Genomic DNA, 56,043 nt, shown 5'->3' on the forward strand with positions numbered 1-56,043 from the left:
CCGCGCCCCCGACCTTTTCGGCCACCGCCGCGGTGCGCTCGGGCGAACGCCCCACCACCGCGACCGTCGCGCCGCGTTCGGCCAGCCGCGCCGCCGCGGCCGCGCCGATTCCGGAACTCGCGCCGGTCACCACTACCGTCTTGCCGGCCAGATCCTGTCCCGCCATCCGCCGTCTCCTTCCGCATGAGGCTCGCGATTCGGTTACCCCGTCTCACGAGTGATCATCCTCATCGGGTGGGCGGCCGTCCAACCGGCTAGCGGCGCTCGATCACGAACGCGGTGGCATTGTCGCGCCCGCCGGCCTGTAAAGCCTTGTCCACCAAGTCGTTCGCGGTGCCGGCCAGGGATTCCCCGGCGGCCAGCAGCAGTTTCAGCGCGGCCATCTCGAGCGGCTTGTGCACGCCGTCGCTGCACAGCAATAGTCGGCCGCGGGCGCGCCCGGTGAGCGCGTGCCCGATGGCGTCCGGCGCGACCGTGCGCACCGAGGTGGTGACCAGATGGCTCATGCGCGCGGTCGGCGCCAAGCCCCGGCTGGTCAGATATTCCGCGACCGTGTGATCGGTGGTGATCTGGTGCAGGATGCGCCCGTTCCAGCGGTAGGCGCGACAGTCGCCCACCCACGCGATATCGATCTGATCGTCCGGCTGCCCGGAATCCGGCAGCACCGCGACCACCACCACGGCATCGGCTTCCGGCTGCGGGAATTCGCGCAGCAGTTCCCGCTGGGCCGCCAGGATGCCGGCGTGCGCGCCGTGCTGTGCCGCTTCGCGCGCGGCGACCGCGGCGATGGCCCGGGCCGCGCGCGCCGCCAGCAGTTGATCGCCGATGCCGTCCGCGACGGCGAAAGCGATCCGCCCGCTGCCGGGTTCGGCGTGCGAGGCGACGGCGTCGGCATTGAGCGATCGGCCGCCCCGCCGGGTCGCCGAGGCGGCCTTGATCGTGGCGGATGAAGCGGTCGGCGGGATGGCGCTGGCCCCAGCTGTGTCCACGGCGCGGCTCCTAGGACTGATGTGCCCGTGCTGCCCCTCAGCACTGCTGACAGTCAACCGTGTCAGACCATGCGGTATTGCCAGAATCAGCCATGAATATCCTGTGAACAGGTCACGATTCGGCAGCCAAAACCCCGGAGGCTAGTCGCATTTGCCCGTTCCGGCGTCTCGGGCGCCCTGGCTCGCGGCCTGCCGCTGCTCCTCGGTGAACACCTGCCAGTCGGGCGTATCCGGGAATTCGTTCAGCGCGTCGGAGACGGCGCGATCCACGCCGACCTGACCGCTGTCCTTGCGGATGGTCTCGAAGCGCGGCAGGTATTTCTCACACGTCTCGTGCCGCAGCACCGCGGGCGCGATGGCCGAGGGCGCGGACACCGAACGTGAATTCTCCGGCGGCACAATATTCTTCGACGTGGTGTACGAGGGGTCGGCCGGACTGGTCGAGGTGGCTTCCGGCGACGGTCCGGTCTTGCCGCCGGTGTAGTCGCACGCCCCGAGCGACAGCGCCAGCGCGGCGAGACCCGCGGCGATCGTGGTGCGGTACATGGCTGTTCCTCCGGCCCGGCGGGATCGGATCCGCCCGGGGTCTGTCGGTGTTGTTGCCGCCATACCCCGCCGCGCTGTGAATATCCCTTGTCAGCCGCTCAGGTCCGGGTCGCGATCCGGCGGCGATAGCCACGCACCGCCAGCGGCGCGCCGATGCCGTGGATGACCACGCTGCCCAGCACGGTGATCACCATGGCGGTGATGGCCAGTTCGGCATTGTCGCGCTGGAGCTTGTTGAAGGCCAGCAGCCCGAACACGATCGAGGTGGTGCCGCGCGGGCCGAGCCAGCCGATCAGCGCGTCCTCCACCCAGGTCAGCCTGGTGCCGATGAGCGACAGCATGACCGGTACGAAGCGCAGCACGGTCAGCACGAGTGCGCAGAACACCCAGATCCGCCACGGCACGCCCAGCCACAGCGTGTAGACCACCACGGTGCCGAAGACGAACCACATCATCATGGTGAGCAGGAAGCCCACATCGTCGATGAGTTCGAGTTCGCGCAGGTGCGCCTCCTCGCGCCGGACCCGCCGGAACACCAGCCCGCACACGAACGCCGCCACGAAGCCGTTGCCGCCCAGGCCGGATGAGAGTGCGAACGAGCCGAGCGGCGCGGCGACCAGGATGACCCGCTTGGCCTGCGCGGTCATCAGTCTTGCGGAATCGGCGCGATTGACCAGAAACGCCAGTGCCGCACCGAGGCCCGCGCCCACCAGAATCGCCTTCAGGGCCGCCGGGCCCGCGGTGCCCAGAGCGCTCAATGGCGTCTGATCCTGGGTGAGATCGCCCGCGAGGATGAGCGCGAAAATAATGATGGGGGAGACGATGCCGTCGTTGTAGCCGCTCTCCACATTCAGGATATTGCGCACCCGCACCGGAATCCGCCTGTCCCGCAGCACCGCCGCGGCCGGCGCGAAATCGATGGGCATGACCACGCACGCCACCACCAGCAGCACCGCCCAGCCGAATCCGGGCAGCAGCCACAGGCCGACCCCGACCGCGGCCGCCAGGCTCAACGGCAGGGCGAGCAGCAGCAGCCGCAGCGTCGCGTTCGGATTACGCCCGAGCAGGCCGCCGCGCACCTCGGTGGCATCGACGAACAGCAGCACCGCGAGCACGATTTCGGCGGCGTGCAACATCACCTCGGTATCGAGGGTCTCGCCGATGCTCTCCCGCACGGTCAGGCCCACGATCACCCCGACCGCGACCGCCACCATCGGCGGACTGATGCGCCAGGCGTCGAGCTTGGCCGCGAGCAACGCCCAGGCGATGAGGGCGACGGCGATCGAGAGCATGGTGGCAACCATGTGGCCATCTTTACAGAAGTTCACACCGGACTCGCTCCGGCCGAACGCGCCGCCGCCACGCCGATCTCGTGAGCGACACCCCAACCGGCGTGTCGCAAGGCTGGCGCGTCATGCGACTACCCTGGCGACATGTCGGCAAACAATGGCGAAGCGCAGATCGTCGCACTCTGTAACCAGAAGGGCGGCGTCGGAAAAACTACTTCGACCATCAATCTCGGTGCCGCGCTTGCGGAATCCGGCCAGCGGGTCCTGCTCGTCGACATCGATCCGCAGGGCGCGCTCTCGGCCGGACTCGGGGTGGCGGTCAACGACCTCAACCTGACCATCTACGACCTGCTCGGTCCCGCCGCGCCCGGCATCGACGAGGTGCTGATGAAAACCTCGGTGCCCGGAATGGACCTGCTGCCCAGCAATATCGACCTCTCGGCCGCCGAGATCCAGCTGGTCAACGAGGTCGGCCGGGAACAGTCGCTGCGCCGGGTGCTGGAACCGGTGCGCGATCGCTACGACTACATCCTCATCGACTGCCAGCCGTCGCTGAGCCTGCTCACCATCAATGCGCTGGCCTGCGCCGACGGCGTCATCATTCCGATGGAATGCGAGTTCTTCTCACTGCGCGGGCTGGCGTTGCTGACCGACACCATGGACAAGGTGCGCGATCGCCTCAATCCGAAGCTGGCGCTGTACGGCATCGTCGTCACCATGTACGACGGGCGGCTGCTGCATTCGCGTCAGGTCCGCGACCGGGCGATCGAGGTGTTCGGCGACGCCGTCTACGAGACCGCCATCTCCCGTACGGTCCGGTTCCCGGATGCCACCATCGCGGGGGAGCCCATCACCACCTGGGCGCCGCGGTCGTCGGGCGCGGACCAATATCGCGCCCTCGCTCAGGAATTCCTCACCCGCACGACTCGCTGAGGGCGGTGCGTTCGCTCGGCTCCGTAGGTTCGCTCGGCTCGCCGGGTTCGGTCGGAATGCTGGGTTCGAGGCATACCGCCAGTCCCGCGAACCAGTTGTGCAGCCACTTCGTCGCGGTCTCGCCGCCGACGTCGTAGCTGGGGTAGTTGGTGTGCACGCGGGAGCTGTAGAACTCCTCGAACATCGCGATGCGTTCCCGATTGGCCTCGGCCGAGAACTGCGTCTGCAACATCCGCACGATGCCGCCGCCATTGCGCAGGTCGGTGATCAGCGTGCCCGCCTCCATCTCGTAGCGCCAGAGCTCGGTGAGCGTCGGATCCGAGAGCTGGGCGACGAATCCGGCGAAGCGGGTCACGAAATCATCGGTGGCGGTGGCGCAATAGAGATCGCCGACCGCGCAAATGGTGCGCGCCCGATCGGCCAGCAGCCCGAACCCGCCGGGACGCGCGCCGCCCGCGCCCGCGCCGGGCGTCTCCGGTCCGATCTGAATATCGGTGGGGGAGCGGCGCGGATCCGACATCAGGCCCACCGCGGCGATGCGGTCCGGCGGCACCACGCCCTCGCCGGTCCCGATCTCGGCCGCGAGATCGCCCGCCGCGTCGGCACCCTGGCTGTAACCCAGCAGCGCGATCTTGGTCTCCGCGCAGGAGTCGGCGATGGACGCGATCATGGCCCGGGCATTGCCGATCGCCTCCGCCTTGGACCGCCCGTACACGCCCGTCTCCCAGGGAAAGGCGGTCGCCGGATAGTTCACGTAATTGGTCCGGATGGAGTCCGGCAGGCCGCGGGTGACGAACGACAGCATGCCCGGCGTCGCATGGGTGTGACCGTCCATGCTGGTCTCCCAGGTACCGGGAATGGCCACGACGAACAGTGCGGGACAATCGGTTTCGGCGCGGCTGGGTGCCGGGGCGAAAATGGTCGCGGTGCCCAGGACCGTGGCCAGGGCACTCAGGGTGGCGAGCAGGCGGCGTCGTCGCATGAGAACCTCGATAGTGAACCAGTTGTGTTTCGAAATAGTATGAGCTGGCTCACGAAGATGTCGAATTATGGCCTACGCCATGCCGATCCGCGCGCCGCGCACCCGGCCGGTTCACAGCAAACGCCCAGCCGGCTCGGAGGTAGCGCGGGGTGTCGGCCGCTCACCATGGTGGTATGGGCAATGAAACTCCGGAGGCGCGCATCCTCGTCGTGGACGACGAACCGATGATCGTGGACCTGCTGGCGGCGAGCCTGCGATTCCAGGGCTTCGAGGTCGCGACCGCGGTGTCCGGGGCCGACGGGCTGGACAAGGTGCGCGGCTTCCGCCCCGACGCGCTGATCGCGGATGTCATGATGCCGGGCATGGACGGGTTCGGCATGCTGCGCCGGCTGCGCTCGGACGGCGTCGACGTGCCGGTGCTGTTCCTCACCGCGCGCGACGACGTCGACGACCGGCTCACCGGGCTCTCGCTCGGCGCGGACGACTATGTGGCCAAACCGTTCAGCCTGGAAGAGGTGATCGCCCGGCTGCGCGCGGTGCTGCGGCGCGCGCACGGCGTCGCCGAGCCGGGCGGCTCCCCGCGCCTGTGCGTCGGCGATATCGAATTGGACGACGACAGCCGCGAGGTCCGGAAGGCCGGGCAGCCGGTCTCCTTGTCGCCCACCGAGTTCACGCTGCTGCGCTATTTCATGCTGAACGCGGGCAAGGTGCTCAGCAAGCGCAAGATCCTGGATCACGTGTGGCACTACGACTTCGGCGGCGATGCCGGGGTGGTCGAGTCGTACGTGTCGTATCTGCGTCGCAAGATCGACACCGGAGAGCCCAAGCTGTTGCACACCTTGCGCGGTGTCGGTTACACGCTGCGCCCGCCGCGGCCGGGTCGTCCGTGACCGTGAAATCCGCGGTGGCGCGCCGGATTTCGGCGATGCCGCTGCGCATCGCACTGGTGGTGGCGATGGTGGCGCTGGCCACCGTGGTGCTGCTGGCCTCCGGGGTCGCGCTGACCTCGGCGCTGTCGCGGTCGCTGACCGAGCGCACCGACGAGCAGCTCTACGATGCCGCCCGCACCTGGGCGCAGCCGCGGCAGATGAAACAGCTGACCGCCGACGACGGGCGCACCTTCTGGGTGCCGGCGGACGCGCCGACGCCGCCGGATCTGGTGAAGTCGGCCTCGGATCAGCCGCGGCGCTTCTACGAACTGCGCAAAGGCCCTGGCGGTCAGACGTATTCGGAGATTCCGGGCAACAAGAGCGGATCCCTGCCCGATCTGGCCGGGCACGGCTGGCCGGCGCCGACGACCGTGGACTCGATCGGCGGCAACACCAAATGGCGCGTGCTGACCACCACCAACGAGTACGGCGCGACCACCATCGGGCTGCCGCTGTCGGAGAACCAGCAGACGGTATCGCGCCTCATCTACTTCGAACTCGGCACCGGCGCAACGGCTCTGCTGATCCTGGCGGTCGGCGGATACCTGGTGGTGCGGCACACCCTGCGCCCGCTGCGCGAGGTGGAGGACACGGCCGCCGCCATCGCGGGCGGGGATCTGCATCGGCGGGTGCCGGTGCGCGGGGTCGATACCGAGGTCGATCATCTGGCCCGTTCGCTCAACGAAATGCTCACACGCATCCAGCACGGGGTGGCCGCGACCGAGGCCTCGGAGGAAGCCGCGCGCCGATCCGAGCAGACCATGCGGCAATTCGTCGCCGACGCCAGCCACGAACTACGCACCCCGCTCACCACCATTCGCGGATTCGCCGAGCTCTATCGGCAGGGCGCGAGCACCGATGCCGCGGCGGTACTGGCACGCATCGAAGGCGAGGCCGCCCGCATGGGTGTGCTGGTCGAGGATCTGCTCATGCTCGCGCGCCTCGACGCCCAGCGCCCGCTCGATCGAAAGCCGGTGGACCTCTTGGCCATCGCCGGCGACGCCGTGCACAACGCCCGCGCGCTCGCGGCCCACCGCGACGACTCGGACGCCGGCCCGGAACGCTCCATCGAACTCGAGGTCCGCGCGGGCGAGGGCTCGCTCCAGGTCCCCGGCGACGAAGCCCGCCTCCGCCAGATCCTGGCCAACCTGGTGGGCAACGCCCTCACCCACACCCCCGCCGAGGCGTCGATCACGGTGCGGCTGACCCCTTTTCCCGACCACGTCCGGATCGAGGTCGCCGACGAAGGCCCAGGGCTACCGGCGGACGCGAGCCGGGTGTTCGAACGCTTCTACCGCGGCGACGCCTCCCGCACCCGTGCCAGCGGCGGCACCGGCCTGGGCCTGTCCATCGTCGCCGCCCTGGTGGCCGCGCACCATGGCACGGTCGCGGCACACAGCGAACCCGGCGAGGGCGCCACCTTCACAGTGAGTCTGCCCCGCTGAACCGGGCGGCGGCGGCCTCGACGCACTGCGGCGGACCGAACGCGGGCGCGCCCAGCTACCTCCAGGCAAGCCATGGCCCGGTGTGTCTATGGTGAGGTCCGTGATCGATCGCCCCGCCGCCGCGCCGACCGTTCTGGTGGTCGATGACGAGCCCTACATCCTGGATCTGCTCACCTCCGCGCTGCGGATGAACGGCTTCGAGGTGCGCACCGCGGTGGACGGGCGCTCGGCGCTGGCGGCGGCCGCGCACGGGCTGGACGTGGTGGTGCTGGACGTGATGCTGCCGGATATGGATGGTTTCGCGGTCGCGCGGCGGCTGCGGGATTCGGGCAATAATGTGCCGGTGCTGTTCTTGACCGCCCGGGATGCGGTGCAGGACCGGATAGCCGGCCTGAACGCCGGGGGCGACGATTACGTCAGCAAACCGTTCAGCCTCGAGGAGGTGATCCTGCGTCTGCGGGGAATCCTGCGCCGCACGAAAGGCTCGGACGTCGAACCCGCCGACGTGCTGCGTTACGCCGATGTAGTGCTCGACGTCGGCGCTCACACCGTGCACCGGGCCGGCACGCCGATCGTGCTGTCCGCCACCGAATTCAGCCTGTTGCGCTACCTCCTGGTCAATGCGGGCACGGTGGTCAGCAAGGCGCAGATCCTGGACCGGGTGTGGGGTACGGCCACCGAGGCCCGCAGTGACCGGGCGGTGGAATCGTTCATCAGCCAGGTGCGCCGCAAACTCGACGCCGATCGCCCGCCGCTGATCCACACCGTGCGCGGCGTCGGCTACACCCTGCGCGCGCCCGACGAGTCCCGATGAGATTGCGGCGCTGGACCTTACGCACCCGGCTGCTGGTCGCGGTGCTCGCCATCACCGTCGCCGGGCTGATCGGATTCGGGGTGCTCGGCATCGCCATGCTGGCCCGCTCGGAAATGTCCCGCATCGACGGGCAGCTGAACGTGGTGGCCCGCGACCTGTCGGTGACCGATCGCCCACCGGTGCCGCCCCCGAGCTCCGGCGACGACGAGGCCGGTCTGCCCTCGACCTTCCGGATCCTGTTCTTCGACAATGCCGGAAAGCAACTGGGCCGCCTGGGCATCGGCACCGCACCGGTGCGACTACCGCCCATGGACCGGGCATCGGTGACCGCCCGGGGTGATGAACTGGTCACCGTCGGCGAGACCGGCAGCGATTCTCGTTGGCGGGTGCGCACTTTCACCCAGCCCGCCAACGACTTCCAGCCCGAGGGCGGCACCGCGGCGGTGATCATGCCCTTGGACGGCTACTACGCGACCATCCGGGAACTGCGCACCATCGAATTGGCCGCGGGCGCCGGGCTGCTGGTGCTCATGGTCGCGGTGGCGGCCTGGCTGGTGCGGGTGGGGCTGCGCCCGCTGTCGCGTATCGAGCACACCGCCGACGCCATCGCCGCCGGGGAGCTGGATCGCCGGGTCGAGCAGACCGACACCCACACCGAGGTCGGCAAACTCGGCACCGCCTTCAACGTGATGCTGGAACGACTGTCCACCACCATGGGCCGGCTCGCGGAATCCGAGTCGCGGCTGCGGCTTTTCGTCGCCGACGCCTCCCACGAACTGCGCACCCCGCTGACCTCGATCCGCGGCTACGCCGAACTGTATCGGCACGGCGGCGCGGCCGACCCGGACGCGGTGGCCATGATGATGCGCCGTATCGAGAACGAGGCCACCCGGATGGGCGTGCTGGTCGAGGACCTGCTGCTGCTGGCCCGCCTGGACGAGCAGCGGCCCCTGGATCTGACCGAGTTCGATATCGCCGCCGTCGCCGGCGAAGTGGTGCGCGACGCCCTGGCCCGGCATCCGGAACGCAGTGTCCGCGTGCATATTCCCCAGGGTCCGGTCTACGTCGTCGGCGACGAGAACCGCATGCGGCAGGTGCTGACCAATCTGGTCGGCAACGGCCTGGTCCACACCCCCGCGACCGCGCGCATCGACGTGCGCGTCACCCGCGCCCCGCAACCGCCGCCCGCCGAAGTGATGGCCGAAACCGGCGCGGACCTCCCCGCCGGTACCGACTGCGTCCTCATCGAGGTGTCCGACGACGGCCCCGGCATTCCCCCGGACAAGGCCCCGCACGTCTTCGACCGCTTCTACCGCGCCGACGCCGCCCGCTCGCGCACCGGCGGTTCCGGTCTGGGCCTGGCCATCGTGGCCGCCGTGCTCACCGCCCACGACGCCCGGATCCAACTCCTCGACCGCCCCGGCGCGGGCGCCGACTTTCGCATTGTTTTCCCCGGAAATGGGTTCTGAAGAGCGAGAATCTTGAGTAACATAGCCGATGGTCACCCTGAGAAAGGATCCACATGACATCGGCGGCAGCGCAGCCCCTCGATTCGTCCGGGCCCGGCGGGCATCCGCCGCTGACCCTCGAGCAGACGCGCATCCACATTCCGGGCATTCATCGCACCGGTACGAAAAGGCCCCCGAAACTCGAAGACGCCCTGGACTTCTGGCAGTTCTCCGGGGCGGCGGCGAATGTGGCCATGCAGATGGCGCGCCCGGGCGTCGGGCACGGGGTCGCGGACAGCAAGGTGGAATCCGGGGCGCTCATGGTGCACCCGTGGAAGCGCCTGCGCACCACCGCTTCCTATCTCGCGGTCGCCATTCTCGGTACGCCCGAGGAGAAGCTGGCCTTCCGGGAAGCGGTGAACGTGGCGCACCGGCAGGTGCGGTCCGAGCCGGGCGCGGCGGTGAAGTACAACGCCTTCGACCGTGAGTTGCAGCTGTGGGTCGCGGCCTGCCTGTACATCGGCTTCGAGGATTCCTATCAGCTGCTCAACGGCAAGATGAACGCCGAACAGGCCGAGGCGTTCTATTCGACCTCCTCGACCTTGGGCACCACCTTGCAGGTGACCGCGGAGATGTGGCCGGCCACCCGCGCCGACTTCGACGTGTACTGGAACCGGGCGTGCCGGGAAGTGACCGCCGACGCCAAGATCCGGGCCTTCATCGACGACCTGCTGCACCTGCGCATGATCCACTGGTATCTGCGCGTGGTGTTCGGCGGCCTGCTGCGTTTCCTCACCGCTGGCTACTTGCCGCCGTACTTCCGGCAGCAGCTGGGCGTCGAGTGGACCGCTCTCGATCAGCGCCGGTTCGAGAACCTCTTCCTGTTCGTCGGATTCGTGAACCGCTTCATCCCGCGTTTCCTCCGGAACGCGGGCACCCGGTCGATGATGGCCGACGTGCGCCGCCGCCTGCACAAGCAGCGCGCCCTGATCTGATCCTTTGTAACCGAATGGTTGGCACTATTCGTCATGAGTGGTGCCGGGGAGTATCGGGTCCGCCTGGTTACAGTGATCGGCGGTCCCGGGTACCGGGACGCGATCCTGGCGTGGGCAAGAACTGGATGTCTCTACCGAATCGGTTCCGGGAGAAGGGGTTACAGTGGACGAGCTGGTCATGACCTCGAATGTGGAACGACTGCTGAGCGAGATCTTCGCTCGGTACGGCACGGTGGACGCCTTCTTCGAGCATCTGAAGGGCGTCCTGGACCACCCCACCCTCGAATTGCCGGTGCCCAGCGTCTGGCCGGGGGAGACCCCTCCCGGCGGCCGGCATCGACTGCGCTGACCCCGCGCGCGGGGCGGAGCTGTCAGGAGATCCGCAGCTCCGCGCCCGCGACCGTGACCGTCCGGGCCGCGAGGGGGTGTTCGGCCGGTCCGAGCGCGACCGAGCCATCGGCCACGGCGAATGCGCTACCGTGGCAGGGGCACAGGATCTTGCCCTTGGCGATATCGCGAACCAGGCAGCCACGATGCGTGCATTTGGCCGAAAAGGCATGGAACTCACCGGGATTCGGCTGGGTGACCACGGTCGCCCGGTCCTTGAAGACCTTGCCGCCGCCCACCGGGATATCCGCGGCCGCGACCGTGAACGGACCCTCGCCGGTCTGCTCGGCCGCCTGACCGGGGCCGCACCCCGCGATCGCCGCGACGGTGAGACCGGCGGCGCCGCCCAGAACGGCGCGACGGGTGGGATCGGAGGCATGCGGGGACAATGGACACGAGTCTTTCGAACGGTGACGGGCGGGCCCGCCGGCTATGGACAACGACGTCGGCGACCCTACCCGTGCCGGGAACGGCCGCTCGGCTCGTACCCTGGCAAACTATTGCATAGATAGCAATCCGTGCATATGGTGGTCGTCGGTCTGACGAAGGAGACGAGGGATGGGCGCGGGACATTCGCACGAGCACGGCCACGGTGGCCACGGCGGGCACTCACACGGCGCGACCGCCGACAGCGACAAGCGCTGGCTGTCGGGCGCGCTCGCGCTGATCGTCGTCTTCATGCTCGGCGAGGTCGTGGTCGGCATCATGGCCAGCTCCCTGGCCCTGCTGTCGGACGCCGCGCACATGCTCACCGACGCGGCCTCGATCGTGCTGGCGCTGTGGGCCATCCGGCTCGCGGCCCGTCCCGCCGCCGGGCGCATGACCTACGGCTGGAAACGCGCGGAGATCCTGTCCGCCCAGGCCAACGGCCTCACGCTGCTCTTGCTGGCGGCCTGGCTCACCTACGAGGCCATCCGCCGCCTGATCGATCCGCCCGAGGTGACCGGCGGCCTGGTGCTGGTGACCGCGCTCATCGGCATCGTGGTGAACGTGGCGGCCAGTTGGATGATCAGCCGCGCCAACCGCACCAGCCTCAATGTCGAAGGCGCCTACCAGCACATCCTCAACGATCTGTTCGCCTTCATCGCCACCGCGGTGGCGGGCGTGATCATCCTGCTCACCGGTTTCGCCCGGGCGGACGGCATCGCGACGCTGGTGGTGGTCGTGCTCATGGTCAAGGCCGGCATCGAACTGGTGCGCGCCTCCAGCCGCATCTTCCTCGAGGCCGCCCCGGCGAATCTGGATCCGGCCGAGGTCGGCGCGGCCATGGCGGCGGTCGATTCCATCGTCGAGGTGCACGACCTGCACATCTGGGAAATCACCTCGGGCTCACCGGCTTTGTCCGCGCACGTGCTGGTCGAACCCGGCCGCGACTGCCACAAGGCCCGGACCGAACTGGCGAAACTCCTGGACGACGAGTTCCACATCGAGCACGCCACCCTCCAGGTCGATCACGCCACGCCCGAATTGCTGCAGGTCGGGGATACCGCCGACGCGCACTGCGAGGACTCGCACGGCCCGGCGCATCGCAGCCCGGCCAGCCACCGGCATTGACCAAGATCGCTGGCCTACGCTGCTGAGGTGGCCGACAGCGAGGTGACCTCAGCAGCCCTGGGCCCCGAGCCGTGGGGTTCGCGCTGGCTCGGACCCGCGGACGAGGGCGCGCTGCGCCGGCGGGTGCGGGTGCAGGTGCTGCTGACCGTTCCGGTGGTGGTGGCGAACATGATCGGCGTCGCGGTGGCGAGCGTGCTGATCGCCTTCGTGCTGCCCGGCCCGAGCGTGCTCACCCGCGAACTGGTGCTGCTGAACTTCGTGGCCGCGCCCGTCTACGGCCTGGTCGCCAGCCTGGCCGGACTGGCCATCGGCACCGCGTGGGCGCTGCGCACGCTGCGCTGGTCCACCGATCCGGACCGGATTCCCACCCCCGCCGAACAGGCCGCCGCGACCGCGGTGCCCCGGCGGCTCACCTTCCTGCAGGCCGCGCTGTGGCTGGGCGGACTGGCCGTGCTCACCCCGCTCTACGCCCGCCACGATCTGGCCTTCGTCGCGAAGATCGTGCTGGGCATGGGTTTCAGCGCCATCGTGGTGTGCGCCTACAGCTACCTGATCGCGGAATTCGCGCTGCGCCCGGTGACCGCCCGGGTGCTGGAAGCCGGCACCGCCCGCCGCCGCCGGGGCATCGGCGTCTTCGGCCGCTCGGTGCTGGTCTGGCTGGTCGGATCCGGCACCCCGATCGCGCTGCTCATGGCGGTCGGCGTGCTCGCCCTCACCGATGCCGACGTGAGCACCGCCCGCCTCGCGGTGTGCGTACTGGCCCTGGGCGGCGCCACGCTGGTCTTCGGCCTGCTGTTGCAGATTCAGACGCTCGCCGCCACCGTCGCCCCGATCCGCGGCGTCCGCAATGCCCTGCGCCGCGTCGAGGACGGCGACCTCGAAGTGGCCGTCACCGTCTACGACGGCACCGAACTGGGCGAACTGCAAAGCGGTTTCAACCACACCGTCGCGGGATTGCGTGAGCGCGAACGCGTCCGGGACCTGTTCGGCCGCCATGTCGGCCATGATGTCGCCGAGGCCGCCCTGGCCGGCCCGCCCGAACTCACCGGCATCGAAACCGACGCGGCCGCACTGTTCATCGACATCATCGGCTCCACCACCATGACCGCCACCCGGCCCGCCACCGAGATCGTGGCGCTGCTCAACGAATTCTTCGGCATCGTCGTCGACGAGGTGGAACGGCAGGGCGGGCTGCTCAACAAATTCGAAGGCGATGCCGCGCTCGCCGTGTTCGGCACCCCCGCGCCGCTGCTGGACGCCGCCGGTGCGGCGCTGACCGCCGCCCGCCGCATTCGCCACCGATTGTCCACCGGCGCAATCGAAATCGACGCGAGTATCGGCGTCGCCGCGGGCCGGGTGGTGGCGGGCAATGTGGGCGCGCATCAGCGCTACGAGTTCACCGTGATCGGCGATGCCGTCAACGAGGCCGCCCGCCTGTGCGAACTCGCCAAGGCCGAACCCGATCGGGTGCTGACCTCGGCAGCCACGGTCGCGGCGGCCGGTCCGCGCGAGCGAATCCATTGGGCGGCAGGTGAATCGGTGACCTTGCGCGGCCGACTGAAGCCAACCCGACTGGTCCGTCCGCTAGCGGCCGCCCATCACGAATGAGCCGGGGCGCCAGTACGGCGCCCCGGCATCACGTCCATTCGGCGGTCAGTGCTTGAAAGCGTCCTTGACCTTCTCGCCGGCGTCCTTGACGTCCGACTTGGCCTGATCGCCCCGCCCGCGCTGCTCCTGATCGGCATCGCCGGTCACCTGGCCGAGCTTCTCCTTGGCCTTGCCCTTGACTTCCTCGGCCTTGTTCTTGGCCTTGTCGGTGGCACTCATGTCATTCCTCCTACTCGGTGGACCACGGACGGTCCGTTGCTCGACCTACCCGTCACATCCGGCCCGAAACGAGCTGAGAAACCTGGCAATTGGGGCATAGCCGCGGCCGGAGCGGGTAGGCGGCCGATAGAGAACGGAACAAGGAGTTGGATACAAATGACAACCGCACTTCAACCCCGCGGCGGAGGTGGCGGCGTCGGCAGGCCGAACGCCAGCAGCCTGGCCGAGGTGCTCGACACGATCCTGGACAAGGGCCTCGTGATCGACGCGTATGTGCGTGTCTCGCTGGTCGGCATCGAGATCCTGACCATCGACGCGCGCGTGGTGGTGGCCAGCGTCGATACCTATCTGCGCTTCGCGGAGGCGGTGAATCGGCTCGATATCGCCGCGCAGGACCAGAAACCCGGCTTGCCGGACGTGGTCAAGGATGTGGCGTCGGGCGGAAAAGCCTCCACCGCCAAGGAAGCCGTGGAATCGGCGACCAAGCAGCTGTCGGGAGCGTTGCAGGACAACAAGGGCGACGCGAAGGAATTGCTGGAGGCCGCCGGGCAGCAGATTCTCGGCGCGCTCGGCTCCGGTAAGGACGAGGACAAAGAGAAGGAACAGGCCAAGCCCAGGACCACGACCCGCCGGAAGACCCAATCATGAGCACCGCCGAAAACACTGGTAATCAAGCCGATCCGAATACCGCGCTGCTGATCTACGGCATCGTGCCCGCGGACGCGGAACCGGAGGTGGACGGCATCGGACGCACGCCCGCACCGGTGCGCACGGTCAAACACGGCCGGATCGCGGCGCTGGTGAGCGAGGTCCCGGCCGATCAGCCGCTGGACCGGGCCGAGGATCTGCAGGCCTTCTCCCGGGTGGTCGACAGCCTGGTCGCCGAGATGCCGGTCATTCCGGTGCGTTTCGGCGCGGCGCTGAGCGCCGCCGAGGAAGTGGAGCGGGAACTGCTCGAACCCAACGCCGATCGCTTCCGGCGCGCCCTGGACGAATTGTCCGGCCTCGCCGAATATCTGGTGAAGGGGCAGTACGTCGAGGACGCGGTGCTGCGCGAGATCCTCGCCGAGAACCGGCAGGCCGCCGAACTGCGCGAGACCATCCGCACCGCCCCGCCCGAACTGAGCCGCGACGCCCGCATCGCACTGGGCGAAACCATCAATGCCGCACTGGAATACAAGCGACAGGTGGACGGCGAGGTGCTGGTGCAGGCGTTGCAGGCGTTCACCGAGCATCTGGCGCTGCGGCCGCCCACCCACGAGGAGGAGGTCGCCGATATCGCGGTGCTGGTGCCGGTGGCGAAACAGGACGAACTCATGCGGCTGATCGGCGATCTGGCCGAGCAGTGGCGCGGCCGCGTCGACCTGCGGGTCGTGGGCCCGCTCGCCGCTTGGGATTTCGTGGCCGCCGAGGGGCCGGACGCATCGTGATCGGCACCCTGCTCGGCCTGCCGCTGCTGCCCGTGCGCGGCGTGGTGGCGCTGGCCCGGGTGCTGGCCGAGGAGGTCGACAAGGAGCTGTACGGCATGACCGCCATCCGGCGGCAGCTCGACGAACTGGAGCGGGCACGGGCCGCCGGACAGCTCGACGAAGCGGAATACCAGCGCGCCGAGCAGGAGGTGCTGAGCCGGCTGCTCAATCGGAAGGGAAGCGGCGGTGGCCACTGAATCGGGTTCCCGTGAACGGCTGTCCGCCGCCGCGGCCGCCGGGGCCGGGGTGCGGCACATCGCGGAACTGACCGGCAAGGAGATCCTGGGCGCCACCGGTGTGCAGCCCGTCGATGACGGCTGGCAGGTGGAGGTGGAAGTGCTGGAGGACACCCACATCCCGTCGTCGGAGGACATACTCGCGCTGTACCAGGTGGACCTGGACACGAGCGGAAATCTGTTGTCCTACCGCCGGATCCGGCGCGGCAAGCGCTGCGTGATCGGAGACGATCGGCGATGACCCTGTCTTCCGGCCGTTACCCGGCGAATCAGGCGCGCGGCGGTTCCGAACCGGCGAATCTCGGCGACATTCTGGAAAGGGTGCTCGACAAGGGTCTGGTCATCGCGGGGGACATCCGGGTGAACCTGCTGGATATCGAACTGCTCACCATCAAGCTGCGCTTGGTGGTGGCGTCGCTGGAGACGGCGCGCGAGGTCGGCATCGACTGGTGGGAGCGCGATCCGTGGCTGCGCGGGGACCGGGCGGTGACGCCGCGGCCGGACGCCGAGGCGCTGGACGAATTGCGTTCGGAGAACGAGCTTTTGCGGCAGCGCCTGGCCGAACTGGAGGAAGGCGATGGGAAGTGAGCATGTGGTGTGGGTGTACGCGGTGCAGCGCGGGGACGATGTCGCGCGCACACCCGCCGGGGTGGGCGGCGAGGCGACCCGGGGCGTCACGGCCGCCGGCCTGACCGCGGTGGTGGGCACCGTACCGGTGGACCGTTTCGGCGCGGAGGCCTTGCAGCGCAACCTGAACGACTTCGATTGGCTGGCCGCCACCGCCGACGCCCACAATGCCGTCATCGAGGCGGTGGCCGACGGCCGGGCCGTGGTGCCGGTGCGGCTCGCGGTGCTGTGCGGCGACGACGAGGGCGTGCGCCGGCTGCTGAGCGACCGGCGGGCCGATCTCGACCGTGCGCTGTCACTCGTCGAGGGACGAATCGAACTGGGCGTCAAAGCTTTTCAAGCACACCGCGGTGATCCGGATCGCATGCCGCGGGCCACCTCCGGCGCCGAATACCTGAAGCTGCGCCGGGAATCGCTGCACCGCGACCGCACCGAACGCGATGCCGCCGACCTGGCCGCCGCCGAACTGTTCCGCGAGCTGTGCCCGTACGCGGTGGCCGCCCGTCGCCGGCCCGTCACCGATCGCGCGCTCACCGGCCGCGACACCCCGATGCTGCTCAATGCCGCCTATCTGGTCGAGCACGCGCGGATCGGTGAATTCCGGGGCGCGGCGAACAGATTGGCGGACCATCCGCTGCTGATCGTGGAGCAGACCGGGCCGTGGCTGCCGTATTCGTTCGTCGCCGGCGCGGGCGATCTGTGATGAGCGAACCGCACCGGATCACACCCGCGCTGGACGATTCCGGCCTCGCGCACTACCGCGACCGGGAGATCGCGCTCATCGACCTGCTCGATCGCGTGCTGGCGGGCGGGGTGGTGATCTCCGGCGATATCACCCTCTCCATCGCCGACGTGGAACTGGTCCACATCTCGTTGCGCACGCTGATCACCTCCGTCGCGAACCTCCTGGAAGGTTGACCATGCCCGAACCGGCCACTCCGAGTGAACGCATCGAACTGGATCCGGCCACCGTGGAGCGCGGTCTGGCCACCCTGGTGCTCACCATCGTCGAACTGCTGCGGCAGTTGATGGAACGGCAGGCCCTGCGGCGCATCGAGGTCGGCGACCTGTCCGATCAGCAGATCGAACAGATCGGCACGACCCTGATGCGGCTGGCCGCGGCCATGGACGAGCTGAGCGCCCATTTCGGGCTCAGCCCAGCGGATTTGAATATCGATCTGGGTCCGCTGGGTCCGCTGCTGCCCCGCTAGTCTTCGCTTTCGCCTGCGCCCGGACCACCGCCGCCGCGACCAGCAGCACGATGCCGACCAGCACCGCCGCCACCCAGTCCGGCAGGGCCAGCGCCAGCAGCAGGATCACCGCCGCGACCACCGCGCCGCCGCCGTACAGCCCGAGCAGCGCCGCCGTGGCGTTCAGTTTGGCCCGCGCCCCGAATTGCGGCATGCGCCCGATGGTTTCGCGCACCGCGCGCTCGGTCTGCTCACGCACGACCGCCCGCAACTGGTCGACGCCCAGCCCGGTCAGATTGGACACCGGGGACCCCTTGGATCCCGGATTCCCTGGCATTTCCACCATTTTTCCTTTACCTCCTGTCCCGGGCTCTACCCGTTCGCCGCACCCGCACACCGATCCCGCGGGCGTTTGCGGTGGTGACTGCGCGGGTATCGCGGCAGCGACCGGGAGGCGACGAGGAACACCACAGCTGGGAGAGAGCATGAGCGAGCAGGTCGGCGATCATGTCGTGGCGCGACTACGGGAATGGGGCGTCGAACAGGTCTTCGGTTATCCCGGCGACGGCATCAACGGTCTCATCGCCGCCTTCGGTCGCGCGGGCGACCGGCCCGCGTTCGTGCAGACCAGACATGAGGAGATGGCCGCATTCGCGGCCACCGGCTACGCGAAGTTCAGCGGCGCGGTGGGCGTGTGCGCGGCGACCTCGGGGCCGGGCGCGATCCATCTGCTGAACGGGCTCTACGACGCCAAGCTGGACCATGTGCCGGTGGTGGCGATCGTCGGGCAGACCGCGCGCGGCGCGGTCGGCGGCAGCTATCAGCAGGAGGTGAACCTGCGGGTGCTGCTCGAGGACGTGGCCTCGGAATACCTGGTGGAGGTCAATGTGCCGAGCCAGCTGCCCAATGCCGTCGACCGGGCGTTCCGGACGGCGTGGACGCGGCGGGCCCCGACCGCGGTGATCCTGCCCGCCGATCTGCAGGAAGAGACCTACTCCCCGCCCGAGCACGCCTTCCGGCAGGTGCCCTCGAGTCCGCCCGGCGAACTGGCGGCCCCGCTGGTCATCGCGCCGGAAAGCGAGATCCGGCGGGCCGCGGAGATCCTGAACGCGGGCTCGCGGGTGGCCATCCTGATCGGGCAGGGGGCGCGCGACGCGGTGGACGAAGTCGTCGCGGTCGCCGAACTCACCGGTGCGGGGGTGGCGAAAGCCTTGCTGGGCAAGGATATTCTCTCCGACGACCTGTCGTTCGTGACCGGTCCGATCGGACTGCTCGGCAGCCGGCCCAGCTACGAGCTCATGCATGAATGCGACACCCTGCTCATCGTCGGCTCGAACTTCCCCTACACCCAGTTCCTGCCCGAGTTCGGGCAGGCGCGCGCAGTGCAGATCGATATCGACGGCACCATGATCGGGATGCGGTATCCGACCGAGGTGAACCTGGTCGGCGCCGCCAAGCCCACCCTGGCGCGCCTGATTCCGCTGCTCACGCCCCGCCCGGACCGGGCCTGGCGCAACGAGCTCGAGGAGAGCGTGGCGCGCTGGTGGCAGACCCTGGAACGGCAGGCCATGCTCGAGGCCAAGCCGGTCAATCCCATGCGGGTGGTGTGGGAGCTGTCGCGGCGGCTGCCCGAGGATGCCATCGTGACCGCCGATTCCGGGTCCTCCACCAACTGGTACGCGCGCTTCCTGCGGTTCCGGGGCGCGATGCGCGGATCGCTGTCGGGCACCCTGGCCAGCATGGGCTGCGGCGTGCCGTACGCCATCGGCGCCAAATTCGCCCATCCCGATCGGCCGGCCATCGCGCTGGTAGGAGACGGCGCCATGCAGATGAACGGGATGGCCGAACTGCTCACCGTGCAGCGCTACCGGCAGCGCTGGTCCGATCCGCGCCTGATCGTGTGCGTCTTCCACAACAACGACCTCAATCAGGTCACCTGGGAGCTGCGCGCCATGGGCGGCGCGCCGAAATTCGAGGAATCGCAAACGCTTCCGGATATCGACTACGCCGAATTCGCGCGCAGTGCCGGGCTGGGCGGGTTCACCATCGACCATCCCGATCAGATCGGCCCGGCCTGGGATGCCGCGCTCGCCGCCGATCATCCGGTGGTGCTGGACTTCCACACCGATCCGGAGGTGCCGCCGATTCCGCCGCACGCCACCTGGGACCAGCTGAAGGCGGTGACCGAGGCGGTGCTGCGCGGGGATCCGGGCGGCTGGCATCTGGTCGCGCAGGGCGTGAAAACCAAGGCGCAGGAAATGTTCCCGGCGCGCGGCCGGTGAACCCGGGGCGATCTGCCGAAATGCCTGCGCCGCGGTCGGGGTGAAGTGCGAAACTGGAGCTTCGGACGGGGCGTATCGACCGCGAGGAGCTCGGCATGGCCGCAGCGAACGTCGAGGTAGAGGTATTGATCGTCGGTGGCGGGCCGGTCGGGTTGACGGCGCGGGCGCTCTTGGAGCGCTGGGGTGTGCGAGTGCTGTTGATCGAGAAACATACTGAGCTATCGCCTTTTCCGCGGTCGCGGCTGGTGAATGTGCGCTCGATGGAGATCTTCCGGCAACTCGGCATCGCCGCGACCGTGAGCGAGCGCGGGTTCGCGCGCGAGTACGGGCGCATCCGGTTCCGGGACACCCTGTGCGAGCAGGATTTCGCGGCGGCGGCCATGGTGGGGATCGATGCGCCGATTGCGGAGAGCCCGGTCATCGGCACCATCACCTCGCAGGACCGGCTGGAGCCGACGCTCATCGCGGCCGCGCGCACGCCGGTGCGGTTCGGGGTGGAACTGGTGGAGCTGGCGGTGGACGAGGACGGGGTGACCGCGGGGCTGGTCGAGCGCCGGGCCGGGATCCGGACACAGGTGCGGGCGCGCTATCTGCTCGCCGCCGACGGCGCGAATTCCACTGTGCGGCAAGGACTCGATATCGGCACGACCGGCCCGGGCACCATGGCCGAGCTGACCACCGTCGTGTTCGATGCCGATCTGCGCGACTGCTGCGCCGCGCATCCGGCCGGGCTGTATTTCACCGCGTACGGCACCGTCGCGCCGCTGTACCCCGAGGGCGGGTGGGCCTGGTTCGGGCGGACCCCGGCGAATCCGCTGCGCACGGACTGGGCCGCGCATGTGCTGCGGGCGCTCGGGCCGCGCGTCGACGCGAAGATCGAAGTGCTGCGCGTACAGCACTGGATGATGAACGCCTTCGTGGCCGAGCGGTTCCGGCACGGGCGCATCCTGCTCGCCGGCGATGCCGCGCACGCGGTTCCGATCACCGGCGGAATGGGCATGAACGCGGGCATCGGCGACGTGCACAACCTGTGCTGGAAGCTCGCGGGCGTACTGCGCGGTTGGGCGGGGCCGGAACTGCTGGAAACCTATGAGCCGGAACGACTACCGGTCGCCCAGCGGACGCTGCGGCAGGCGGTCGCCAACGCCCGGCTGGCCTTCGACGTCCAGGACAAGCGGGGTGAACAGCTGCGCAGCCGGGAACCGACCCCCGAACACGTCGAACTGCCTTGGTCGGAACGGTTTTTCGCGCAGCTCGGCCTGGTGCTCGGCGTCAGCTATCGCTCGGCCGCGGTGCTCGGCGTCACCGGCGCCGCGCCCGATCCCGGCACCGACTACCTGCCCACCGCCGGGCCCGGCGACCGGCTGCCGCACCGCTGGCTGGGCCCCGGCCGCTCCACCCTCGACACCCTCGGCGAATGGTTCACCCTGCTCGCGCCCGAACCGGCGCGCTGGACGCAAACCGCTAGCGCGCCATGGCCATTGCACGTCGAGACGCTGCCCGGCGCGCACGCGATCAGCTACGAACTCGAACCGGAGGAAGCGCTGCTGGTGCGGCCGGACGGGCATATCGCGGCGCGCCTGCGCAATCGCGGGCCGCACGAGGTCACCGTGGCGCTGGCGGCCGTCACCCGATCGGTGCCGTGACCCGCCCGGCCCTGAACGAGGCCATTGCAATCCGGGTGTGCCGGAGGATCGTTGGTGTTAGATTTTCCATCGGACTCGTTGTAAGCGGTCGAATACCCCGGGTAAGCGGTCGTTTCGCCGGTGGGACGGGTGCGACGCGTGTCGGGGAGATGGGTAATTGCTCGAGCCGCTGGCGGCAGATGAACCGGCCCAGGTCGGTCGCTATCGGATACTGGGTGTCCTCGGCAGGGGCGGAATGGGCCGGGTGCTGCTCGGCATCGGCCCGGACGGTCGTTTCGTCGCCATCAAACAGATTCACGCGCATTTGCTCGGCAATCAGGAATACCGGGACCGGTTCGCCAATGAGGTCACCATTTCCGCGCGCGTCTCCGGGGCCTTCGCGGCGGCCGTCATCGACTATTCCACGGCCGGGGACACGCCCTGGCTCGCATCGGTTTTCATTCCGGGCGTCGCACTCGACAAAGCCGTCGAGAACTTCGGGCCGCTCCCGGTCTCGGCGCTGCGCACGCTCGCCTCGGGGCTGGCGTCCGCATTGCATTCGATTCACGACGCCGGACTGGTGCACCGGGATCTCAAGCCCGCCAATGTGATTCTGGCCGCCGACGGGCCGCGCGTCATCGACTTCGGCATCGCGCAAATGGTGGGCGACGCGGGGGAGCTGACCGGCGTCGGCGTGGTGGGCAGCGTGTCGTACATGTCGCCGGAGCAGGCGACCCGCCAGCAGATCACCTCGGCCAGCGATATCTTCTCCCTCGGCACGCTGCTGTATTGCGCTGCCACCGGGGTGAATCCGTTCGCGGCCTCGCTGCCGGCGCAGATTCTGGCCAATGTGGTCAATGACAAACCGCGGCTGGAACGGGTGCCGGTGGAGCTCCGGGATCTGGTCGGGGCCTGCCTGCGCAAGGATCCGGCGGCGCGGCCGACGCCGGCGCAGATCCTCGACCATCTCGGGGTGCTGTCGGTGCGATCGCAGCCCTGGCCGCCGCTGATCCACCGCGCCATCGAGGAACAGGCGCAACGCTTGCGCGCCTTCACCACCGATCCCGACGCGACCCAGGTGATCGTGCCCGCGGTGCCCGCGCCGTTGCACCCGGCGGCCGCCCACGGCGGCACGATCAGGCCGCGCAGGCGGCGGGGACTGGTGCTGGGGGCGCTGGCGGCGGTGGTGATCGCGGTGATCGGCGGGGCGGTGGTGTTCCTGCGCGACGGCCCGGCCGGGGACGGCGCGAGCGGCGCCCTGCCCGCGCTGGCCGAGCTGCGGACCACGGATATGTGCGGCTGGTTGAAGCAGGCCCTCGGCCCGGTCTTGCCCGCGGAGGTGGTGACGGCTTCCTCCGGGGCCAAACGCGATATCGCGGCGTGGCGGTGGGGCCCGACGGTGACGTGGGGGTGCATCGCCAGTTCCGGTGGCGATCAATTCGCGGTCGAAATCGGGCAGAGCGTGGACCGGTTCGCCGCCACCGGCGCCGAAGTCAATGGGTTCGAGCTGATCCGGCGCGGCACCGAATGCGCGTTCGCGGTGGCCAATGGGAGCACGGAGCAGCGCTGGGGGGTCACCGTCGTGACCTCGGGCAGCGGTGAGTGCCTGCTGGCCCGGCACATTCTCGATCGGCTCACCGCGACGCTGTCCGCGCGACCGGCCGCCGCCGACGCTCGATCGCTGGCGGTGGTCGATCCCTGTGCGCTGCTCACCGATTCGGAGATCACCACGGCGGGCGCGGCCGGACCCGGCATCCCGGAAGCGCACGGCTGTGTGTGGCGGGGTGGGACGTCGGTGGAGTTGCAATTGGAGCTGCCGCGCCAAGTGGATGTGGTCACTCGCGGTGAGGTGGTGGAGCTGGACAACGGCATTGTCATCGAACAACCGAACAGTTTCGATTCGGCCATGCATTGCCAGCGGCTCTATCGGTTCCGGGCCATCGACGAAACCTATGTGGAAACCGTGACAGCCCTGGTTATTTCGGACAAACAGGACGGATCGCAATGCGCTACGGCGACCTCGGTGCTCACCGCCGCCATTGCGCGGCTGCCGAAGAAATAGCATGAACGGTATGCGGGGGCGGCGATATCGCGCGCGCGGACTGGCGGTGCTGACCAGCCTGGTGCTCGGGGTGAGCGGGTGCGGGGAAGCCACGCCCGCACCGGATCTCGGGCCCTATTCGACGGCCCGGGCGGCGGCCGATTACGACGGCAAGGCGAGCGTCGCACGCGGGATCCTGGTGGAGTCGTTGCGGATCGGCGAGCGCCTGGTGTTCGCACAGCAGATCGATTCCGACCTCGCCCACGGGCGCGGCGGCGGGGTGATCGTGGATCATGCCGGCGCGTCCGGGCCGCTCTCGCCCGCCGCCCGCACGGCCTTGCAGCCGTTCGAGGTGCTGGGCGGGTACAGCGCCGTGGCCGGGAATTCCGCGCAGCTCGGACAGCAGCCCGGGAAGTCGCTGACCGTCACCGTGCTGGCGCTGCCCAGTGACGAGCTGGCGGTGGCGGCGGCGCAGGCCATGGCGGCCGCCGACTTCGGGTCCGAGGCCGGGAACAGCCTGCTTGCCATTCCCAATGTGCCTGCCGCGCAAGGATACTGGCAATCACGAGTGAAGATCGCGACCGCCTGGACCACGTGGAAATCCCTGGTGCTGGTCGTCAACGCCAAGTTCGAGAACGCGCGCGCCAGCCAGCTGGTCGACATGCTGGACCGGACCGTCAAGGAACAGGTGAGCGGTCTGTCCGGGTTCGTGCCCACGCGCTCGGCCGACCTGCCGAACCTGAAGATGGATCCGGACGAACTGCTCACCGATCTGGTGCGGACCGGGACGAATACCCCGGACAAGCTGGAATTCGCGGTGTACGGGCCGCGCGCCTACGCCCTGCTGCTGGACCGGCCGTCGCAGCGGCTGTCGGAGTACCGGGAATTCAAGGTCGACGCGGTGGCGGTGGCGCACAACAACCAGCTCTTTCGCGCCGAGGACGGCGATGCCGCCGACTCGTTGCAGCACGCCATCGAAAGCGAGCTGACGGCAACGGGTTACGAGAGCATGGACGCGGGCGCGGGCGTCACCGGCGTGTCCTGCTACCGAGCCACGCAACCCGACGCCCGCGTGATCGAGGCCCGGCACTACGCCTGCCTGCTGCGGCACGGGGCGTACGTGTGGCGGATCAACGGCAATCAGGAAGTGCCCGTGCGGCAGATGGCGGCGGCGCAGGCGGCGCTCTCGAGGGAGAATCGATGACATCGGCGAGGGAGGCGCGACGATGAAACCCCGGGGTCGGCACGTGCCGAAGCAACTGGGCCGCTACCGGGTGCTGGCGGTGATCGGGCACGGGGCCATGGGGGAGGTGCTGCTGGGGCGGGGACCGGACGGGCGGTTGGTGGCCATCAAGCTGATCCACCGGGAGCTCGCGGGGGACGTGACGTTCCATGCGCGCTTCCGGCGCGAGATCGAAGCGTCCAAACGGGTCACCGGGGCGTACACGGCGGGTGTGGTCGGGTACGACATCGACTGCGATCGGCCCTGGCTGGCAACGGAATTCATCGCCGGTCCGACCTTGCAGGAGATGCTCGACAGCTACGGCAAACTGCCGTTGCCGGGGTTGAAGCTGCTGGCGGTCGGGCTGGCGTCGGCGCTGCTGGAGATCCATCGCACCGAGGTGGTGCATCGCGATCTCAAACCGAGCAATGTGCTGCTCACCGCCGAAGGGCCGCGCGTCATCGACTTCGGGATCGCGCTGGCGCTGGAAACCGATGTGGCGCTGACCATGGCGGGGGTGCGGATCGGGTCGCCCGCCTACATGTCGCCCGAACAGGCGGGCGGGCAGTCGCTGACCATGGCGTCGGATGTGTTCTCGCTCGGGTCGGTGCTGGTGATGGCGGCGACCGGGTCGATTCCGTTCGGGTCGGCGGGGCCGCTGCACGGTACGGCGGATCTGGGTGCGGTGCCGGTGGAGATGCGCGAGCTGATCGCCGCCTGCCTGAATCCCGATGCGGCGCTGCGGCCTACGCCCGCACAGGTGCTGGACGCGGCCGAGCGGATTCCGGCCGATCCGGTGTGGCCGGGGCCGGTGCGGCGGCGGATCGAGGAATTCCGGATGGAGGCGGTGCGGTGGGCCGACGGGCCGGCCGAATCGGCCGGGCCCTGGAAACGGATGCGGCCCTGGTATCGCCGGATCGTGGTGGGAGTGGCGGTGGGTGTGGTGGCGGTGCTGGCGGCGAGCCTGCTGGTGGATATGACGGTGCCGGGGCATGCCGTCGCCATGAGTGATCCGCCGCTTGTGCTGACGGACAAGGAGATTCGCAGTCTGGACGTGTGCGAGCTGCTCGGGCCGGCGGTGCTGGGAGAGTTCGGCACCTATGTCGACGAGCTGACCGCGGACGGGGCGATGGCGTGCGCGACCGGGATGACCGATACCGCCGGGCGGAAGCTGGAATACACGCTGTCCGTGGCCAATCCGGTGGGGACGGTGCGGGCGCGGAACGAGCCTACCGGGAGCACCATCGCGTGGATGCCGGTGCTGGGGCTGGCCGCCACCGCCGCCACCTGTGATCGTTATGTCATCACCCAGAGCGGGCTGCCGCTGTCGGTGAATCTGCGAGTTCGGGTGGCGAGTGGGGACGGGTGCGTGGCCGCGGAGAAGGCGCTGCGGGCGATCGTGCATCGGCTGTCGGTGAACCCGCCGTTGCGTGCGCTGCCCGCGAATTCCGTGCTGGCCCTGGATCCTTGCACGTTGTTCGAGCGCGGAACCACTCCGGCGGGGATCGGGGATCCCGCCGTCTACACCACTTCCGGGCCGCACGGCTGTCTGCTGTCGGGCCGGGACGGGGAGCTCACGCTCAGTTTCGACGAACGGCTGCGGCCCGCGTGGTCCGGTGCGCGCGGGCGCGGGTATCGCTCGGTCGACAGCCGGAATGCCTACAATATGGATCGCTCGCCGCAGCGGTGTTCCTATATCGTGCTCGCCCAGCCGACGACCGGGCGCAATGGGGAAATCGTTGCCGTGGACTATATTTCGCGGCGGGTGCCCGAGAAGGACGCGTGTGAGCTCGCCGACGCCATCGCCGCTCCCATTCTGAAGAAGCTGCCGAGATTATGAGCATCGAATCCATCACCCCGGAGGATCCGCCGCGCATCGGGCCGTATCGCCTGCTGGGCGTGCTCGGCACCGGGCCCGGGTTCCGCACCTTTCTCGGTGTCGGGCCGGACGGGGGCGTGTACGTGCTGCAACGCGTGGGTGCGCCGCTGCTGTCCGAACCGGATTTCCGGGCGCGGTGGCGGGCGAACGCGCTGGCTTCCATGCGGGTCGGCGGGCCCGGGAATCCCACGGTCATCGATGTCGACTCCGAGGATGAAAACCCTTGGCGATCATCGGTATTCGTGCCCGCCATCAGCCTGGACAGTATTGTCGCCCGTCATCGGGCGTTGCCCGTGCCCGCCGTTCGGGCTCTCGCCGCCGGGCTGGCGGCCGCGCTCGACAGTGTGCATGCGGCCGGGCTGGTGCATCGGCGCGTCCGTCCCGACACCGTCGGATTGACCCGTGACAGTGTGCGGTTGGCCGAGATCGGCATCCCGCCACCGCCGGGTATGCCGCCGCTCGACACCCCTTATCTGGCGCCCGAACAGCGGCACGGCTATGAGCCGACGCCTGCGGCCGATGTGTATTCGCTCGGTGCGGTGCTCGTTTACGCCGCCACCGGCGAATCGCCTGCTGCTGACTTGCGATCGGTTCCCGCGCCGCTGCACGATCTGATCGCCACCTGCCTGCGGCCCGATCCGGGCGCCCGTCCGACTCCCGCCCAGATCCTGCGTGGTCTCGGTAATCCCACGGCCGCCTCGTGGCCTGCCTCGGTTCTGAATGCCATCGACGAACAAGAACAGCAAGTTCACCAGCTCGTCGCCGCCCAGCCCACCGTCACCACCGCCGGAGCCCCGCCTGCCGTGGGTGCACGCCTGTCCGAAGCGCTCAGTCGCACAACGGAATCCGGAACCGCCGGGGTCCGGTCCATGCGCAGGCGGCTGTCCCGCACCAGACCCCTGCTTCGCATAACCGCCGGCGTCGCGGCGCTGATCCTGCTCGCCGCCACCGCCACGGCCATCGCGGTAACCCGGGACGACCCGGCCCCCAGCACCGAACCCGCTCCGGTCCCGGGCATCTCCCTCGACCAGCTGCGCCGAACCGACGCGTGCGCCTGGCTCACCACCGCCCTCGGCGATTCCTTCCCGGCGTCGCCCGCCACACTCCCCAAATCCTCCTGGAAGCTCACCGAAACCCCCAGCTGGGGCTGCCTGGCCGCCGCCTCCGGCTACGAACTGGAACTCACCCTGGGCCAGCACCTCACCGGCTTCACCCCGCAGCAATCCTTCGTCGACGGCATCGCCCTCCGCACCGGCGCCGCCCCCCGCTGCTCCCGCTCCATCGCCGCCGCCGCACCCGACGCCACCTCCGGCATCACCCTCGAACTCCGCCAGCCCGCCACCGTAAAGAACTGCACCCCAATAGATCCCATAGCCGCCACCCTCGCCCGCACCCTCACCACCGCCCCCACCTCACCCCGCCCCACCACCTCCTTCGCCACCCTCACCCCCTGCTCCCTCGTCACCCGCGAAGCAGTAACCAAAACCATCGGCCCCACCCCCCTCCAACCCTCCATCTCCGACGCCCACTCCTGCGTATGGGACGGCGGCGTAGAAGCCACCATCCGCCTCTCCCGCACCGGCATCTACACCCCCACCCCCGCCGAAACCAAAATCGTCGAAGGCGTCCGCATGTACCTCGACACCCCCGAAGCCACCACCACCTGCACCCGCGAATACCTCGACCCCACCACCAACACCGAAACCCTCGCCGTAATCATCAGCTGGATAGACAGCACCCGAGAAATGAACTGCCCCATGGCCGAAGTAATCCTCCGAGCCGCAGTAGCCCGCCTCCCCACCCGCTGACCCGCAACAACCACGGGCATTGTCCACGCCGACGACGGGGGTTATGAGCGGGGGAGGCTTTCCAGGGCCGCTTTGGCGGGGGCGTAGCCGGCTTGGGCGGACTTGCGGTAGGCGCGTTTGGCGGCGTCGGTGCGGCCGAGGGATTTCCATTGGTCGCCGAGGGCTTTGAGGGCGACCATGTCGCTGTCTTGTTCTACCTCGCGGTAGAGGAGTTCGGCTCGGTCGGTTTCGCCGCGGGCTTCATGGACGGCTGCGAGGTGGACCTTGCCCAGGACGTGGCCGTGGTCTACGTAGCGGCGGTACCAGTAGGCGGCTTGGTTGAGGTCGCCGGATTGCAGGCACATGTGGCCGAGGGTGAGCATCGAGAGGGTTTCGCCGCTTTCGGCGGCTCGGCGGTACCAGCGTTCGGCTTCGGTGCGGGCGCCACGGTTTTCGAGTAGTCGGGCCAGGAAGGACATGGCGAGGGCATCGTTGGTAGAGGCGGCTTGGCGGAGTAGGCGTTCGGCTTCGCGGATGTTGCCGCGCTGCTGGTATTCGCGGGCGCGGGCCAGGAGCTGGCCGACCTCGCCGCGTTTGCGGCCGCTTTCGGGGGATCGCGAATTGGTCGGGGGGACCAGCTGTTTGGGGGCGGGGGGCGTGCGCTCGGTGAGTAGTAGCAGTGCTTCGCTGATGGACGGGCGTAGTTCCGGTTGTTTATCCATCAGCCGGGTGATGAGGCGGGCGAGTTGGCCGGCGCGTGCGGGTGGGGGAGCGGCCGCGAACATCACCGCTTTCATGGTTCCTTGGATGGTGTCGCGGCGAAACGGCGAAACGCCTTCCACCGCCTGGTACAGGGTGACGCCGAGGGAATACAGGTCGCCCGCGGGGGTGTCGTCGCCGTCGATGCGTTCCGGCGCCATGTACTCGAACGACCCGATGATGGTCTCTTTGGCGGTCAGCGTGTGATCGGAATGATGGCGGGCGGTACCGAAATCCGTCAGCAGCACTTCCCCGCCGGCGCCGAGCAGAATATTGCCCGGCTTCACGTCACGGTGCACGACCCCCGCATCGTGTGCGGCCCGCAGCGCCCGCAGCATCGCGTCCGCGATAGCGCCGGCATCCGCCACCCCCACCGGCCCCTCGGCATCGACCCGCTGCTTGAGCGACCGCCCAGCCACCAGATCCATCACGATCCACGGCGTCCCGCCATCGGTAACCACATCCAGCACACTCACGATATTCGGATGATCCCGCAGCCGCACCGCATTCCGAGCCTCGCGCTCGGCCCGCGCCACCCGCTCGGCGTGCTCCGCATCCGACTCCGCCTGCGGCAACAGCACTTCCTTCACCGCGACATCCACCCGCGACCGCTCGTCCCGCGCCTTCCACACGGTCCCGAACCCGCCACTACCCAGCTTCTCGATCAACCGATACCGGCCACCCAGCACCCAGCCCGGTCGTCCCAGCGCCGACATGAACGCCCCTAGCAGCTCTGTGCCTCTGCACCATTCGCAACCAGACAACCGTACTCGACCGCTCCGGCCAGCGCGATCGACCCGGATGGCCGGGGACACCACGATGCTCCGTGATGTCCCACCCGCACGGGACGTTCGACATTTACGGTGTCCTATGTGGCGGTCATCCACCGGGAAACACCTATCGGCGAACTCACCATCCGACCCGCACAACCCGACGAGGCGGAAATCATCCTCGACTTGCTGGCGGAGGCTGCGGGCTGGTTGCGAAGCCGGGGCATCGACCAGTGGCCACAACGGTTTCCCACGAGTTCGGTGCGGCATCAAATCGTGAGCAGGGAAGCGCTATTGGTGTTCGACGCGAACAACCCAGTCGCCACCGTCGTAGTCGCAGACACCAACACCGAATTCTGGAAAACGGACAGCACTTCCGCCTACTACATCTCTCGACTGGCCGTCGCCCGCCAAGCAGCAGGCGCAGGCCTCGGCCACCGCATCTTGGACTGGATCACCGACCGAGCCGTAGCCGATCATCGCCGATACGTCCGACTGGCGACGTCGAGCGATAACCCCCGCCTGCGCCGGTATTACGAGGAAGCCGATTTCGAGCATGTCGCAGACCCGCCGGACACTCGCTGGCCGACGAGTCTCTATCAGCGCAATGCGACTCGGTCGATCCGGCGCGGAGTTTGAAAGGGCTGCAACGGTTGCGGGAGTGTGCTGGGGCTACGAGCAGCAGTCTGTTCCGCAGCAGGGGCGGTCGGTGGGGTGGACGGCTTTGATGATTGCGGAGTGCATGCCGTCGGCTACGGGGTGGGTGGGGGTGATCTCGATTTGTTCGAATCCGGCTGATTGCAGGAGGGTTCGGTATTCGGTGAAGGAGAGTGCGCCTGCTATGCAGCCGACGTAGTCGCCGCGTTCGGCTCGGGCGGTGGGGGAGAGGGTGTCGTCGGCGAGGACGTCGGCGATGCCGATTCGGCCGCCGGGGGCGAGGACGCGGGCGATTTCGGCGAATACTGCGGGCTTGTCGGTGGACAGGTTGATTACGCAGTTGGAGATCACTACGTCGATGGTGTTGTCCGGGAGGGGGATTGATTCGATGGTGCCTTTGATGAACTCGACGTTGGTGGCCTCGGCTTTGGTGGCGTTGGCTCGGGCGAGGGCGAGCATTTCGTCGGTCATGTCGAGTCCGAATGCCTTGCCGGTGGGGCCGACTCGGCGGGCGGAGAGCAGGACGTCGATGCCGCCGCCGGAGCCGAGGTCGAGGACGGTTTCGCCCGTGCGAAGGTCGGCGACGGCGGTGGGGTTGCCGCAGCCGAGGGAGGCGGCGACGGCCTGGATGGGTAGTGCGTCGCGGTCGGCGGAGGCGTAGAGGCCGGCGCCGAAGTTCTGGTCGATGTCGACTTCTCCGGTCCCGCAGCAGGTGGTGCCGCAGCAGTCTTCGGCGGTTTTGCTGTCGGTGACCGCGATGGCGGCCGCCGCGTATCGGTCGCGCACTGTCTCGCGCAGGGCGTCGGCTTCTGGCATGGGAATCACTCCTCTTGGAGGCCGCCCGGGGCCGGCTGATCGGTCTGTATTGACAATTGTCGATATACAGTCTGGCGCGCTGATTCGATATCTGTCAATATCGATGAGTGTCGAAACAGGAACTGCCGGTGATCGCCTCCACCGACTGCTGCACCACCACCCTCGCAACGCCTCTTGATGCCGAGGCCGCGGTTGATCTGGCGGCGGCGTTCAAGGCGCTCGGGGATCCGGTGCGGCTGCGGCTGTTGTCGATGATCGCTGCCGCAGGCGGGGAAGAGGTCTGTGTCTGTGAGCTCACGCCCGCGTTCGATCTGTCGCAGCCGACGATCTCTCACCATCTGAAGGTGTTGCGCGAGGCCGGGCTGTTGATCTCCCAGCGGCGCGCGACCTGGGTGTACTACCGGGTTGTTCCCGCTGCGCTGCAACGTCTTTCCGATATCCTCGCCCCGGCCGGGCTGACCGTCCCCGCCTCGGCATGAGCGCGATGGGTACGCCACCGTTGGCGCGCCGACTGGCCGCCGAAGCGGTCGGAACCGCCCTGCTGGTCGCGGTGGTGGTCGGGTCCGGCATCGCCGCCCAGCAGCTGTCGCCGAACGACACCGGCTTGCAGCTGCTGCAGAACTCCACCGCGACCGTCCTCGGCCTCGCGGTCCTGATCCTGGTCTTCGGGCCGGTCTCCGGAGCGCACTTCAATCCCGCTGTCTCCCTGGCGGATTGGCTCGCCGGACGCCGCACCGGTACGGGCCTGACCGGCACCGAGACGGCGGCCTACAGTGCCGCCCAAACCCTGGGCGCGGTCCTCGGAGCGGTCCTGGCCAACATCATGTTCGACACTGCGGCCGCGCAGATCTCCACCCATCACCGCATCACGACCGGGCACCTGATCGGCGAAATCGTCGCCACCGCAGGACTTATCGCACTCATCTTCACCCTGGCGCGCACCGGTCGCACCGCCCTGGCGCCCTTCGCAGTCGCGGCTTGGATCGGCGCGGCCTACTGGTTCACCAGCAGCACATCCTTCGCCAACCCCGCCGTCACGATCGGGCGGATCTTCACCGACACCTTCGCCGGCATCGCCCCCACCTCCGCACCCGGGTTCATCGCCGCCCAACTCCTGGGCGCACTGCTGGGACTGGGCGCGGCCGCGGTCTTCCACCCCGCCACGTCACCCGACGACATCGTCCTCCCACACCCCGACCCGCTGAAAGGCCCCCTGCCGCAATGACATCGGTCCGCCCCAGCGTGTTGTTCGTCTGCGTCCACAACGCCGGACGCTCCCAAATGGCCCACGGCTTCCTCACCCACCTAGCCGGCGACCGCGTCGAAGTCCGCTCCGCCGGCACTGCCCCCGCCGACGCCATCAACCCCGTCGCGGTCCAGGCAATGGCCGAACTCGGCATCGACATCACCGCCCAAACCCCGAAAATCCTCACCCCCGACACCGTCGAAACCTCCACAGTCGTGATCACCATGGGCTGCGGCGACACCTGCCCCTACTTCCCCGGAGTCTCCTACCGCGACTGGAAACTCGACGACCCCGCCGGCCAGGGCATCGACGCCGTCCGCACCATCCGCGATCAGATAGAAACCCACATCCGCGAACTCCTCACCGAACTCGCACTCTGATCAGCCGCGTACTCGGCGGATCCATTTATCGTGGCCGTGTGGGGCGACGATCTTGGTGACGTGGAGGGTGTAGCGGGCTGCTAGGTGGTCGTTGTCGGCGATGAAGGTTGCGGGGGCGGCTGTGGCGAAGGCGGGCGTGGGTCTCCTGACCGGGAACTTGGCTGGCGCCTTCGCTTCAGGGTGGGTCAGCGTGGGGCGGGTACGTCGACGATCAGTTCGGTGGGAGTGGGGTTCGTGCTGACCTGGATGCTCACTCGGCCGGAGCCGGGGAAGTGGAACCAGGCGGCGTTCCAGCCGTAATGGCTGTCGTAGTGGGTGGATTGGGTGTCGGTCGCGGTGATGCCGGTGTCGAGATTGGTGACGGTGACTGTGGCGGGGATCGAGCAGTCGGTGCCGGCGGTGGGGGAGGGGGATGTCGAACCGGATGGGGTGCTGTCGGCGTCGGCTTTGAAGCCCACTCTGACCTGCACCGAGCTGTCGAAGAAGGTCGCGTGGTCGCCGCCCTGCTGGCCCTGCTGCGGGGACGCCGACGCACTGACCGTGCCGACGCAGCCCGGTCCGGCGTCGATGTGTACGGGGTCGAAGGACGAGGTGTCCGCGGACGCTGGGGCGGCTGACGTTCCCAACGCGATGACCGGCAGGGCTGATACTGCCGCAAACCTGAGCATGCTTCGCATCATGGGTTCTGTCCTAGCATGAACCGTGGTCGGGTAGATCAACTTTCCTCGCGAGGACGTCGTAGCGGGTGGGTATGGTCAGAGGTCGGGAGTTAGGGGGCGGGCGTTGGATGCAACTGAAACCTGCGTTGAAGACGTGGTTGTGCCCGCGGTGCTGGGCGACAACGACTTCGGGGACTTCTTCGACTCGTCGGGCACGGCGGAGACGCTTGCCTCGGGTGCGGGGCGGGTGCCTTTTCGGGTTCACGATGTCGGAGTGTTCTACCGTCGGTTTTTCGATCTCGCGGACGATCACTTCGGGCGGATACGTGCGGAGCACGAGTTTCAATCGCTGACCGAATCCACCAAACCGGGGTCGGCGCATCGCAGCGGGATTTACCTGACGCCTGTCACCCGCGATCGGGATGAGCTGCGGTTTCGTCTGCTTCGGTGCTCCACGAACCTTTCGGGACCGACCGAGAACTTCCGGGCGACCGACACGAGCATCGTCGAAGCCTTGAATCGTGAAGCCGACGCGATCTTTCGGGGTCATGCGGCGCTCAATCATGTGCTCGCGCAGGTTTATCACAACACTCTGGCCACGGCTGAGCGGAAGCAATCGAAGGCCAAGATCTCCTCGCATGCCGACAAGACCAAGGACATGCCCGTCAACGGCATCATGGCTTTCTGCACGTTCTACGACGGGCTCGACAAGCTGCAGCCGCTGGAAGATGACGTTTTCGACTATGGCGTGAAGGGAGTCAGCGGGCTGACCAAACTTCGGTTCCGCCTCAAGGATTCGGTGAAGGAGAGCGAAAGAGGCTCGCTCCCCGCCCAGTTCAGCTTGACGCTGTATCCGGGCTCCGTCTTCTTCATGCCGCTGTCGACCAATCGCCTGTACACGCACGAGATCCGGCCTTCGATGCTGGACGCCGAACTACTCCCGACCCGCCTGGGATACGTGGTGCGCTGCTCGAAGACCGAAGCCGTACACAAGTACGGGCAGACGTACCTCGACAAGGCCGGCGACCTGGTTCCGTTGGAGCCGCCCACTCCGGAGGGCATGGACGAATTGCGCAGACTCTACGCACAGGAGAACCAGACCTCGTCGTTCATCGACTACGGGGACCAGTTTCTGTTCAGCATGAACACGGGAGACTATGTTGCGCCCCGCACCTAGAATCGGCGACGAGATCGCCTCCTACGAATGGCCGACCGAGGAGGATCTCTTCACGGAACTCTCTGCGTCAGCCGTACTCGAAGACGCAGGAAAAGGCCGCCGCGGCGCCATTCTGACCAAGGTCGATGCCGCCACCGGCGGCGTACCGCTGGTGCGAACCACCGCGCGATATACGAACCCGGCGCAACACTTCCATCCGGTCCACGACCGCCTGGCACAGTCGATTCAAGCCCAGGCAGGGCTTTCGACCAGCTTCAACAACGCACTCATCGAGAGCTACACGAACGCCTACGCCACCATGGGCAGCCATTCGGACCAAGCCCTCGACCTGGCCGACGAATCGTTCATCGCGGTCTTCTCCTGCTACCGAAACCCCGAACCCGCCCCGTCGCGGAAATTGATCGTCGAATCGAAAACATCCGGCGAGCAATCCGAAATCCCGCTCGTCCATAACGGTTTCGTCGTGTTCTCTATCGACGCAAACCGACGCCTCAAACACAAGATCGTGCTCGAGGCCCGCGCGGTAGAGAACGAATGGCTGGGCGTGACCTTCCGAACCTCGAAGACACTCATCCACTTCCGCGACGGCCACCCCCACCTCCCCCAGGGCGTACGCCTCACCGCAGCCGACGAAGACCAGCAGCGCGAGTTCTACCAGCTACGACGACGCGAGAACAACGAAACAGACTTCACCTACCCCACCCTGACCTACACGGTCAGCGAAAGCGATCTGCTGCCACCCGCCTGAAGTCACCCAGCCTCCGATTCAGCTGAGCCGCAACAATCCGGCCGCCGTCATGCCGAATCCGCAACCATCGCGATAGAAGCTGTCCAGATGCGGTTCGTAATCGACATGGAGCCAATCGGTTCCGAGCTCCCGGAGATCATCCGCGAGAGCGGCCACCAGCCTGGTCCCGATGCCTTGATGCCGGTGATCGGCAGCGACCATCGTGTCGAGCAGAAAGGCATGGCGTCCGCCGTCCCACACCGCATGAACAAAGCCGACGATCACCTCACCGTCGAACGCCCCCACCCACGATCTACTGTGCCGTTCCAGCCGCGCTGCCCACGGAATGAGCTCGTAGCCTTCCCCGAACGCATCGGCGTGTAGCCGTGAGAGTGCTTCGTCAACGACTGGAAAGCGAATGCACAACCGGGTTGCCGCGTTCGTATCCTCCGGCAGTGAATCACCCATCGGCGCTGTCGCTCTGCTCGTCGAGGATCGGTTGTAGCTGAACCAGAATCAGCCAATCGTCCGGCTCGTGTCGTGAGGTGGCCCGTACGCGGTATTTCCCTGGCTGGAGGTCGATCCGCAGTTGATTGCCGGGCTCGATGTCGGTTCCCGGCCAGGCGGAGTCGAAGAGGACGAGCGGTCCTGGCACTTCCCAGACCAGATCTTCGTCGGGATGCCATGGGATGTCCCGCAATACCCGTCGCGCCACGGCCGCGAAATCCTCGTCGGACCCGGATTGCGCTCCGCGGCCCCAGGTTTCCACCGGGCCGTCCGTGTCCTCGACGCCGGCCCAATGCTGGAGTTCGGATTCCGGAGCGACGAGGAAAGGGCCTCCGGCGGATTGGACCCAGGTGTCAGGCATTGGCGGCTCGCTTGCGGTTCGTTCTGGTGGCTTGGGCCAATCATTGCCGAACGAATCCGCGACTGCCGAAGGGGCTGGTTCGAAGGGGGCTCCGTGGGCGCGGCGTTGCGGGTGGGAGACCTTTCGCGGTGGGTGATCGCGGCGTTGGGATCACCCGGACCGGTTCGAATCAGGCGGGTGGGGCTCAGCCCGCGGCCTTCTCGATGAGGGCGGCGATGCGGGATTCGTCGGCGGGGGTGAGGTGAGTGAGGGCGAAGGCGGTGGGCCACAGGGTGCCTTCGTCGAGGTGAGCGGTGTCGTTGAAGCCGAGGGTGGCGTAGCGGGCCTTGAACTTTTCGGCGGACTGGAAGAAGCAGACGACCTTGCCGTCGCGGGCGTAGGAGGGCATGCCGTACCAGAGTTTGGGGGTGAGGGTGGGGGCGGCGGATTTGACGATGGCGTGGATGCGTTCGGCGAGGGCGCGGTCGGCGGGGGACATTTCGGCGATCTTGGCGATGACGTCGGCTTCGCCGTCCGCTTTGGTGGCCTTGGCGCCGCGGCGGGCGGCGGTCTTGAGCTCGGCGGCGTGGGCCTTCATAGCGGCGCGCTCTTCGGCGGAGAAGCCGACGGTGGTTTTGGTGGTGGTGCTCATTTGGGGTGCCTCCTCGGGGATTGGCGGGGATGGGGGTCAGCGGTCTTGCAGCAGGCCGATGACATTGCCGGCGGGGTCGGTGACGGTGGCCACGCGGCGGCCGCCGCCGACCTCGCGGATGGGTTCGGCGAGGGTGGCGCCGGCGGTGATGATCTCGTCGAGGGTGGATTCGAGGTCGGTGACCTGCCAGTAGGTGACCGGCGAGGTCATGCCCTGCGGGCCGCCGCCGGGGACCAGGCCGATGTGCTGGCCGTCGAGTTCGAAACCGACGTAGTAAGTGCCGTCCACCTGGGGCGGGAAGCCGAACAGGGCGGTGTACATGGTCTTGGCTGCGGCCAGGTCGGATACGGGATGCAGCACCGTCTTGATGCCCTTGGCGGTCACGGCCCCTCCTTCGGTTCCGGTGGTTCGGGATGCGTTGTTGCTATGGGAATTACGGTATGGCCGGGGCCGGGGCCCGGACATCCGTGCTGACCACGGAACCCACCACGTAATCGGTACGTATCGGGCTTTCCGGTTCCGTGCGTGAGAATGGGGGCGTGTCGAAGCAGAAGGTCGCCGCCGGAATCTCGGGCCGGGAGGCGGAAGTTCTCACCCTGGTGGGGCAACACCGCAGTAATGCCGAGATAGCGGCGCAGCTGTTCATCTCGGTGCGGACGGTGGAGACGCATGTGTCGTCGCTGCTGCGCAAGGTGGGGGTGCCGGATCGGCGCGCGCTCGCCGAACGCGCCGGTGAACTCACCGGCGACGCGCCGGCGACCGAGACGACGGCCGTGCTGCCGTCACCGCTGACCTCGTTCGTCGGGCGCGCGGCCGAGCGGGCGGCGCTGCGGGCGGCCGTCGAGAAGAACCGGCACGTCACGGCTTTGGGTCCGGGCGGGGTGGGCAAGACGCGGCTGGCGCTGGCGGTGGCCGCCGACCTGGCGGGCGAATTCGCCGACGGCGCCTGGTTCGTGGACCTGGTGCCGGTCACCGATCCGGAGATGGCGGGCGCGGCGGTGGCCCGGGCGCTCGGACTGGGGGAGCAGCCGGGCCGCAGCCTCGACGATGCCGTGCTGACCGCGCTCGCCGACCGGCACGTGCTGCTCGTGCTCGACAACTGCGAACATCTCCGCGATGGCGTGGCCCCGTTCATCGAACGCCTGCTGGCGCGCTGCCCGCGGGTGACCGTGCTGGCCACCAGCCGCGCCCGGCTCATGGTGCCGTTCGAACAGGTCTACACCGTGCCGCCGATGTCCCTCGGCGACGATGCCGCCGATGCCATCGCCCTGTTCCAGGACCGGGCCGCCGCGCTCGGCTGGCCGGTGGACGCGAAGCAGCTGGATCAGGTCAGCGAGGTGTGCCAGCGGCTCGACGGACTGGCGCTGGCCATCGAACTCGCCGCCGCCCGGCTGCCCACCCTGGGCCTGGACGGCCTCGGCGCGAGCCTGGCCGATCCACTGCGCCTGCTGGTCGGCGGTCGCCGGGCCGACGAACGGCATCAATCGGTGCGCGCCATGCTGGACTGGAGTCAGGCGCTGCTGACGCCCGCCGATCGCACTCTGCTGCAACGCATCTCGGTATTCGTGGCCCCGTTCACCGCCGCCGATGCCGCGGCGCTGGCCGGTTACGCGCCGCTGGATGCCGGTGCGGTGGCGCTCGGGCTGGCGGGGCTGGTCGAACAGAGCCTGCTGACCGTGACGCCTTCCGTGCGCGGCACCCGCTATCGGGCGCTGGAGGCGGTGCGGCAGTACGCGCGCGAGCAGCTCGGCGTCAACGGTGAACTCACCGAAGTGCTTGTCCGGCATCTGCATTGGTGCACCGCGACCGCCGCGAAGCTGGAACGGGAACTTCCCGCCGCCGGAAAGCGCTCTGCCACCTCCGACGCCGGGGAGTGGCGCGCCGGATTCGATGCGGCCGCCGACGATATCCGGGCCGCCCTGGCGTGGGCGGCCTCCGAGCCCGGGCATCGCGCGGCGGCACACGAGCTGGCGATGTCCTTGGCGCACTTGCTATTCGGGCGAAATCTCGTCAGCGAGTCCCAGACCCGCTTCGAGCAGGCGGCCACGCTCACCGACGACCCGGACGCGGCCGCCGGCGCGCTGCGCCGCGCCGCCGAGGTCGCGGGCTGCCATATGCGCGGCGAGGACATGTACCGCCTGTATCGCGCCGCCGCCGACGTCGCGCGCGGCGCTGATCGAAAGGCAAGGGCCGCAAGCGATCTCGCCACGGCCGCCATCACCGTGTATCGCATGTCCGATGCCTTCTCCACCCCGCCCCCGTTCGGTGAGGCCGCCGCGCTGCTGGAGGAAGCCCGCGCACTCGCCGGTGACGACCCGGCCGCGCTGGCCGCCGTCGCCCTGGCCGAATGCGGCGTCGAGTCCAACACCGCCGATGCCGATGCCCTGGAGCCGGAAACCGCTGCGCACCAGGCCATTGCGCGCGCCCAGCGAGCGGTGGACCTCGCCGATCGCACCGGTGACCCGCTGGCGCGCAGCGCCGCCCTCGACGCCCTCGCGGCCGCCCAGATCTGGACCGGCGGCGCGTTCGCCACCACCGAAACCATCCGCCGCCGAGTCGAACTCCTCGACGCGGCTCCGGCCAGCCCCGCCATCGCCCTCGAACTGGTCAGCGCCCTGGCCGAAGCCGCCGAAACAGCCATCGGCACCGGCGATCTGGAGAATGCCCGCCGTTGGGCCACCCGGCTCCGCGACTTCCCCCTGCTGGCCGAACGCGGCGATTTCGCCACCTCCCGCCTGCTCGTCGCCGACGCCCTGGCCGGTAATGCCGACGAAGTCCGCACCGCCAGTGAGCGTTTCCTCGACGCGTGGACGCTCACCGGCCGCCCGCACGCCCCCAACCTCGCCACGGCCGCCGCCGCGGTGGCCCTCACGCACGGCCTGAGCGGCGACGATCAAGCCCGCAAGGACTGGCTCGCGATCGTCGACGCCCTGGGCGTCACCCCCGACCACAAGGCCGCCTACAACGCCGTCTTCAACGCCCTGGTCCTGCTGCACCACGACCGCCCCGCCGAAGCGCTCGCCGAACTGGCCACCGACCCCGCCGATCTGGACGAACGCACCCTGTGGGTCTGGAGCCACTGGTACCTGGCCCTGCGCGCCGAAGCCGCCATCCTGGCCGGTGATCCCGAGGCGCCCGAGTACCTGGAGACGGCGCGAACCGCGGTGTCCGGCAACCCGATCGCCGCCGCCATCGTCGACCGGGCCGCAGCGCTTCACGATCACGATCCGGACCGCGTCCGGGCCACCGCCGCCGCCTTCGAAGCCGCCCACTGCCCCTATCAGCAGGCCCGCACCCTGACCCTCGCATAAGGCACGCAACTTCAGGCATTCATCCGATACCTGCCGTCACCGCCCGGAAAATATCGTGCTCGCAATTGCGCAGGCACGAGATCGGAGTGGGTTATGGCGCGGAAAGCGATCGTGGTCGGTGGCGGCATCGGCGGGCTGGCGGCCGCGCGGGCGCTGACCCGGAGCGGCTGGGCTGTCGAGGTGCTGGAGAAGGCGAAGGCCTTCGGCGAGGTCGGCGCGGGACTCTCACTGTGGCCCAACGGTATTCGCGCCCTCGACGAGCTGGGCCTCGGCGACGCGGTGCGTGAGCGCGCCATGGCCGACACCCAGGCCGGGATTCGCGATGTGTCCGGGCGCTGGCTGTCGCGGACCGACACCGAGGAATTGACGCGGCGATTCGGGCCGCTGGTGGTGGTGCATCGCGCCGAGCTGCTGGAGATCATGCGCGATGCGGTGGACGCCGATCTGCTGCACCTGGACACCGAGGTGAAGGACGTCCGGGTGGTGGGGGAGCAGGTGGAAGTGGTGCATTCGCACGGGGTTTCGCGCGCGGACCTGGTGGTGGGCGCGGACGGGATTCGCAGCACCGTGCGCCGCGCGATCTGGGGCGAGGTGCAGCCGAAGTACGCCGGATACACCACCTGGCGGGTGGTGGTGCGGCCGGAGCGGCCCCTGACGGCGGGCGGGGAGACCTGGGGGCGCGGCGAGCGAATCGGATTGGGGCCGTTGCCCGATGGCCGGGTGTACCTGTTCGGGGTGGCGAGCGTACCGGCCGGTCAAACTGGCCCCGATGGCGAACTGGCCGAGCTGAAGCGGCGATTCGGCGACTGGCATGAACCCATCCCGGAACTGCTCGCCGCCGCCGAGGAGGACGCGATCCTGCGGCACGACATCTTCGAACTCCCCGCCCTCGACACCTTCGTCTCCACCCGGGTGGCCCTGCTCGGCGATGCGGCTCACGCCATGACGCCGAATATGGGCCAGGGCGCGAACCAGGCCCTCGAGGATGCCGTGACCCTAGCCGCGCTGCTCGACACCCATGCGGGAATCGGCGCGGCGCTGGCGGCCTACGACAAGCAGCGCCGGCCCCGGACCCGGCAGATCGCGGCCCGCTCGCATCGCATCGGCGCGGTGGCGCACTGGAGTTTCCCGCCGGCGGCCGCGCTGCGCGACCTGATCGTGCGCCTGACCCCGGCCAAGGCGCTGCTCGACGGCCTGGCCCCGGTGCTGGAGTGGGAACCGCCACAGCGCTGAATCCCGCCGTCGCGCCACCTTGCGGAATATACCCCCTGGGGGTATGGTTCCCCGGTGTTGCCGATCGAGCGGCACCGAGAAGGGACTTGCGATGAGCGCCATCACCGTTGCCGTGACCGGAACGACCTGTAGCTGTTGCGCGGACCACGCGGACCCCGTCATCAGCTCGACGAGCGAAGTGGAACCTTCCACCGAGCCCTAGCCACAGGACTTTCCGATGATCTCCTCACTCTTCACCAACCGCGACTACCTGCGCCTGTTCGCCGCCCAGGTGTCCGCCCTCTTCGGCACCGGCCTGACCACCGTCGCCCTCGGCCTGCTCGCCTACGAATTGGCCGGCGGGAACGCGGCGGCGGTGCTCGGCACCGCGCTGACCATCAAGATGCTGGTGTACGTGACCGTCGCGCCCATCGTCGGCGCCTACGCCGATCGCTTCCCGCGCCGGCTGTTCCTGGTGTCGCTCAACGCGATTCGCGCCGCGGTGGTGCTGGCGCTGCCGTTCATCGACCAGGTCTGGCAGATCTACGTGCTGATCGCCGTGCTGCAAACCGCCTCGGCCGCTTTCACTCCCACCTATCAGGCGGTGATTCCGGACATCCTGCCGCAGGAGCGGGACTACACCCGGGCGTTGTCGGCCGCCCAGCTGGCCGCCACCATGGAGACCCTGCTGAGCCCGATGCTGGCCGCCGCCGCGCTGGCCGTGATCAGCTTCCACTGGCTGTTCGTCGGTACCGCCATCGGTTTCGTGATCTCGGCGCTGCTGGTGGTGAGCACCCGCATCCCGGACGCCACCGCCGCCGCGCAGGACAGCTTCCGCGAACGCATCGCGGTGGGTATGCGCATCTTCGCCGCCACGCCGCGTCTGCGCGGGCTGCTGGGCCTGAACCTGGTGGTCGCCGCCGCCGGTTCGGTGATCATGGTCAATACCGTCAACTACGTTCGCGACACCCTCGGCGGCACCCAGTCCGGGGTGGCGATGCTGCTGGCCGCCAACGGTTTCGGCACCATGGTCATCGCGCTGACGCTGCCCCGGGTACTGGATCGGGTCGGCGCGCGGCCGGTCATGCTGACCGGTGCGGCCACGCTGGTGACCGGGCTCGCCTCGGGTATCGCGCTGTCGCTGGCCACCGCCGGGGACTGGCGCTGGATCGCCGCCGTCGCGGTGTGGGCCACCGTCGGCGCGGGCACCGCGGCCATTCTCACCCCGACCGGTCAGGTGCTGCGGCGTTCCTCGCAGGCCGCCGATCGCCCGGCCCTGTTCGCGGCGCAGTTCTCGCTGTCGCACCTGGCCTGGCTGGTCACCTACCCGATCGCGGGCTGGCTGACCACCGCTGCGGGCTTCACCGCCACCTGGGTGACGCTCACGGTGCTGGCGGGCGCGGGAATCGTGGTGGCGCTGCGGGTCTGGCCCGCCTACGACCCGGCCGAGCTGACCCACGTGCACGCGGCGGGCAGCATCGCTCCGGAGCGGCTGGCGGATGCGGAGCTGGTGGGTGAGGGGCTGTACGAGCACACCCACGTGTACGTGATCGATGCCGAGCACCGCCGCTGGCCGGCCGCCCGGGCGGAACGGCAGCTCGCACTCGCGGCCTGAGCGGATCGCAGGAAGGCGCTCGAGTCACGAGGCAGGAAAGTGGGAGGCGGCATCGGCCACCTCCCACTTTTCGTCGTCACGGCCGAGGCCAGGGCCGGGCTTCGAGCAGCAGGAACAGTGGACGCTGGAAATGCTGATCCCACCACGGGTTTTCGCGGCGTTGCTCGGCGGTGGGCCGGGGTTCCCGCAGTGCGGTGATGGCGAATCCCGCCTCGGTGATCATGGCTGTGGAGGCTTCGAGGGAGAAGAAGCTCTGGACGGACGCTGCGGGGGAAGTGCGGCCCGCGACCTGGAATCGCTGTTCCACCGTCCGAGTGCCGAAGTAGTCGTCGATAGCGAATTGCGCTGTCGTGGAGTCGCGTTCGGCGCGGGCGGCATAGAAACAGGGATGCATGCCCAGGGTGAGCAGGCGGCCGTCGGGCCGCAGCACCCGGGCGAACTCGCGAAAACGCCCCTGCGGATCGGTGATTCCATTGGGCAGGCGATTGGCGATGACCAGGTCGATACTGCGGTCCGGCAGTGGTAGCTCGGCGACATCGGCATGATGGAAGGTCGCGATGTCGGCCGTGTGCTCCGGATGTGTGCTTGCGGCCGTGACGAATTCGGCACAGGTGTCCACCCCGTGCACCCGCCCGGCCCCACGCCGCACCAGCTCCCGGGTGAGATACCCCTCCCCGCATCCGGCGTCCAGCACGTCCAATCCGGTGCAGTCGCCCACCGCCGCGAGCAATGCCGGATCGGTGAGCTGGGTCTGATACGGATCCAGCCGGTCCCGGACGATATCGATCCAGAATTCGGCATTCCGCGCATACGCGGTCGAAACGCGTTCGTCACCAAGCACATTCGCTCCTCTGGGCATTCAGCGGGTCTTGCGGATCAGTTGCGCCGCCGCCGTCCGCACGATCGGCGCGGAAATGCCGGCGGTCAGTCGTTCGTGCAGGCTCCGGCGCAGTTCGGCCTGCTGCCCGCCGAACGCCGGATCTCGTTCCAGTAGAACCGGTATCGCCGTGTTCACCAGGTAATGCAGATAGGTTTCATTGCGCAGACCCACATCCCGGATGACCTCGCCCGCCGTCCGGCGCAGTCCCCGCGTCATCGTGACGGTGAACTGGGGAGTCTGCTGGATATCGGCGCAATAGCTGGACAGCGACCACAGCTCGTTGCGCCGCAGCAGCGGATTCTTCTCCAGCGCACGCTGATACGCGATGGAGGTCTCGAGATCGTCGGTGTGCAGCAGTACCCCGATGACCCCGCTGCGATAGGCGAACGCCGAGTGCCGCTCCGGCGTGTCCGGCCGATGCAGCACCGGTGGCGTCCCCGTCGCCTTGGCGATCTTGTGGACCAGAATCCCGTACGCCACCGTCGGATGCAGCGCATTGCCGCTCACCTCCACCCGGCCGACCAGATCTCGCGCTTGCGCCAGCAGCCCCGCCGGATCGGCCAGCAGCCGGTCCGGCCCGGCCGAGAACGCCGCGTCCAGCGCGAGATCCTGTCTGCTGCCCCAGCATCGGGCCAGATAGGCCGTCGCTTCCCGGGGATCCAGCCGCGCCACCCCGGCCGCCGCCGACAAGGCCGTCGCCAGATGCGGAATCAACCGGACATCCGCGAGAAATCGGGCCATTGCGCCCGGGCGCAATTCCAGCCCCGCGTCCCGGCACTTGCGCACCGCGTCCTCCAGCCGTGCCGCGCAGCCGCGGCGCGCAAGGTGCTCGGCCAGGCCCGGCAGCGTCCCGAGCAGCAGTTGCAGGGTCGGCCCCGACACCCGGTCCAGCCAGGACTCGTCCTGCCACAGCCGCGAGAGCGTGCTCACCGGAACCTGCGATAGGAACGCCAGGTCCGCCATCGACAACAGGTTCGATTCCGCGATGTCGGAAAGCGATCGTGCCTGCACCGGTGGAACGCCCGAACGCGCCATAGCACCAGGCTATAACGCTGGTCAAGCGGTATTTCGCGGATGGAAGCAGGCTGGTTGCCCGATGCCCCGCGCCCGCACCATCGATGCGGCAGGACGGGCGGCCGGGACGGGGGAGGGGATGGTCCCGGTCGCTGGATCGAAACCGGATCGAACCAGGGGGGATCGACATGATGTTGCGGGAAGAGACCTGTGCCGGTGGGCGGTACGCACCGGATTTCGCGCCCGGCGGGGCCGCGGACCGGATCGCGCGGCAACGAGGGGTGATCGGCGATGCGTCGACGATCGCGGACGCGCACCGGGTGTTCGTGGAGCGGATCGCCGCCGCCGACGCGAAATACGGTGCGGATTGCGGATATCGGGAGGCACTGCGGCATGCGCTGGCCACCGGCGGCATCGCGCCCGCCAGCCAACTGCTGGCCGCGCTCGGCGGGCAGGGGACCGCCGCCTCCTGCACGGTGCTGCCGGTGGCGGGCCCGACCGATGCCGACCGGCTCGCGCGCGCGGTCGTGCTGATCGAGGCCGGATCGCGGCGCGGGCTCGGCTGCGGGGTGGACCTGTCCGACTTCGACGATCCGGCGCGGGGCGCGCGCCTGATCAACGCGGCGACCGCGCGCTTGAACCGGGAGCTGCGGGCCCGGCGGTCGCGGCCACCGGCGCTCATGCTGACCTGCGATTCCCGGCATCCGCGCAGCGTCGAGTTCGCGACCGTGAAAAGCGGTGCGGATTTCGGTGATTGGGTCGCCAATATCTCGCTGCGGGTCTCGGGCGGCGACCTGGAATGGGAGCGCCTGCGCCCGGTGCTCGCGGCGGCGGCGCACGCCAATGGCGAACCCGGTGTGCTGTTCCAGCGCGCCGCCGAGGCGGACAATCCGACGCCCGAATACGAAATCCGCTCCACCGCACCGTGCGCCGAGGTGTTCCTGGCGGAGGGGGAGCGGTGCGTATTCGTCTCGATCAATCTGGCCGCGCATGTCGGAGAGGACGATTACGACTGGCTCAAGCTGAAGCACAGTATCGCGCTGTGCCTGCGCACCGCCGACAACGCGGTGGATATCGCGGCGCACGACGCCGAGGACGTGGTGCTCGCCAAACGGCGTGTGGGCGTGGGTTTCTGCGGATTCCACACCAGTCTGCTCATGCTCGGCATCCCGTATTCGCGCAGTGTGCGCACGGCCCGGCGGCTGGCGGAATTCCTGACCTACGGCTGTCATCGGGAAAGTCAGCGGCTGGCGGCGGAACGCGGGCCTTTCCCCGCCTTTCACACCTCCCGCTGGACCGATCGCGCCTGGGTGGGGCGCAAACGGGCGCTGCGGGCCGGTGCGGTCCGGCCCGCGGATTGGCGGGAGCTCGAGGAATGCATTGTGCGGCACGGTATTCGGAATGCCAGTGCGGTGGCGTTTCCGCCGACCGGGGTGGTGGCGGAGATGCTCGGCGTCTCGCGTTCCTACGAACCGCATTTCTCGCTGCTCGGGCAGACCGGCGTCGCGAGCCGGTTCGAGAACACGGTGCCGCCGGAGGTGCGCCGGCACGGCATCGGCGTCGAAAGCCTGGATTCCGCCGGGCAGCTGCCGGGGATCGGGGAATCGCATCTGCTGGCGTGCGCGCGGCAGCTCACCCCGGACACCCATCTGCGCATCCATGCCGCGTTCTCCGGATTCGCCGACGATGCCGCCTCGAAGACCATCAACCTGCCCGCCGAGGCCACGGTCGACGATGTCGCGGCGCTGTTCGACCGGGCGCGCTCGCTCGGTCTGAAAGGGTTGTCGGTGTTCCGGGACGGTTGCCTAGGGGAGAACGGAGACGAGCGGTGACGCATGCGAGCTATCACGTCGCGGTCCATGTGGTGCTGGCCCGCGCGGACGGAGCCATCGCCATGCTGCGACGCGCGAACACCGGCTACGCGGACGGATGCTGGACGGTGCCGGCCGGGCACGTGGAGTTCGGTGAGCAACTGCACGACGCGGCGGTGCGCGAACTGGCGGAGGAGACCTCGGTGCGGCTGAAACCGGGCGATCTGGAATACGCGCTGCTGCAACACAAGCGCGACACCGACCGCCAGGAACGCTTCGACGTGTTCTTCACCGCGACCCTGCCCCCGGACCAGCGAGCCGTGAACCTGGAGCGCGACAAATGCGACGACCTGGGATTCTTTCCGCCGAACGCGCTACCCGAACCGGTAGTGCCGTACGTACGAAACGCCTTGGCGCACATGGCGGCGCACCCCGGCGACGGACTGGCCTATTTCTGGCTGAACGAGTAGGGGTCCGGCCCGGCCACCTCATGCAACTGCTGTCCGTGGCGATCATGGCCTCGGCTCCGCTGTTCAACAAGTTCGGCGTCACCGCGGGCGTGGGGCCGCTGTGGGGATCGGTATTGAGCGCCGCCATCGGATCGGCCGGGTGCCTGGCATTCGGCCTGATCCGCAAGCGCCGTCCGATGCTGATTCCCACCGCCCCGATGCTGCTGATCACGGCAGCGAACGCCGCGGGCTTGACCCTGCTCTATCTGTCCGCGGTGTGGCTGGCCCCCGCGCAGGTCGGCTTCTACAGCCGCTCCTACATCTTGTTCGCGACCGCCTTCTCCTATTGGCTGCTGGCCGAACGCGTTTCCGCCATCGGCGGCGCCTGCCTGCTGGTCATCGTGTGCGGCGGCCTGCTGTTCACGGGTTCCGGCTCGGCGACCGCACCGGCTTTCGGCGTGCTGGCCGTGCTCGCCTACGCCGCGTTCTTCGCGATGACCAATGTCCTGATCAAACGCCTCGCCCCCGAACAAGATTCGAACGACACTCTCTTCACGATCAATGTCTGCACGCTGATTCCGCTGCTACCCGCGGCCCTGCTCTCGGAAGGCGCTGTGCCGGTCAACGGCGGCACGGCGTGGATCTGCCTGGCGTCCTTCCTCAACGGCTTCCTGGGCCTGATCCTGTTCTACGAGGCGCTCAAACGCATTCCGTCGAACGAGGCCAATGCCATCCGGACCATCAGCCCGGTGCTCACCCTGGTCTATTCCGCCGCGTTCTATCCCATCGCCCTGACGCCCGCCGTCGTCGCCGGGGCGGTGCTGATCGTGTTCGCCGCCGGTTACCTATCCCTGTGTCCGGGCGCGAAAAAGCCCCTCCGGCCAGGCCGGAGGGGCCCATAGTTTCGCGGTTCGGAACAACGTCCGGTACTGATCAGGGTGTCGGGCAGAGGAAACCTCCACCGGGCGGGCTGGCGGGGAGAATCTTTTCCGGTGCGGGCACGGGCCTTTCCGGAACCGGCAGCGCGCCGGCGGGGGTGGAGCCGTGTGGAGCATTGCTGGGAACGGGTCCCCCGGGTGTTCCGACATCACCGGAGGCACCGGCGGGGGTGGGGTTGAAGGTGAATACGGCGGCACAAACAAACGCACCGACGAGCAGGCCGATGAGCTTTTTCTCCGTCATGACTCGCGACGTTACGACGCATCCGGCCCGGTCCCGTGCAGGCGCGGCCCGTCCGAGACCGAATCGCGACCTTTCGGTTTGATTGATCCGGGTGCTGGGTACGGAGTGGCGCAGGTCACGGACTTATCTGCAATCCTGCAGATTGCACTTGCGGAACTGGTCATTGCACCGCGTTCAGATGTGCACGAATACTCCTTGGCATCGAAGTTTGTGGGCCCCGTCACACGATGAGGGTGTGGCGGCCCGAGCGTGAAGGAGTGCGCGATGAGCGTCCGGGTTTCGGAACCGGAGCCGGGGTCGGCGCTCGCCGGATTACGGCGAGTAGTGGCCGCCTCGATGGCGGGGACCGTCGTCGAGTGGTACGAGTTCTTCCTGTACGGCACGGCGGCGACGCTGGTGTTCAACAAGGTGTTCTTCGCCAAGGGCACCAGCGATCTGGACGCCATCCTGGCGGCGTTCATCACCTATGCCGTCGGATTCGCGGCCCGGCCGCTGGGCGGGGTGGTGTTCGGGCACTTCGGCGACAAGTACGGGCGCAAGAAACTGTTGCAGCTGAGCCTGATCCTGGTCGGCGCCTCCACCTTCCTGATGGGCTGCCTGCCGACCTTCGGGCAGGTCGGCTATCTCGCCCCGGCGCTGCTGGTCGCCCTGCGCTTCATCCAGGGCTTCGCGGTCGGCGGCGAATGGGGCGGCGCGGTTCTCCTTGTCGCCGAACACAGTCCGAGCAAGAGCCGCGCGTTCTGGGCCTCCTGGCCGCAGGCGGCGGTGCCGGTGGGCAATATGCTCGCCACCGTCGTGCTGCTGGCGCTGACCTCCACGCTGTCGGATGCCGCCTTCCTGTCCTGGGGCTGGCGGGTGGCGTTCTGGCTGTCGGCGGTGGTGGTGCTGGTCGGCTACTACGTGCGCCGGCAGATCACCGACGCGCCGATCTTCGTTGCCGCGCAACAGCTCGCGGAACAGGAGAAGGCCGCCTCGTTCAGTGCGCTCGAGGTGCTCAAGCGGTATCCGCGCGGCGTGCTCACCGCCATGGGCCTGCGGTTCGGCGAGAACATCAGCTACTACCTGATCGTCACCTTCTCCATCACCTATCTGAAAGTCCATGTGGGCGCGAACACCAAGGTGATCCTGTGGTGGCTGCTGGCCGCGCACACCGTGCACTTCCTGGTGATCCCGGTGGTGGGACGGCTCAGCGACCGCTACGGGCGGCGGCCCATCTACCTGATCGGCGCGCTCGCCGCGGGCACCTGGGGCTTCTTCGCCTTCCCCATGATGGATTCCAAGCACAATGCGGTGATCCTGTCGGCCATCATCATCGGCCTGGTGTTCCACGCGTTCATGTACGCCGCGCAGCCGGCCATCATGGCCGAGATGTTCCCGACCCGCATGCGGTATTCCGGTGTGTCCCTGGGCTATCAGGTGACCTCCATCGTGGCCGGTTCGCTGGCGCCGATCATCGCGGTGAAGCTCCTGGACACCTACCACTCCTCGGTGCCGATCGCCTTCTACCTGGCGGGCGCCTGCGCCATCACCGTGGTGGCGGTGTTCTTCGCCCGCGAGACCAAGGGCGCGGACCTGGCCGAGGTGGACCGGGCGGATGCGGAAATGCTGGCGGCGGAATCGAATTCGAAGGTGCGGGTGGCATGAGCGGGACGACCGGACCCCTACGCGGAGACCTGAGCGGGCGGACGGCGCTGGTGACCGGTGGCGCGAGCGGGATCGGCGCGGCCTGTGCGCGGGAGCTGGCCGCGTGCGGGGCGACCGTCACCGTGGCCGATATCGACGGGCTCGGCGCCAAGCAGGTCGCGGCCGAGATCGGCGGTAGCGCTTGGGAAGTGGATCTGCTGGACGTGACCGCGCTGGAGGAGCTGCGGCTGGACGCCGACATCCTGGTCAACAATGCCGGGGTGCAGACGGTCAGCCCGATCACCGACTTCCCGCCGCAGCGCTTCCGCGAAATGCTGGCGCTCATGGTGGAGGCCCCGTTCCTGCTCACCCGCGCCGCCCTGCCGCACATGTACGCGCGGGGGTTCGGCCGGATCGTGAATGTGTCCTCGGTGCACGGACTGCGGGCCTCGGCCTTCAAATCCGCGTACGTCACCGCCAAACACGCCCTGGAAGGACTGTCGAAGGTGACCGCGCTCGAAGGCGGCCCGCACGGGGTGACCAGCAACTGCGTCAATCCCGGCTACGTGCGAACCCCGCTGGTGGACAAGCAGATCGCCGATCAGGCCAAGGCGCACGGCATCCCGGAGCAGGAAGTGGTGGAACGGATCATGCTGACCGAGAACGCCGTCAAGCACCTGGTTGAACCGGAGGAAGTGGCCTCCCTGGTGGCGTGGCTGTCCACCGACCAGGCACGGATGGTCACCGGCGCGTCCTACACCATGGACGGCGGGTGGAGCGCGCGATGAACCGCACCGAGAACGCGACCGCGGCGAATGGGAACGTGCCGCAATGGGTTCCGAGCAAGGCCGATATGGACGAGGCGCGCATCACCGACTTCGCCCGCTTCGTGGAGCGGCGATACGGGGTGCGGACCGATGACTATCGGGCGCTGTGGCAGTGGTCGGTCGGCGATATCGCCGCTTTCTGGCGGGCGGTGTGGGAGTACTTCGAGCTCGGGGAGATTCCCGGTGCGGTACTCGCCGAGGCCGCCATGCCCGGGGCGCGGTGGTTTCCCGGCGTTCGGCTCAACTATGTCGAGCAGGTGTTGCGGCAGGCGCGTACCGACCGGCCGGCCATTGTCGGATTGGGTGAGGACACGCCACCGCGTGAGCTGTCGTGGGATGACATGCTCTCCCGCACTGCTGTTCTCGCGCAGTCGTTGCGTGAGCTCGGGGTGCGGCCGGGGGACCGGGTCGCCGGGTACCTGCCCAATATTCCGGAGGCGGTCATCGCGTTTCTGGCCACCGCTAGCCTGGGGGCGACCTGGAGTGCGTGCGGGCAGGACTACACGGCCAAGGCGGCGCTGGACCGGCTCGGGCAGTTGGAGCCGACCGTGCTGGTTACCGCCGACGGTTACCGCTATGGCGGCAAGGCGCACGACAAGCGCGCGGAGATCGCCGAACTGCGGGCCGGGCTGCCGAGTCTGCGTGCGACGGTGGCGATCTCGCGGCTCGGGCTCACCGTGCCCGCCGCGCTGAGCTGGGAGGACGCCACCGAGGATCCGGGGCACAGCGGCGGGTTGCCGGCCGTCGAACCAGTGGCATTCGATCACCCGCTGTGGGTGCTGTACTCCTCCGGTACTACCGGCAAGCCCAAGGGCATCGTGCACGGTCACGGCGGGGTGCTGCTGGAACATCTCAAAGCCCTTGCTCTGCAATCGGATATCGGATCCGACGACACGTTCTTCTGGTACACCAGCCCCAGCTGGATGATGTGGAACTACCAGGTGGCCGGGCTGCTCGTGGGCGCGACCATCGTCTGCTACGACGGCAGCCCCTCCTATTCCTGCCCGGACGCCTTGTGGGGGTTGGCCGCTCGTACCCGCGCCACCGTGCTGGGCACCAGTCCCGGCTATGTGCTGTCGTGCGAGAAAGCCGGTGTCATCCCGGCGCTCGCACACGACCTGAGCGCGCTGCGGCTGGTCGGCATCACCGGATCCGCGCTCCCGCCGGCCTCGTCGCTGTGGCTGCGCGACGCCGTGGGCGAACACATTCCGGTGTCCTCGATCAGCGGCGGCACCGATGTGGTGTCGGCCTTCGCCGGTGGCGTGCGCACGGTCCCGGTCCGGCCCGGCGAACTGTCGGCCCCGTATCTCGGGGTCGCGCTGGAGGCGTGGAACGAGGCCGGCGTCCCGGTGTACGGCGAGGTCGGCGAACTGGTGGTCACCGCGCCCATGCCGTCCATGCCCATCGGCTTCTGGAACGACGCCGACGGCTCTCGCTACCGCGACGCCTATTTCGACGCCTTCCCGGGGGTGTGGCGGCACGGCGACTGGATCACCGGCACCGCGCACGGCGGCGTCATCGTGCACGGCCGCTCGGATTCCACCCTGAACCGCAATGGAATTCGCATGGGCAGCGCCGATATCTACCAGGCCGTCGAAGCATTGCCCGAGGTGGCCGAAGCGCTGGTGCTCGGTATCGAGGAGCCGCACGGCGGGTACTGGATGCCGTTGTTCATCGTCCCCGCGCCGGGCCACGAGCTGACCCCGATCCTGGAACAGCGCATCGCCGCCGTCATCCGCATCGAGCTCTCGCCCCGGCACGTCCCCGACGAAATCCGTTGCGCCCCGGGCATTCCCCACACCCGCACCGGCAAGAAGCTCGAAGTCCCGCTCAAACGCCTGCTCCAGGGCGCGGATCCGGCGCAGGTCGTGGACCCCTCCGCCGTCGACGCTCCGGAGTTGTTGTCCTGGTTCGCCGCCCAGCGCCCGGCTACGACAGCCCGGCGATGAGCTCTTCGATGTAGGCGCGGAACAGCCCCGGCATATCCACCCGCTCCGGATCCAGCAGCCATTGCAGCTGCAGGCCGTCCATCATGGCGGAGATCTGCCGGGCCACCGCGACGGTATCCACCTCGGCGCGAATCGTCCCGTCCGCCTGGCCGTCCGCCAGCGCCTGCGCCAGATACTCGCCGAATTTCCGGTACCGCCGCACCGCCCACTCGTGCGCCGGATGGTCCGCGGTGACGGCCTCGCTGGTGAGCACCGTGAACAACCGCACCAGCCCGGGCACGTGCTCGTTGTACTCCACCAGCTGCACCAGCCGCATGAGCGCGTCCTTGCCGCTCAGCGGGCGGCCCGCGGACATGCGGTCGTAGTCGAGCCGGTCGCGCTGTTCCAGCACCGCCGCCAGCAGCGCCGCCTTGCTCGGGAAGTAGTGCAGCAGGCCCGGCTGCGACAGTCCGCACCGCTCGGCGATCTCGGCGATGGAGGCCCCGCGATAGCCGTTGTCGGCGAACGCCCGCAGCGCCTCGTCGATGATCTGCTCGCGCCGGGCCTCGCCCCGGGAGCGTCGTTGCGGGTTCTCGCTCATGACCAGGCACACTAACCAAGTGCGTTGATCAGGCAAAATCCTTCTCGAATAACGAAACGGTAACAGTACCGAGTGGGCACTCGGTAGACTGGGTGCTCCGCTGGCACACTCGTGCCAGCCGTACAGGGACGTGCGAGGAAGGGAAGCCGGGATGAGTCGGAGCAGCGAGGCGATCACGCCCATCACCCTGCGAGGGGGAGCCGGAGCGCTCGCCGCCTGGGAGATTCCGCCGGCCGCCGGAGTCGAGCCGCGCGGCACGGTGGTGCTGGTGCCGGGCTTCACCGGATCCAAGGAAGACTTCGAGTACATGCTCCCGCTGCTGGCGGCGGCCGGGTATCGCGCGGTGGCCTACGACCAGCGCGGGCAGTATCAGTCCGACGGGCCGGACGAGGTGTCCGGCTATGCCATGGCCGATTTCGTCGGCGACCTGCTCGGCGTGATCGATCAGGTGTCGCCCGCCGAACCAGTGCATCTGGTCGGGCATTCCTTCGGCGGTTACGTCTCGCGGGTCGCGGTCATCGCCGCGCCGCGCCGCTTCCGCAGCTTCACCCTGCTGGCCTCCGGGCCCTCCTCGATCGAGGACATCGATTTCCCGCCGCCGCAGCTGGTCGCGCAAATGGTGGAAGCCGGTGGGCGCGAAGCCATCTGGCAGCAGATGAACGCCGCCATGACCGCCGCGGGGACCACCTTCGCGCCCGGTCGCGCCGAGTTCCTGCACGACCGGATCCTCGCGACCAAGCAGGCGAACATCCTCGGCATTCTGAAGGTGATGGAGGAGCCACCCGTCAAGGATCCGGCCGAACTGCGCGAGACGGGCGTGCCGCTGCTGGTCGCCTACGGCGATACCAATGATCTGTGGGCCCCGGCCGTGCACGAGAAGTTCGCCGCCGCGCTGGGTGCGAGGACCGCCGTCTATCACGGTCACGGCCATGTGCCGAATGAGGATGTGCCCGAACAGGTTACGGCCGATCTGGTCGACTTCTGGAAGGAACTGGCATGAGCGACCGCATCGAGGATCTGCTCGGCAAGCTTGACCTGCCCGCCAAGATCAAGCTGATCTCCGGGGCCGGGTTCTTCCGGTTCGCGGGGGAGCCGAGCATCGGGCTGGCGGAGATGCCGGTCTCGGACGGGCCGTCCGGGGTGCGCGGTGAACAGTGGGATGAGCGTGATCCGTCGGTGAGCCTGCCCTCGGGCACGGCGCTGGCCGCCACCTGGGATCGGGAGCTGCTCACCGAGATCGGGGCGCTGATCGCGGCCGAGGCGCGCCGCAAGGACGTGTACGCGGTGCTGGGGCCGACCATCAACCTGCATCGATCGCCGTTGGGCGGCAGGCATTTCGAATGCTTCTCCGAGGATCCGGTGCTGACCGGCGAGATCGCGGATGCGTACGTGCGCTCGGTGCAGGAGCACGGGGTGAGCGCCTGCCCGAAGCATTACGTGGCCAACGATTCCGAGACCGAGCGCTTCACCGCCGACGTGATCGCCTCCGAACGGACCCTGCGCGAGCTGTATCTGTACCCGTTCGAACGGTCGGTGGCCGCCGGCGCGTGGATGGTCATGGCCGCCTACAACTCGGTCGACGGCGTCACCATGACCGAGAACACCCTGCTCGACGAGCCTCTGAAGGGCGAGTGGGGGTTTGACGGCGTGGTGGTGTCGGACTGGACCGCGGTGCGCTCCACCACCGGCGCGGCCAAGGGCAACGACATCGCCATGCCCGGACCGTGGGAGGCCTGGGGCGCGCCCCTGGAAGAGGCCGTGCGCAAGGGCGAGGTACCCGAGTCCGCCATCGACGAGAAGGTCCGGCGCATCCTGCGTTTCGCCGAACGGGTCGGCGGATTGAACGGCGAGCCCAAAGCGGTCGCGCCGTTCACCGACGCCGCCGCACAGCAACTGGTGCGCGCGGCCGCCGCCAAGGCCATGGTGCTGGTCGCCAATGACGGCACGCTGCCCCTGGACAAGCCCGCGCGGGTGGCGCTGCTCGGGTCCGCCGCCGCCGAACCGCGTTTCATGGGCGGCGGCAGCGCCACGGTCATTCCGGCGCACACCACCTCACCCCTGGAGGGGCTGTCGGCCGCGCTGCCGGTGACCTACACGCCCGGTGTGCACTTGAGCGAGAACCTGATTCCGGTGCCGCCGGCCCTGGTCACCGATCCCGAGACCGGGACGCCGGGGCTGTCGCTGCGCTACCTCGACGGTGACGAGGTGCTCGAGGCCGAACATCGCACCGCCGGCAGCCTCATGCTGTTCGGCAATCCGAATGCCATGGCCGCCAAGACCATCGAGCTGCGCGGCCGGTTGCGGGCCGACGCCGCCGGGGAATGGCGAATCGGGCTCGCGGGCGTCGGCGCGCTGAGCCTGAGCATCGACGGCGAGACCGTCCTCGAGGACACCGTCATGCCCG

58 protein-coding genes (2 of these 58 running past the window's edge) are annotated in these 56,043 nt (G+C 68.6%); 40 read left to right on the top strand and 18 right to left on the bottom strand.

What is annotated here, in order from left to right:
* From NY1_RS17890 to NY1_RS17905, 4 genes are all read right to left on the bottom strand, one after another.
* Positions 1-166: the 5' end (the start) of an SDR family NAD(P)-dependent oxidoreductase gene (locus NY1_RS17890; RefSeq protein WP_233434371.1), read on the bottom strand. 683 nt of this gene lie to the left of the window's left edge; 166 of the gene's 849 nt are visible here — the first part of the coding sequence; it begins with the start codon at positions 164-166; its stop codon lies beyond the left edge, outside the window.
* Between the two features lie 88 nt (positions 167-254).
* Complete coding sequence (locus tag NY1_RS17895) at positions 255-989, bottom strand: PP2C family protein-serine/threonine phosphatase (protein WP_084535068.1); 735 nt, start codon at positions 987-989, stop codon at positions 255-257.
* Between the two features lie 141 nt (positions 990-1,130).
* A complete protein-coding gene (locus NY1_RS17900; protein WP_067714148.1) occupies positions 1,131-1,535 on the bottom strand; it encodes a hypothetical protein in 405 nt (134 codons plus the stop codon).
* A 98-nt stretch (positions 1,536-1,633) separates the two neighbouring features.
* A complete protein-coding gene (locus tag NY1_RS17905) occupies positions 1,634-2,839 on the bottom strand; it encodes a cation:proton antiporter domain-containing protein (RefSeq protein ID WP_067714150.1) in 1,206 nt (401 codons plus the stop codon).
* Positions 2,840-2,968: 129 nt separating this feature from the next.
* Here NY1_RS17905 and NY1_RS17910 point away from each other — a divergent pair, with 129 nt between their 5' ends.
* On the top strand, positions 2,969-3,757 hold the full coding sequence (locus NY1_RS17910) for a ParA family protein (protein ID WP_084535069.1): 789 nt from the start codon (positions 2,969-2,971) through the stop codon (positions 3,755-3,757).
* Here NY1_RS17910 and NY1_RS17915 read toward each other — a convergent pair.
* The gene (locus NY1_RS17915; protein WP_067714153.1) at positions 3,738-4,739 is read right to left on the bottom strand and encodes a cutinase family protein; all 1,002 of its coding nucleotides are present in this window, start codon (positions 4,737-4,739) and stop codon (positions 3,738-3,740) included. The genes NY1_RS17910 and NY1_RS17915 overlap by 20 nt on opposite strands.
* Before the next feature lie 173 nt (positions 4,740-4,912).
* Here NY1_RS17915 and NY1_RS17920 point away from each other — a divergent pair, with 173 nt between their 5' ends.
* From NY1_RS17920 to NY1_RS17945, 6 genes are all read left to right on the top strand, one after another.
* Positions 4,913-5,629 carry a response regulator transcription factor gene (locus tag NY1_RS17920; protein WP_067714156.1) on the top strand — a complete coding sequence of 239 codons (717 nt, stop codon included), beginning with the start codon at positions 4,913-4,915 and terminating at the stop codon, positions 5,627-5,629.
* A 35-nt stretch (positions 5,630-5,664) separates the two neighbouring features.
* Entirely contained in the window at positions 5,665-7,113 is a 1,449-nt protein-coding gene (locus NY1_RS17925; protein WP_067714553.1) for a sensor histidine kinase, read from the top strand.
* Positions 7,114-7,201: 88 nt separating this feature from the next.
* On the top strand, positions 7,202-7,927 hold the full coding sequence (locus tag NY1_RS17930) for a response regulator transcription factor (protein WP_067714159.1): 726 nt from the start codon (positions 7,202-7,204) through the stop codon (positions 7,925-7,927).
* Positions 7,924-9,396, top strand: a complete 1,473-nt coding sequence (locus NY1_RS17935; protein ID WP_067714162.1) for a sensor histidine kinase — start codon at positions 7,924-7,926, stop codon at positions 9,394-9,396. Before NY1_RS17930 ends, NY1_RS17935 begins: the two co-directional genes overlap by 4 nt.
* A gap of 53 nt (positions 9,397-9,449) precedes the next feature.
* Positions 9,450-10,370, top strand: a complete 921-nt coding sequence (locus NY1_RS17940; RefSeq protein WP_067714165.1) for an oxygenase MpaB family protein — start codon at positions 9,450-9,452, stop codon at positions 10,368-10,370.
* Positions 10,371-10,533: 163 nt separating this feature from the next.
* On the top strand, positions 10,534-10,719 hold the full coding sequence (locus NY1_RS17945; RefSeq protein WP_067714168.1) for a hypothetical protein: 186 nt from the start codon (positions 10,534-10,536) through the stop codon (positions 10,717-10,719).
* A gap of 22 nt (positions 10,720-10,741) precedes the next feature.
* On the opposite strand, the gene NY1_RS17950 is transcribed toward NY1_RS17945, so the two are convergent.
* Positions 10,742-11,146, bottom strand: coding sequence for a Rieske (2Fe-2S) protein (locus NY1_RS17950; protein ID WP_067714171.1), 405 nt, complete (start codon positions 11,144-11,146; stop codon positions 10,742-10,744).
* 169 nt (positions 11,147-11,315) lie between these two features.
* Between NY1_RS17950 and NY1_RS17955 the strand changes: the two genes are divergently transcribed.
* Positions 11,316-12,311 carry a cation diffusion facilitator family transporter gene (locus NY1_RS17955; RefSeq protein ID WP_067714173.1) on the top strand — a complete coding sequence of 332 codons (996 nt, stop codon included), beginning with the start codon at positions 11,316-11,318 and terminating at the stop codon, positions 12,309-12,311.
* A 27-nt stretch (positions 12,312-12,338) separates the two neighbouring features.
* Positions 12,339-13,919 carry an adenylate/guanylate cyclase domain-containing protein gene (locus tag NY1_RS17960; RefSeq protein ID WP_157762304.1) on the top strand — a complete coding sequence of 527 codons (1,581 nt, stop codon included), beginning with the start codon at positions 12,339-12,341 and terminating at the stop codon, positions 13,917-13,919.
* A gap of 45 nt (positions 13,920-13,964) precedes the next feature.
* Here NY1_RS17960 and NY1_RS17965 read toward each other — a convergent pair whose 3' ends face one another.
* Positions 13,965-14,138 carry a CsbD family protein gene (locus NY1_RS17965; protein WP_067714175.1) on the bottom strand — a complete coding sequence of 58 codons (174 nt, stop codon included), beginning with the start codon at positions 14,136-14,138 and terminating at the stop codon, positions 13,965-13,967.
* 156 nt (positions 14,139-14,294) lie between these two features.
* On the opposite strand from NY1_RS17965, the gene gvpJ reads away from it, so the two are divergent.
* From gvpJ to NY1_RS18005, 8 genes are read left to right on the top strand one after another with little or no spacing between them, the layout of a single operon-like run.
* Positions 14,295-14,786, top strand: coding sequence for a gas vesicle protein GvpJ (gvpJ, locus tag NY1_RS17970; protein ID WP_067714177.1), 492 nt, complete (start codon positions 14,295-14,297; stop codon positions 14,784-14,786).
* Positions 14,783-15,568 carry a GvpL/GvpF family gas vesicle protein gene (locus NY1_RS17975; RefSeq protein ID WP_067714179.1) on the top strand — a complete coding sequence of 262 codons (786 nt, stop codon included), beginning with the start codon at positions 14,783-14,785 and terminating at the stop codon, positions 15,566-15,568. Before gvpJ ends, NY1_RS17975 begins: the two co-directional genes overlap by 4 nt.
* Complete coding sequence (gene ccmI / locus NY1_RS17980) at positions 15,565-15,804, top strand: c-type cytochrome biogenesis protein CcmI (RefSeq protein WP_169815365.1); 240 nt, start codon at positions 15,565-15,567, stop codon at positions 15,802-15,804. Before NY1_RS17975 ends, ccmI begins: the two co-directional genes overlap by 4 nt.
* Positions 15,794-16,084: a gas vesicle protein GvpO gene (gvpO, locus tag NY1_RS17985; protein ID WP_067714181.1), complete on the top strand. Its 291-nt coding sequence runs from the start codon at positions 15,794-15,796 to the stop codon at positions 16,082-16,084. The genes ccmI and gvpO overlap by 11 nt, the downstream gene beginning before the upstream one ends.
* Complete coding sequence (locus NY1_RS17990; RefSeq protein WP_067714184.1) at positions 16,081-16,431, top strand: gas vesicle protein; 351 nt, start codon at positions 16,081-16,083, stop codon at positions 16,429-16,431. The genes gvpO and NY1_RS17990 overlap by 4 nt, the downstream gene beginning before the upstream one ends.
* Positions 16,421-17,173, top strand: coding sequence for a GvpL/GvpF family gas vesicle protein (locus NY1_RS17995; RefSeq protein WP_067714188.1), 753 nt, complete (start codon positions 16,421-16,423; stop codon positions 17,171-17,173). The genes NY1_RS17990 and NY1_RS17995 overlap by 11 nt, the downstream gene beginning before the upstream one ends.
* Positions 17,173-17,388 carry a gas vesicle protein gene (locus tag NY1_RS18000; protein ID WP_067714190.1) on the top strand — a complete coding sequence of 72 codons (216 nt, stop codon included), beginning with the start codon at positions 17,173-17,175 and terminating at the stop codon, positions 17,386-17,388. Before NY1_RS17995 ends, NY1_RS18000 begins: the two co-directional genes overlap by 1 nt.
* Before the next feature lie 2 nt (positions 17,389-17,390).
* Positions 17,391-17,681 (top strand): gas vesicle protein K, encoded by a 291-nt coding sequence (locus tag NY1_RS18005; protein ID WP_067714194.1) that lies wholly within the window; start codon positions 17,391-17,393, stop codon positions 17,679-17,681.
* Here NY1_RS18005 and NY1_RS18010 read toward each other — a convergent pair.
* Positions 17,623-17,964 carry a phage holin family protein gene (locus NY1_RS18010; RefSeq protein ID WP_233434372.1) on the bottom strand — a complete coding sequence of 114 codons (342 nt, stop codon included), beginning with the start codon at positions 17,962-17,964 and terminating at the stop codon, positions 17,623-17,625. The genes NY1_RS18005 and NY1_RS18010 overlap by 59 nt on opposite strands.
* A gap of 181 nt (positions 17,965-18,145) precedes the next feature.
* Here NY1_RS18010 and NY1_RS18015 point away from each other — a divergent pair, with 181 nt between their 5' ends.
* From NY1_RS18015 to NY1_RS45105, 6 genes are all read left to right on the top strand, one after another.
* Positions 18,146-19,942: a thiamine pyrophosphate-requiring protein gene (locus NY1_RS18015; protein ID WP_067714200.1), complete on the top strand. Its 1,797-nt coding sequence runs from the start codon at positions 18,146-18,148 to the stop codon at positions 19,940-19,942.
* A gap of 95 nt (positions 19,943-20,037) precedes the next feature.
* Positions 20,038-21,588 carry an FAD-dependent monooxygenase gene (locus NY1_RS18020; protein ID WP_067714203.1) on the top strand — a complete coding sequence of 517 codons (1,551 nt, stop codon included), beginning with the start codon at positions 20,038-20,040 and terminating at the stop codon, positions 21,586-21,588.
* A 157-nt stretch (positions 21,589-21,745) separates the two neighbouring features.
* Positions 21,746-23,629: a serine/threonine-protein kinase gene (locus tag NY1_RS18025; protein ID WP_157762306.1), complete on the top strand. Its 1,884-nt coding sequence runs from the start codon at positions 21,746-21,748 to the stop codon at positions 23,627-23,629.
* A gap of 10 nt (positions 23,630-23,639) precedes the next feature.
* Positions 23,640-24,812, top strand: coding sequence for a DUF7373 family lipoprotein (locus NY1_RS18030; protein ID WP_157762307.1), 1,173 nt, complete (start codon positions 23,640-23,642; stop codon positions 24,810-24,812).
* A 22-nt stretch (positions 24,813-24,834) separates the two neighbouring features.
* A complete protein-coding gene (locus NY1_RS18035) occupies positions 24,835-26,670 on the top strand; it encodes a serine/threonine-protein kinase (protein ID WP_067714215.1) in 1,836 nt (611 codons plus the stop codon).
* A complete protein-coding gene (locus tag NY1_RS45105) occupies positions 26,667-28,517 on the top strand; it encodes a serine/threonine protein kinase (RefSeq protein ID WP_067714218.1) in 1,851 nt (616 codons plus the stop codon). Before NY1_RS18035 ends, NY1_RS45105 begins: the two co-directional genes overlap by 4 nt.
* Before the next feature lie 41 nt (positions 28,518-28,558).
* Here NY1_RS45105 and NY1_RS18045 read toward each other — a convergent pair whose 3' ends face one another.
* Entirely contained in the window at positions 28,559-29,971 is a 1,413-nt protein-coding gene (locus NY1_RS18045; RefSeq protein WP_067714221.1) for a serine/threonine-protein kinase, read from the bottom strand.
* Positions 29,972-30,127: 156 nt separating this feature from the next.
* Between NY1_RS18045 and NY1_RS18050 the strand changes: the two genes are divergently transcribed.
* Positions 30,128-30,664, top strand: a complete 537-nt coding sequence (locus NY1_RS18050) for a GNAT family N-acetyltransferase (RefSeq protein ID WP_067714561.1) — start codon at positions 30,128-30,130, stop codon at positions 30,662-30,664.
* 33 nt (positions 30,665-30,697) lie between these two features.
* On the opposite strand, the gene arsM is transcribed toward NY1_RS18050, so the two are convergent.
* The gene (gene arsM, locus NY1_RS18055; protein WP_067714564.1) at positions 30,698-31,498 is read right to left on the bottom strand and encodes an arsenite methyltransferase; all 801 of its coding nucleotides are present in this window, start codon (positions 31,496-31,498) and stop codon (positions 30,698-30,700) included.
* Positions 31,499-31,605: 107 nt separating this feature from the next.
* Between arsM and NY1_RS18060 the strand changes: the two genes are divergently transcribed.
* Genes NY1_RS18060 through NY1_RS18070 form a run of 3 tightly spaced genes read left to right on the top strand, consistent with a single transcriptional unit; the run spans position 31,606 to position 33,124 of the window.
* Positions 31,606-31,977, top strand: coding sequence for an ArsR/SmtB family transcription factor (locus NY1_RS18060; protein ID WP_067714223.1), 372 nt, complete (start codon positions 31,606-31,608; stop codon positions 31,975-31,977).
* Positions 31,978-31,982: 5 nt separating this feature from the next.
* Complete coding sequence (locus tag NY1_RS18065) at positions 31,983-32,723, top strand: aquaporin (RefSeq protein ID WP_067714226.1); 741 nt, start codon at positions 31,983-31,985, stop codon at positions 32,721-32,723.
* Positions 32,720-33,124, top strand: a complete 405-nt coding sequence (locus NY1_RS18070) for an arsenate reductase ArsC (RefSeq protein ID WP_067714229.1) — start codon at positions 32,720-32,722, stop codon at positions 33,122-33,124. The genes NY1_RS18065 and NY1_RS18070 overlap by 4 nt, the downstream gene beginning before the upstream one ends.
* 185 nt (positions 33,125-33,309) lie before the next feature.
* Here the strand turns inward: NY1_RS18070 and NY1_RS45110 are convergent, their stop codons facing one another.
* Entirely contained in the window at positions 33,310-33,792 is a 483-nt protein-coding gene (locus tag NY1_RS45110; protein WP_157762308.1) for a hypothetical protein, read from the bottom strand.
* A 115-nt stretch (positions 33,793-33,907) separates the two neighbouring features.
* On the opposite strand from NY1_RS45110, the gene NY1_RS18080 reads away from it, so the two are divergent.
* Positions 33,908-34,960, top strand: coding sequence for a hypothetical protein (locus NY1_RS18080; protein ID WP_067714238.1), 1,053 nt, complete (start codon positions 33,908-33,910; stop codon positions 34,958-34,960).
* On the top strand, positions 34,941-35,708 hold the full coding sequence (locus NY1_RS18085) for a hypothetical protein (RefSeq protein ID WP_067714240.1): 768 nt from the start codon (positions 34,941-34,943) through the stop codon (positions 35,706-35,708). The genes NY1_RS18080 and NY1_RS18085 overlap by 20 nt, the downstream gene beginning before the upstream one ends.
* An 18-nt stretch (positions 35,709-35,726) precedes the next feature.
* Here the strand turns inward: NY1_RS18085 and NY1_RS18090 are convergent, their stop codons facing one another.
* The 4 genes from NY1_RS18090 to NY1_RS18105 form a co-directional block, all read right to left on the bottom strand.
* The gene (locus tag NY1_RS18090; protein WP_067714242.1) at positions 35,727-36,155 is read right to left on the bottom strand and encodes a GNAT family N-acetyltransferase; all 429 of its coding nucleotides are present in this window, start codon (positions 36,153-36,155) and stop codon (positions 35,727-35,729) included.
* The gene (locus NY1_RS18095; RefSeq protein WP_067714245.1) at positions 36,148-36,555 is read right to left on the bottom strand and encodes an Imm21 family immunity protein; all 408 of its coding nucleotides are present in this window, start codon (positions 36,553-36,555) and stop codon (positions 36,148-36,150) included. Before NY1_RS18095 ends, NY1_RS18090 begins: the two co-directional genes overlap by 8 nt.
* Before the next feature lie 184 nt (positions 36,556-36,739).
* Complete coding sequence (locus tag NY1_RS18100) at positions 36,740-37,186, bottom strand: iron chaperone (RefSeq protein ID WP_067714248.1); 447 nt, start codon at positions 37,184-37,186, stop codon at positions 36,740-36,742.
* 36 nt (positions 37,187-37,222) lie between these two features.
* Positions 37,223-37,570, bottom strand: a complete 348-nt coding sequence (locus NY1_RS18105; RefSeq protein ID WP_067714250.1) for a VOC family protein — start codon at positions 37,568-37,570, stop codon at positions 37,223-37,225.
* A gap of 155 nt (positions 37,571-37,725) precedes the next feature.
* Between NY1_RS18105 and NY1_RS18110 the strand changes: the two genes are divergently transcribed.
* From NY1_RS18110 to NY1_RS18120, 3 genes are all read left to right on the top strand, one after another.
* Positions 37,726-40,497, top strand: coding sequence for an ATP-binding protein (locus NY1_RS18110; protein WP_067714253.1), 2,772 nt, complete (start codon positions 37,726-37,728; stop codon positions 40,495-40,497).
* Between the two features lie 93 nt (positions 40,498-40,590).
* Positions 40,591-41,730 (top strand): FAD-dependent monooxygenase, encoded by a 1,140-nt coding sequence (locus NY1_RS18115; RefSeq protein ID WP_067714256.1) that lies wholly within the window; start codon positions 40,591-40,593, stop codon positions 41,728-41,730.
* A gap of 217 nt (positions 41,731-41,947) precedes the next feature.
* Positions 41,948-43,324 carry an MFS transporter gene (locus NY1_RS18120; RefSeq protein ID WP_067714259.1) on the top strand — a complete coding sequence of 459 codons (1,377 nt, stop codon included), beginning with the start codon at positions 41,948-41,950 and terminating at the stop codon, positions 43,322-43,324.
* Between the two features lie 76 nt (positions 43,325-43,400).
* Here the strand turns inward: NY1_RS18120 and NY1_RS18125 are convergent, their stop codons facing one another.
* Together NY1_RS18125 and NY1_RS18130 are read right to left on the bottom strand one after the other, a co-directional pair.
* Positions 43,401-44,165 carry a class I SAM-dependent methyltransferase gene (locus NY1_RS18125; protein ID WP_169815367.1) on the bottom strand — a complete coding sequence of 255 codons (765 nt, stop codon included), beginning with the start codon at positions 44,163-44,165 and terminating at the stop codon, positions 43,401-43,403.
* Between the two features lie 18 nt (positions 44,166-44,183).
* Positions 44,184-45,239 (bottom strand): hypothetical protein, encoded by a 1,056-nt coding sequence (locus NY1_RS18130; RefSeq protein ID WP_067714265.1) that lies wholly within the window; start codon positions 45,237-45,239, stop codon positions 44,184-44,186.
* Positions 45,240-45,406: 167 nt separating this feature from the next.
* Between NY1_RS18130 and NY1_RS18135 the strand changes: the two genes are divergently transcribed.
* The 6 genes from NY1_RS18135 (at position 45,407) to NY1_RS18160 (ending at position 53,059) form a co-directional block, all read left to right on the top strand.
* Positions 45,407-47,050, top strand: coding sequence for a ribonucleotide reductase barrel domain-containing protein (locus NY1_RS18135; protein ID WP_067714268.1), 1,644 nt, complete (start codon positions 45,407-45,409; stop codon positions 47,048-47,050).
* Positions 47,047-47,499: an NUDIX domain-containing protein gene (locus NY1_RS18140; RefSeq protein ID WP_067714271.1), complete on the top strand. Its 453-nt coding sequence runs from the start codon at positions 47,047-47,049 to the stop codon at positions 47,497-47,499. The genes NY1_RS18135 and NY1_RS18140 overlap by 4 nt, the downstream gene beginning before the upstream one ends.
* Positions 47,500-47,519: 20 nt before the next feature.
* Entirely contained in the window at positions 47,520-48,380 is an 861-nt protein-coding gene (locus NY1_RS18145) for a DMT family transporter (RefSeq protein WP_067714274.1), read from the top strand.
* 544 nt (positions 48,381-48,924) lie between these two features.
* Positions 48,925-50,304 (top strand): MFS transporter, encoded by a 1,380-nt coding sequence (locus NY1_RS18150; RefSeq protein ID WP_067714277.1) that lies wholly within the window; start codon positions 48,925-48,927, stop codon positions 50,302-50,304.
* Positions 50,301-51,071, top strand: a complete 771-nt coding sequence (locus NY1_RS18155; RefSeq protein WP_067714280.1) for a 3-hydroxybutyrate dehydrogenase — start codon at positions 50,301-50,303, stop codon at positions 51,069-51,071. Before NY1_RS18150 ends, NY1_RS18155 begins: the two co-directional genes overlap by 4 nt.
* Entirely contained in the window at positions 51,068-53,059 is a 1,992-nt protein-coding gene (locus NY1_RS18160; RefSeq protein WP_067714567.1) for an acetoacetate--CoA ligase, read from the top strand. Before NY1_RS18155 ends, NY1_RS18160 begins: the two co-directional genes overlap by 4 nt.
* On the opposite strand, the gene NY1_RS18165 is transcribed toward NY1_RS18160, so the two are convergent.
* Positions 53,040-53,639 (bottom strand): TetR/AcrR family transcriptional regulator, encoded by a 600-nt coding sequence (locus NY1_RS18165; protein WP_067714570.1) that lies wholly within the window; start codon positions 53,637-53,639, stop codon positions 53,040-53,042. The genes NY1_RS18160 and NY1_RS18165 overlap by 20 nt on opposite strands.
* Before the next feature lie 151 nt (positions 53,640-53,790).
* On the opposite strand from NY1_RS18165, the gene NY1_RS18170 reads away from it, so the two are divergent.
* The gene (locus NY1_RS18170; RefSeq protein ID WP_067714282.1) at positions 53,791-54,639 is read left to right on the top strand and encodes an alpha/beta fold hydrolase; all 849 of its coding nucleotides are present in this window, start codon (positions 53,791-53,793) and stop codon (positions 54,637-54,639) included.
* Positions 54,636-56,043 carry the 5' portion of a beta-glucosidase gene (locus tag NY1_RS18175; RefSeq protein WP_067714285.1) on the top strand. Its footprint extends 968 nt past the window's final position, so 1,408 of the gene's 2,376 nt are visible here — the first part of the coding sequence; it begins with the start codon at positions 54,636-54,638; its stop codon lies off the right edge, out of view. The genes NY1_RS18170 and NY1_RS18175 overlap by 4 nt, the downstream gene beginning before the upstream one ends.

Origin of the sequence: Nocardia yamanashiensis NBRC 100130, from assembly GCF_001613325.1 — a bacterium.
Classification (GTDB): Bacteria; Actinomycetota; Actinomycetes; order Mycobacteriales; family Mycobacteriaceae; genus Nocardia; species Nocardia yamanashiensis.

Excerpts from the sequence above, each read along its gene's own strand:
- NY1_RS18155 (WP_067714280.1), top strand. The coding sequence starts at position 50,301 with ATGAGCGGGACGACCGGACCCCTACGCGGAGACCTGAGCGGGCGGACG.
- NY1_RS18000 (WP_067714190.1), top strand. The coding sequence starts at position 17,173 with ATGAGCGAACCGCACCGGATCACACCCGCGCTGGACGATTCCGGCCTC.
- NY1_RS17915 (WP_067714153.1), bottom strand. The coding sequence starts at position 4,739 with ATGCGACGACGCCGCCTGCTCGCCACCCTGAGTGCCCTGGCCACGGTC.
- NY1_RS17900 (WP_067714148.1), bottom strand. The coding sequence starts at position 1,535 with ATGTACCGCACCACGATCGCCGCGGGTCTCGCCGCGCTGGCGCTGTCG.
- NY1_RS18160 (WP_067714567.1), top strand. The coding sequence starts at position 51,068 with ATGAACCGCACCGAGAACGCGACCGCGGCGAATGGGAACGTGCCGCAA.
- NY1_RS17975 (WP_067714179.1), top strand. The coding sequence starts at position 14,783 with ATGAGCACCGCCGAAAACACTGGTAATCAAGCCGATCCGAATACCGCG.
- NY1_RS18005 (WP_067714194.1), top strand. The coding sequence starts at position 17,391 with ATGCCCGAACCGGCCACTCCGAGTGAACGCATCGAACTGGATCCGGCC.
- NY1_RS18035 (WP_067714215.1), top strand. The coding sequence starts at position 24,835 with ATGAAACCCCGGGGTCGGCACGTGCCGAAGCAACTGGGCCGCTACCGG.
- NY1_RS17905 (WP_067714150.1), bottom strand. The coding sequence starts at position 2,839 with ATGGTTGCCACCATGCTCTCGATCGCCGTCGCCCTCATCGCCTGGGCG.
- NY1_RS17925 (WP_067714553.1), top strand. The coding sequence starts at position 5,665 with ATGCCGCTGCGCATCGCACTGGTGGTGGCGATGGTGGCGCTGGCCACC.
- NY1_RS18150 (WP_067714277.1), top strand. The coding sequence starts at position 48,925 with ATGAGCGTCCGGGTTTCGGAACCGGAGCCGGGGTCGGCGCTCGCCGGA.
- NY1_RS18120 (WP_067714259.1), top strand. The coding sequence starts at position 41,948 with ATGATCTCCTCACTCTTCACCAACCGCGACTACCTGCGCCTGTTCGCC.
- NY1_RS18095 (WP_067714245.1), bottom strand. The coding sequence starts at position 36,555 with ATGCCTGACACCTGGGTCCAATCCGCCGGAGGCCCTTTCCTCGTCGCT.
- gvpJ (WP_067714177.1), top strand. The coding sequence starts at position 14,295 with ATGACAACCGCACTTCAACCCCGCGGCGGAGGTGGCGGCGTCGGCAGG.
- NY1_RS18135 (WP_067714268.1), top strand. The coding sequence starts at position 45,407 with ATGATGTTGCGGGAAGAGACCTGTGCCGGTGGGCGGTACGCACCGGAT.
- NY1_RS17990 (WP_067714184.1), top strand. The coding sequence starts at position 16,081 with ATGACCCTGTCTTCCGGCCGTTACCCGGCGAATCAGGCGCGCGGCGGT.
- NY1_RS18030 (WP_157762307.1), top strand. The coding sequence starts at position 23,640 with ATGCGGGGGCGGCGATATCGCGCGCGCGGACTGGCGGTGCTGACCAGC.
- NY1_RS18115 (WP_067714256.1), top strand. The coding sequence starts at position 40,591 with ATGGCGCGGAAAGCGATCGTGGTCGGTGGCGGCATCGGCGGGCTGGCG.
- NY1_RS18085 (WP_067714240.1), top strand. The coding sequence starts at position 34,941 with ATGTTGCGCCCCGCACCTAGAATCGGCGACGAGATCGCCTCCTACGAA.
- NY1_RS45110 (WP_157762308.1), bottom strand. The coding sequence starts at position 33,792 with ATGCTCAGGTTTGCGGCAGTATCAGCCCTGCCGGTCATCGCGTTGGGA.
- NY1_RS18100 (WP_067714248.1), bottom strand. The coding sequence starts at position 37,186 with ATGAGCACCACCACCAAAACCACCGTCGGCTTCTCCGCCGAAGAGCGC.
- NY1_RS17940 (WP_067714165.1), top strand. The coding sequence starts at position 9,450 with ATGACATCGGCGGCAGCGCAGCCCCTCGATTCGTCCGGGCCCGGCGGG.
- NY1_RS17920 (WP_067714156.1), top strand. The coding sequence starts at position 4,913 with ATGGGCAATGAAACTCCGGAGGCGCGCATCCTCGTCGTGGACGACGAA.
- NY1_RS18145 (WP_067714274.1), top strand. The coding sequence starts at position 47,520 with ATGCAACTGCTGTCCGTGGCGATCATGGCCTCGGCTCCGCTGTTCAAC.
- NY1_RS18065 (WP_067714226.1), top strand. The coding sequence starts at position 31,983 with ATGGGTACGCCACCGTTGGCGCGCCGACTGGCCGCCGAAGCGGTCGGA.
- NY1_RS18070 (WP_067714229.1), top strand. The coding sequence starts at position 32,720 with ATGACATCGGTCCGCCCCAGCGTGTTGTTCGTCTGCGTCCACAACGCC.
- NY1_RS18015 (WP_067714200.1), top strand. The coding sequence starts at position 18,146 with ATGAGCGAGCAGGTCGGCGATCATGTCGTGGCGCGACTACGGGAATGG.
- NY1_RS18165 (WP_067714570.1), bottom strand. The coding sequence starts at position 53,639 with ATGAGCGAGAACCCGCAACGACGCTCCCGGGGCGAGGCCCGGCGCGAG.
- NY1_RS17935 (WP_067714162.1), top strand. The coding sequence starts at position 7,924 with ATGAGATTGCGGCGCTGGACCTTACGCACCCGGCTGCTGGTCGCGGTG.
- NY1_RS17995 (WP_067714188.1), top strand. The coding sequence starts at position 16,421 with ATGGGAAGTGAGCATGTGGTGTGGGTGTACGCGGTGCAGCGCGGGGAC.
- arsM (WP_067714564.1), bottom strand. The coding sequence starts at position 31,498 with ATGCCAGAAGCCGACGCCCTGCGCGAGACAGTGCGCGACCGATACGCG.
- NY1_RS18130 (WP_067714265.1), bottom strand. The coding sequence starts at position 45,239 with ATGGCGCGTTCGGGCGTTCCACCGGTGCAGGCACGATCGCTTTCCGAC.
- NY1_RS18170 (WP_067714282.1), top strand. The coding sequence starts at position 53,791 with ATGAGTCGGAGCAGCGAGGCGATCACGCCCATCACCCTGCGAGGGGGA.
- NY1_RS17930 (WP_067714159.1), top strand. The coding sequence starts at position 7,202 with ATGGTGAGGTCCGTGATCGATCGCCCCGCCGCCGCGCCGACCGTTCTG.
- NY1_RS17910 (WP_084535069.1), top strand. The coding sequence starts at position 2,969 with ATGTCGGCAAACAATGGCGAAGCGCAGATCGTCGCACTCTGTAACCAG.
- NY1_RS18045 (WP_067714221.1), bottom strand. The coding sequence starts at position 29,971 with ATGTCGGCGCTGGGACGACCGGGCTGGGTGCTGGGTGGCCGGTATCGG.
- NY1_RS45105 (WP_067714218.1), top strand. The coding sequence starts at position 26,667 with ATGAGCATCGAATCCATCACCCCGGAGGATCCGCCGCGCATCGGGCCG.
- NY1_RS17955 (WP_067714173.1), top strand. The coding sequence starts at position 11,316 with ATGGGCGCGGGACATTCGCACGAGCACGGCCACGGTGGCCACGGCGGG.
- NY1_RS18020 (WP_067714203.1), top strand. The coding sequence starts at position 20,038 with ATGGCCGCAGCGAACGTCGAGGTAGAGGTATTGATCGTCGGTGGCGGG.
- NY1_RS18090 (WP_067714242.1), bottom strand. The coding sequence starts at position 36,155 with ATGGGTGATTCACTGCCGGAGGATACGAACGCGGCAACCCGGTTGTGC.
- NY1_RS17965 (WP_067714175.1), bottom strand. The coding sequence starts at position 14,138 with ATGAGTGCCACCGACAAGGCCAAGAACAAGGCCGAGGAAGTCAAGGGC.